General features: G+C 51.1%; 39 protein-coding genes, 1 rRNA gene, 1 other RNA gene and 1 other annotated feature. Of the genes, 16 read left to right on the forward strand and 25 right to left on the reverse strand.

The features are described 5' to 3' along the window. The 12 genes from OGX98_RS14065 to smpB all read right to left on the reverse strand — a co-directional run. Positions 1 to 821: DUF927 domain-containing protein (locus OGX98_RS14065; protein WP_286595430.1), on the reverse strand; the 821-nt coding region annotated here is incomplete at its 3' end. Between the two features lie 35 nt (positions 822 to 856). Further along, on the reverse strand, positions 857 to 1,072 hold the full coding sequence (locus OGX98_RS14070) for an AlpA family transcriptional regulator (RefSeq protein WP_047038894.1): 216 nt from the start codon (positions 1,070 to 1,072) through the stop codon (positions 857 to 859). A 546-nt stretch (positions 1,073 to 1,618) separates the two neighbouring features. Further along, the gene (locus OGX98_RS14075) at positions 1,619 to 3,091 is read right to left on the reverse strand and encodes a hypothetical protein (RefSeq protein ID WP_286595431.1); all 1,473 of its coding nucleotides are present in this window, start codon (positions 3,089 to 3,091) and stop codon (positions 1,619 to 1,621) included. Beyond that, positions 3,036 to 5,609, reverse strand: coding sequence for a hypothetical protein (locus tag OGX98_RS14080; RefSeq protein ID WP_286595432.1), 2,574 nt, complete (start codon positions 5,607 to 5,609; stop codon positions 3,036 to 3,038). Before OGX98_RS14080 ends, OGX98_RS14075 begins: the two co-directional genes overlap by 56 nt. 270 nt (positions 5,610 to 5,879) lie before the next feature. Beyond that, complete coding sequence (locus tag OGX98_RS14085) at positions 5,880 to 6,527, reverse strand: hypothetical protein (protein WP_286595433.1); 648 nt, start codon at positions 6,525 to 6,527, stop codon at positions 5,880 to 5,882. 1 nt (position 6,528) lies between these two features. After that, a complete protein-coding gene (locus OGX98_RS14090) occupies positions 6,529 to 7,776 on the reverse strand; it encodes an integrase domain-containing protein (protein ID WP_286595434.1) in 1,248 nt (415 codons plus the stop codon). Positions 7,777 to 7,942: 166 nt separating this feature from the next. After that, positions 7,943 to 8,305, reverse strand: a transfer-messenger RNA (tmRNA) gene (gene ssrA, locus OGX98_RS14095). A gap of 72 nt (positions 8,306 to 8,377) precedes the next feature. Continuing rightward, the gene (locus OGX98_RS14100) at positions 8,378 to 9,541 is read right to left on the reverse strand and encodes a beta-barrel domain-containing protein (protein WP_136345271.1); all 1,164 of its coding nucleotides are present in this window, start codon (positions 9,539 to 9,541) and stop codon (positions 8,378 to 8,380) included. A 7-nt stretch (positions 9,542 to 9,548) separates the two neighbouring features. After that, positions 9,549 to 11,735, reverse strand: coding sequence for a type I secretion system permease/ATPase (locus OGX98_RS14105; RefSeq protein ID WP_286595435.1), 2,187 nt, complete (start codon positions 11,733 to 11,735; stop codon positions 9,549 to 9,551). Then, positions 11,732 to 13,141, reverse strand: coding sequence for a TolC family outer membrane protein (locus OGX98_RS14110; RefSeq protein ID WP_200012284.1), 1,410 nt, complete (start codon positions 13,139 to 13,141; stop codon positions 11,732 to 11,734). The genes OGX98_RS14105 and OGX98_RS14110 overlap by 4 nt, the downstream gene beginning before the upstream one ends. Positions 13,142 to 13,234: 93 nt before the next feature. Continuing rightward, the gene (locus tag OGX98_RS14115; protein ID WP_286595436.1) at positions 13,235 to 24,463 is read right to left on the reverse strand and encodes a BapA/Bap/LapF family large adhesin; all 11,229 of its coding nucleotides are present in this window, start codon (positions 24,461 to 24,463) and stop codon (positions 13,235 to 13,237) included. Positions 24,464 to 25,046: 583 nt separating this feature from the next. Then, positions 25,047 to 25,529 carry an SsrA-binding protein SmpB gene (smpB, locus tag OGX98_RS14120; protein WP_045449753.1) on the reverse strand — a complete coding sequence of 161 codons (483 nt, stop codon included), beginning with the start codon at positions 25,527 to 25,529 and terminating at the stop codon, positions 25,047 to 25,049. 115 nt (positions 25,530 to 25,644) lie between these two features. Here smpB and OGX98_RS14125 point away from each other — a divergent pair, with 115 nt between their 5' ends. Next, complete coding sequence (locus OGX98_RS14125) at positions 25,645 to 26,127, forward strand: type II toxin-antitoxin system RatA family toxin (RefSeq protein ID WP_071829014.1); 483 nt, start codon at positions 25,645 to 25,647, stop codon at positions 26,125 to 26,127. Then, complete coding sequence (locus OGX98_RS14130) at positions 26,117 to 26,407, forward strand: RnfH family protein (protein WP_144243106.1); 291 nt, start codon at positions 26,117 to 26,119, stop codon at positions 26,405 to 26,407. The genes OGX98_RS14125 and OGX98_RS14130 overlap by 11 nt, the downstream gene beginning before the upstream one ends. Positions 26,408 to 26,469: 62 nt before the next feature. Here OGX98_RS14130 and bamE read toward each other — a convergent pair whose 3' ends face one another. The 3 genes from bamE to nadK form a co-directional block, all read right to left on the reverse strand. Then, a complete protein-coding gene (bamE, locus tag OGX98_RS14135; protein WP_045446389.1) occupies positions 26,470 to 26,814 on the reverse strand; it encodes an outer membrane protein assembly factor BamE in 345 nt (114 codons plus the stop codon). Between the two features lie 149 nt (positions 26,815 to 26,963). Then, a complete protein-coding gene (gene recN / locus OGX98_RS14140) occupies positions 26,964 to 28,625 on the reverse strand; it encodes a DNA repair protein RecN (protein WP_286595437.1) in 1,662 nt (553 codons plus the stop codon). An 85-nt stretch (positions 28,626 to 28,710) separates the two neighbouring features. Further along, positions 28,711 to 29,589 (reverse strand): NAD(+) kinase, encoded by an 879-nt coding sequence (gene nadK / locus OGX98_RS14145; protein WP_045446384.1) that lies wholly within the window; start codon positions 29,587 to 29,589, stop codon positions 28,711 to 28,713. Between the two features lie 122 nt (positions 29,590 to 29,711). On the opposite strand from nadK, the gene grpE reads away from it, so the two are divergent. Beyond that, complete coding sequence (gene grpE, locus OGX98_RS14150; protein WP_045446381.1) at positions 29,712 to 30,305, forward strand: nucleotide exchange factor GrpE; 594 nt, start codon at positions 29,712 to 29,714, stop codon at positions 30,303 to 30,305. Positions 30,306 to 30,359: 54 nt separating this feature from the next. Here the strand turns inward: grpE and OGX98_RS14155 are convergent, their stop codons facing one another. Further along, positions 30,360 to 31,646, reverse strand: coding sequence for an HlyC/CorC family transporter (locus OGX98_RS14155; RefSeq protein ID WP_045446378.1), 1,287 nt, complete (start codon positions 31,644 to 31,646; stop codon positions 30,360 to 30,362). Between the two features lie 18 nt (positions 31,647 to 31,664). Continuing rightward, the gene (locus OGX98_RS14160; protein WP_045449751.1) at positions 31,665 to 32,456 is read right to left on the reverse strand and encodes a cytochrome C assembly family protein; all 792 of its coding nucleotides are present in this window, start codon (positions 32,454 to 32,456) and stop codon (positions 31,665 to 31,667) included. A 166-nt stretch (positions 32,457 to 32,622) separates the two neighbouring features. On the opposite strand from OGX98_RS14160, the gene ffh reads away from it, so the two are divergent. The 7 genes from ffh (at position 32,623) to OGX98_RS14195 (ending at position 38,281) form a co-directional block, all read left to right on the forward strand. After that, positions 32,623 to 33,984 (forward strand): signal recognition particle protein, encoded by a 1,362-nt coding sequence (gene ffh / locus OGX98_RS14165; protein ID WP_045446375.1) that lies wholly within the window; start codon positions 32,623 to 32,625, stop codon positions 33,982 to 33,984. Between the two features lie 312 nt (positions 33,985 to 34,296). Beyond that, the gene (rpsP, locus tag OGX98_RS14170; protein ID WP_003031228.1) at positions 34,297 to 34,545 is read left to right on the forward strand and encodes a 30S ribosomal protein S16; all 249 of its coding nucleotides are present in this window, start codon (positions 34,297 to 34,299) and stop codon (positions 34,543 to 34,545) included. Positions 34,546 to 34,563: 18 nt separating this feature from the next. Next, positions 34,564 to 35,112, forward strand: coding sequence for a ribosome maturation factor RimM (rimM, locus tag OGX98_RS14175; RefSeq protein WP_003031230.1), 549 nt, complete (start codon positions 34,564 to 34,566; stop codon positions 35,110 to 35,112). Between the two features lie 44 nt (positions 35,113 to 35,156). Then, positions 35,157 to 35,924, forward strand: a complete 768-nt coding sequence (trmD, locus tag OGX98_RS14180) for a tRNA (guanosine(37)-N1)-methyltransferase TrmD (protein ID WP_003031232.1) — start codon at positions 35,157 to 35,159, stop codon at positions 35,922 to 35,924. Between the two features lie 39 nt (positions 35,925 to 35,963). Next, positions 35,964 to 36,311, forward strand: coding sequence for a 50S ribosomal protein L19 (rplS, locus tag OGX98_RS14185; RefSeq protein ID WP_004104634.1), 348 nt, complete (start codon positions 35,964 to 35,966; stop codon positions 36,309 to 36,311). 134 nt (positions 36,312 to 36,445) lie between these two features. After that, on the forward strand, positions 36,446 to 36,856 hold the full coding sequence (locus OGX98_RS14190) for a DUF2946 domain-containing protein (RefSeq protein ID WP_404842369.1): 411 nt from the start codon (positions 36,446 to 36,448) through the stop codon (positions 36,854 to 36,856). 63 nt (positions 36,857 to 36,919) lie between these two features. After that, complete coding sequence (locus OGX98_RS14195; protein ID WP_286595438.1) at positions 36,920 to 38,281, forward strand: PepSY-associated TM helix domain-containing protein; 1,362 nt, start codon at positions 36,920 to 36,922, stop codon at positions 38,279 to 38,281. A gap of 3 nt (positions 38,282 to 38,284) precedes the next feature. Here OGX98_RS14195 and OGX98_RS14200 read toward each other — a convergent pair whose 3' ends face one another. The 4 genes from OGX98_RS14200 to OGX98_RS14215 all read right to left on the reverse strand — a co-directional run bounded on the left by OGX98_RS14200 (position 38,285) and on the right by OGX98_RS14215 (position 41,049). After that, on the reverse strand, positions 38,285 to 38,767 hold the full coding sequence (locus OGX98_RS14200; protein WP_045446366.1) for an OmpA family protein: 483 nt from the start codon (positions 38,765 to 38,767) through the stop codon (positions 38,285 to 38,287). A 12-nt stretch (positions 38,768 to 38,779) separates the two neighbouring features. Further along, positions 38,780 to 40,006: a diguanylate cyclase DgcN/YfiN gene (gene dgcN / locus OGX98_RS14205; protein WP_045446363.1), complete on the reverse strand. Its 1,227-nt coding sequence runs from the start codon at positions 40,004 to 40,006 to the stop codon at positions 38,780 to 38,782. After that, positions 39,999 to 40,517 (reverse strand): regulatory sequestration protein YfiR, encoded by a 519-nt coding sequence (gene yfiR, locus OGX98_RS14210; protein ID WP_048220779.1) that lies wholly within the window; start codon positions 40,515 to 40,517, stop codon positions 39,999 to 40,001. The genes dgcN and yfiR overlap by 8 nt, the downstream gene beginning before the upstream one ends. Before the next feature lie 157 nt (positions 40,518 to 40,674). Then, positions 40,675 to 41,049 carry a DUF2799 domain-containing protein gene (locus OGX98_RS14215; protein ID WP_045446358.1) on the reverse strand — a complete coding sequence of 125 codons (375 nt, stop codon included), beginning with the start codon at positions 41,047 to 41,049 and terminating at the stop codon, positions 40,675 to 40,677. A 217-nt stretch (positions 41,050 to 41,266) separates the two neighbouring features. On the opposite strand from OGX98_RS14215, the gene aroF reads away from it, so the two are divergent. Next, the gene (gene aroF / locus OGX98_RS14220) at positions 41,267 to 42,337 is read left to right on the forward strand and encodes a 3-deoxy-7-phosphoheptulonate synthase AroF (protein WP_045446355.1); all 1,071 of its coding nucleotides are present in this window, start codon (positions 41,267 to 41,269) and stop codon (positions 42,335 to 42,337) included. Between the two features lie 10 nt (positions 42,338 to 42,347). Continuing rightward, positions 42,348 to 43,469: a bifunctional chorismate mutase/prephenate dehydrogenase gene (tyrA, locus tag OGX98_RS14225; protein ID WP_045446352.1), complete on the forward strand. Its 1,122-nt coding sequence runs from the start codon at positions 42,348 to 42,350 to the stop codon at positions 43,467 to 43,469. A gap of 100 nt (positions 43,470 to 43,569) precedes the next feature. Here the strand turns inward: tyrA and pheA are convergent, their stop codons facing one another. The 4 genes from pheA to bamD form a co-directional block, all read right to left on the reverse strand. After that, entirely contained in the window at positions 43,570 to 44,730 is a 1,161-nt protein-coding gene (gene pheA, locus OGX98_RS14230; RefSeq protein WP_286595439.1) for a bifunctional chorismate mutase/prephenate dehydratase, read from the reverse strand. Positions 44,731 to 44,752: 22 nt separating this feature from the next. Then, positions 44,753 to 44,878, reverse strand: a sequence feature (Phe leader region). Next, entirely contained in the window at positions 44,830 to 44,877 is a 48-nt protein-coding gene (pheL, locus tag OGX98_RS14235) for a pheA operon leader peptide PheL (RefSeq protein ID WP_100250063.1), read from the reverse strand. (Overlaps the previous feature by 48 nt.) Before the next feature lie 102 nt (positions 44,879 to 44,980). After that, a complete protein-coding gene (raiA, locus tag OGX98_RS14240; RefSeq protein WP_045446346.1) occupies positions 44,981 to 45,319 on the reverse strand; it encodes a ribosome-associated translation inhibitor RaiA in 339 nt (112 codons plus the stop codon). 269 nt (positions 45,320 to 45,588) lie between these two features. After that, on the reverse strand, positions 45,589 to 46,326 hold the full coding sequence (bamD, locus tag OGX98_RS14245) for an outer membrane protein assembly factor BamD (protein ID WP_136345265.1): 738 nt from the start codon (positions 46,324 to 46,326) through the stop codon (positions 45,589 to 45,591). A 131-nt stretch (positions 46,327 to 46,457) separates the two neighbouring features. On the opposite strand from bamD, the gene rluD reads away from it, so the two are divergent. From rluD to OGX98_RS14265, 4 genes are all read left to right on the forward strand, one after another. Continuing rightward, positions 46,458 to 47,438 carry a 23S rRNA pseudouridine(1911/1915/1917) synthase RluD gene (gene rluD / locus OGX98_RS14250; protein WP_045446340.1) on the forward strand — a complete coding sequence of 327 codons (981 nt, stop codon included), beginning with the start codon at positions 46,458 to 46,460 and terminating at the stop codon, positions 47,436 to 47,438. Beyond that, positions 47,435 to 48,166, forward strand: a complete 732-nt coding sequence (gene yfiH / locus OGX98_RS14255; protein WP_286595441.1) for a purine nucleoside phosphorylase YfiH — start codon at positions 47,435 to 47,437, stop codon at positions 48,164 to 48,166. The genes rluD and yfiH overlap by 4 nt, the downstream gene beginning before the upstream one ends. A 129-nt stretch (positions 48,167 to 48,295) precedes the next feature. Then, complete coding sequence (gene clpB, locus OGX98_RS14260) at positions 48,296 to 50,869, forward strand: ATP-dependent chaperone ClpB (RefSeq protein WP_045446336.1); 2,574 nt, start codon at positions 48,296 to 48,298, stop codon at positions 50,867 to 50,869. Positions 50,870 to 51,317: 448 nt separating this feature from the next. Further along, a 16S ribosomal RNA gene (locus tag OGX98_RS14265) occupies positions 51,318 to 52,859 on the forward strand. The last annotated feature ends 16 nt before the right edge of the window (positions 52,860 to 52,875 follow it).

Genomic DNA, 52,875 nt, shown 5'->3' on the forward strand with positions numbered 1-52,875 from the left:
TAGTGGCTGCCCTGAAGGATGACATTGTCGCCACCGGGACCGATAACCTCATCCGGGAGCACGTATACCCCGTTGTGCCAGCCGGTTTTCTCCACGCAGGTGACCCGGCGTCCGGGGAGTGACCGTGAGATGTACTCGCACAGCAGGCTGCGCAGGGCAGGGCGAGTGGCGATGTAGGTCAGGCCGTTCTCCAGCAGAATGCGCCGCAGCTCCTCGCCGTTGCCGCTGAGCATCGCCATCGGCATAGCCCAGCGCCGCAATTGTCCGGTGGTGGTGTGCCATTCCAGCAGGCGGCCATAACTGCCGTCATGAGTGTCGCAGGTGATGGCGGTGACCCGCAGAGGGGAACAGATGCGCTGGGGCTGGACGTCGCTTTCCCCGTCCCGGCGTTCGGTGAGCTTATCAAACCACAGCGCCTCTTCATCGAGGCGGAAGTGCTCCGGCAGGATGTCGGAGGGCCTTTCCTGTCGCAGGCGTTCAAGCTGTCCGGTCCAGTTCTCCAGCAACTCACCGTCAGGGGTCATCAGCCGGCCCATCTGCACATCCGCGTGTGCCAGTTTTACGGCGATTTTTAGCAGCTCCTCTTCGCAGATATCGCCAGTGCGGAGTACCCGGACGTAGAGCGTGTCGGGCCTGATTATGGTCAGGTTGTCCAGATCGGCCAGTTCATCCGGGCCGAGTACCACCGGGGGAACATCATCTTCCCGGTCGGGATCTTTTCGCCAGGCGCGTGAGGTCTCCCATGCCAGGCTTCCGGCCAGGATCACCACTTCGAGCGTGCGGTCGGGAGACTGCTTATTGAGGAAGGGGGCGCGTTTCATGATGGGGTATCAGTCGGCTCATCCCTGAGCGTGGATTAACGAATGGCGGCGCGGCGCTGTTGCCACTGACGGATTTCAGCGGCATCGAAAACCACCAGTCGGGAAGAGAGGTGGACGGGGCGGGGAAAGTCGGTGTCTTTAATCAGGCGGTAAACCGACGATTCGCTCATCGCCAGAAACTGGACTACCTGCCGCATACGCACATTGCCGCTTTCGGGAAAAGCATCGTTACTGTCAGCACGGGTTTTCATGATTGCACCTCACGGGAACAGAGTGTCGGAGCGGTTATAGCGCGGAACGGGGAAGGGAAGGTATAGGTCCGGGTGAAAAAGGTAAGTCCGGATAGAAAGTAATGAGTCCGGGAATGTTTTATTTGTTGCTACATTCTACAATGTCTAGTGTAATTAAATGAAAAAAAACATTTTTTATGATCTGAAATCAGATTGGCCGGATAGGATTAGGTTAACGGACGGCAAAATACGACTAGGAACATAGTACAATAGCTAGTGAAAACTCACAGCCAGTACTGGGCATCAGACGAACATTATACATAGAATAAAATGGTTGACTCTAGCTTCTAAAACTGAATTGCCTCAGACAAGCGAACTAGAATGATTAATGTACACTTTTGCTACAAAATCTCTATAAGGTCGGAATCAAAGTTTACCTTGAGTGACAATCTAGACAATATTCAGAACCAAAGAATCAAATTTTCCAGATGGTCGGTTTGTATGCTTCTAGTGATACAAGCATGTTCATTGTATTTTGTTGTACTTGACTGTGATTGATACTAGTCATTATCTAGAGTAGGAACTTGGTTTAGGAAAACCTCCTCGAATGATTACTACAACTATGGCGATTTGAGTTTGGCCTGTTGGGTGTATGAATACTTCAATGTCATCCTCTATCACTCCAACAGGTGCTAATTTTGAAGAGGACTCAAGTACAGATAAAATGCCGATGCGTTTTCCTAGCCCGATAGCATAGGCTGCTGTTTGATCGAAATATTTTTGAAAATCCTTTGGAAAAAGGACTCTGTTATTTTCAACTTTTAGCTCTACCGGAATGTCTTTGAATGTTAGATCTGTAATCCCGCCAGCAGCTTCTGGGTGGCCCTGTAAATATTCACCAATATCGCTTCTACTTCTGAGCATTTCAGCGATTTTACTCTGAAAATTTTGCTCTGATGTGCCAGCGGAGAATAAGCTAGCCTTAAGAGATTGTGCTGCGACATTTCCTAAGCCGCCAAGTATAACCATTGCATTGGCAATATCATCTGAATGTAATCCTGGAAAGGCTCTTAGCTTGTTGCGAATTTTTATAAGATGCCTGTCGACGTTTGAAAACCCCGTTAAGGGATGTTGAGCAGAATCACTTCCTTCAAGTAGTAAGCGCCTGTGCCCTATGATTGCAACATTTCGGCAATTACTTGAGTTATCAAACTCTGCAGCGTAAAGAAACTCATAGGGTCTGGAACCAAATGAATTTGCCACTTCTAGGACTATACGACCTATACCTGTCAATGTGAAAGGTCCATCCCCCTCTGGTTTTTCGAACCGAAAATCGGGTAACCAACCTCGCTCACGGACATCAATTGTTACTGGCTTCAGTAAGAGTATATTTGCACTTTTGGGCCAGTTTGATACTCTGACTTCTATGGTAAGATCGTATGCCGTTCCCGGTTTGAGATAGTTCCATTGTTTAGCTGGTTCACCATCAATATCAAATTTCAGGAATGCCACTGTTGATTCCCGTTTTTTATGTTGTTCGGATCCTTCATTGGATATCAGTTGCCGAATCTCCCTAGCATCTTTATCGCGAAGATTTGCAAATAAGAGAAGAGGCAAGGACCATCTTGTCAACTGGTTTTGTATCGAACTCAATGAATCTAATGTATTAATAAATTTAACTTGCTCAAGAAATTCATTAAATTGTTCATTGTTTGAGTAATTTGATGTCATATCGATCTCTGATACTTTTAATTTCGCTGAATTTAAATATCTTTGAGCATCAATCTCAGCATTACGTATAGCATGTTTCCACTCAGCTAAGGATACAAATATTGTCATTGCAGTATAATATGCACGATACTGATCTTCATTATAACCTTGACCGAGTTCCTCGACCGTTTCATTAAGCTTTTGACATGCTTCCTTAAGTTTTTCCAAGTCATGTGGAGTTGACTTGAGAGCTCCATCCAACGCTGCTGCGATCTCAATTCTCTGGGAAAAAACTTGGTGGAAAATCTCGATGTTTGGCTCGTTCTGCATTCTCTTTCTCCAAATCAGCCATAAGGCCATTCCATTTTTCAATTAATTTAATATAGGGCTCATAAACGCCTATAGCATGTTCGATGCAGGCAGCTTCTGTGACTAAAGCAGCCTCAAGTCTCCATTGTATATGCCTGTCATCTTTCGGAATTTCTTCTAGTAATTCCTTTAAACAAATAGCTGCGGTTGCATTATCACCAGATTTACTTAATGCAGCAACATACGCTAAAGCTTCAATGAATTGTTGCGGTTTGAATGGTTTCAAAGCGTTAAATGCGTTTTCAAGGTCTTCCTTGCTATTTCGAAGCTCATCATGTGTCGCTCTTAAAATCACTGAAATACAGTCATCAACAGAAATTCTTCGAGTATAGTCATCCTGGATTGCCTTTAGGGCTACTTTGACAAAACCGGGAACATTATTAAAATGATAACGTAATCGGTTGATAGCATGGTAAAGAGCACTTCCTTTCAGGCTTAATAAGATACTTGAAAGAAGTAGTCCAACGTTTCCTTTTCTTTCTTCCTCTGATAAGCAAAGCGATGAAAATACATCAATACATTCAACAACAAAATCGTCTTGTTTATCTGATTGTGCGTAATAACAAATTAGATTCCATAATTGAGATCTCACGAGAAGTCGTTTTTCATCAGGAAACGATCTACGTCTTAAAGAACGAACTGCATATTTATGGACTATCACATATTGATCTAATAGCAAAACTGAGTATGCTTCAAAGAACAAATCTGGGAAATTCTGCACTAAATCATAGGGAACGTTTTCCCACGCCTGTGCGGCATGGGCTCGAACTAATGTACTTTCATCCATAAGGGCACGGTACCAATCGGAAAGCACTAGCGTTAGGCTTTCGATACCAGTCAATAGTTTTGAAACATGAACAATCATGTTACTACGCATTTGCGTTTGTTCTTCTGGCAATCTTCTGTATAGATTAAGAAAATCTTCGATTCCTTCGCATCCTTTAGATTTTGCTCCAATTGCGGCCCATTCAATAAGTGCAACTTGTAAGCTATCAATAGCATTACGTTTGTTACTTTGTTCTAAATGATCAAGAAAATTTTCTTTTATTTCTACGGTTCTTACTTTATCTAATTGCTCATATTTCTCACTTAGCGTTGCAGCAGCTCCTATCAGATCGTCAAAGTTCTCGACAGCAAGCTCAGCAAAATCGTCCCAAGAGTGTCTAAAGAACTGCCCTGCATCGTCCATTCCTTCTTCAGGTTTTTCGACAGCGGCCCAAAGTAATCTTCGAAAGGCAATTTTTTGTGTTTTTCCTATTTCGGGTTTTTCTCTGTAGTTGTGTCTCAGTACAGAACTATAAACTCTGTTTGCCTCATTTCTTCCAATATCATCTTTGTCGGTGAGATAGGCTTGAATTACTTTATCTGTTTCTTCAGGAAATAGGTCTAAACATTTTGTAGCTGTTTCCCGAAGATAGTAAAGGACACTGCTATCACTCCGTTCCTTAGGAAGTAGAGTTCGTCTACGCATCAGTTTAGAAAAAATACTTCTGATATGTCTTAACAGTAGTTCATCACTATCCGTTGCAAGAATAATTTCAACTGCAGCTTGAATTTTTCCCGTATGAGCATCTTTTATATATTTGTCAACTATTTCGAAAATATCATCTTGTCTTTTTTTAAATAGTGACTGGATAGGTTTTTTATTAAGATTTCTTCGCTCAGATATCCCAAGCCTCATTCTTGGCGGTGATTCGACAGCCATTCTGACAAAATGTAGGAGGACCTTTATGAAATCATTTTGAGATAGCTTTTCTGCTTCTAAGAGGATCACTTCTATAGCAGATTGAGAATCTTGATAGTTGTTTACTAAATATACTGCAATTGAAAGTTTTTCCGTTGATGATAATGATGTTTTTATTAAGGCTTTTGCAGCGGGAGTTGAATATGGTAATTTCTCATGCAATACCGCAGGCAGCAGATGTTCAATAATTTTCCTTGTGAATGTTTCGGGAGCAAGATTGGCAAGTTGTTCCAAGCGAGGATCGTCTTTCTCTATATCTTCTTGATCGAGTTCGTCAAGCAAATCAAGTACAAACGTTTCTTCAAGGGTTAGTGTAAGCCGTAATGTTGCCCGTTCTTGTTGCCTGCTGAGTTGCTTCTGTTTTCTCAGCTTTTCTTCTTCTCTACGAGCCAAATTTCGCTCTTCGGCAGCTTTTTCTCTCGGACTAACAAACTCTATAATGTTGGGAAATCCAACCGGAACTCGTTGATTACAGCCCTTACAGTGCTCTTTATAAAAGCTGTAAATTGAGTCTTCCAGCAACCAACTAAGCATTGAACCTTGCTTAACAAATTTGCATTGGACTCCCATGTGACCAATGGGTAATCCTGTTTCTGCCTCAATCATCCCTCTTCCCCCTGAACGAATGAATTCAGAGTGAGAGCACCAGTTGCTGAGTAGCTTTACAGCTCGGAGATTTCGTTGACCAGCTTTGACGGCCTCTTCGAATCTTTTTTTATCTTCAAAATCATACATTTAGAATGCACCTATAAAAGGAGGTATTTACCCATCTAAAATGCTGTAAAGAGATATATTATACCCAGATTCGCTAGTGCTTAGTGCTAAAAATGTGATGTATAGCAACTGGTTACATATCAGAACCGCATTCAGTATCAAACGGAAGTTGTTCGAGGAAGTACACCAACGGAATATGAGTTATGTTCTCTTGTGGTTTAGTGTAGACAACAAGACCTCGATTTTCAGAGTCATGAGTCTTAATGACTTACTAAAAGCCAACATAGTCACTTAAGTTTCCTTCCCTCGCCCCATCCCCAATACCTCATAAAACGTCCCTCGCCCAAGCCCGTCTGACGGCAATTCCCGCTCCTGCGCTAGCGCTCTCAGCTTTCGAAGTATCCTATCCGAAGCCGGTTTATCAGACGTCCCATAACGCCCGTCAGTCTCCTCAACGAGAAGCTGAACCAGCAGCCAGCAGAGCCGGGCAGTATTTTCTCGAGCCTTATCGCGCTTATGTATTATTCCACGCAGGGAAGGTTGTGTTGAAGCTGCGAGATCCGGCAGCGCATCGTCGCCGAGCGTCTTCAGCCACTTGCGGCCACGGCTATTACGCGACAGTTTCATCACCGCCTTCAGGCTGCGGGCCTTAATTTCTGGCGGCGTGAGTTCATCATCAATAAGCCGCCAGGCCAGCGCGAACATCTCATCGGCATAGAACATGCGTTTATTAGCCGGGGCGCTGACCATGCCTGTGGCTTTGATGGTGCGGCTGATGGCGTCGTGCAGGATACGGTAATTTTCCTGATGTTCTTCCGGCAGGGCATTTGCTGGTTGGGATGCATCAAGGCCGAGAAGCAGAAGGGCGAGATGCCGCGCTTCCAGCAGCGGCATATCACATTCCCGTTCAAACAGATTCTGACGAATGGGACTGGTCACATTATTCTCCTTCCACGATCTGCAGCGGTTCTTCTTCACCGAGCAGCGCCTGCCGTCTGGCGGCATCAACGTAGTTTCCCCACCACTGCATCAGCGGTCGCCTTTGTTCCAGGTAGTCGCTGCGGTTGTAGGCCGCTTCGATCTCATCTTCTTTCTGGTGCGCCAATGCCGATTCCAGTACTTCACGGGGAAAATGGCCTGCTCCTGCCGTTCTGGCGATGCTGCGCATGCCGTGCGCGACCAGCTCGCCGCCGAACCCCATACGAATAAGCGCGGCGTTTGCGGTCTGCTGGTGCATATGCTCCAGTGGTTTGCGGATGCTGGGGAAAACCCATGGACGATGGCGGCTGACGGGCTCCATAACCTGAAGAACGCGCAGCGCCTGTTTGCTGAGCGGCACCGTGTGCGAACGGTTCATCTTCATAAAGGTGTCGGGGATGCGCCATTCCGCTTTTTTCATATCGATGTCGCACCAGCGGGCGCTAACGGCTTCGCCGGGGCGAACCCAGGTCAGTAGCTCCCATTCGATAAGGCAGCGGGTTTCTTTACGGATAGACGCGTTCTGTAGCGCCAGCATTAGCCTGCCCAGTTCGCTGGGGTGGAGGGCGGGCATGTTCTGCTTTTTCGGTTTCTTGAAGCGGGCGACCAGGTTGTCAGCCGGATTGAACTCGATGAGTTCTTCGGAGATGGCGAAGCGGAAGATTTCATTGAGCCGTGAGATGACTCGCCGCAGTGTTTCGAGGATACCCTGTTCTTCCATCGGTGTGAGGTGTTCCTTGAGCATCTTCGGGCGGATCTCAGTGACGGGCGTGTTACCCAGAGAAGGGAAGACGTGCATCTCCAGCGAACGCCAGACATCTTTGGCGTGATCTTCGCTAAGGTCGCTGGTCCGTTTCTTCTCTTTGAGCCACTGTTCCGCAACTTTTTCCAGCGAGCATTCATTCTGGATGCGTTTTTCTTCGGCTATTCCTGCTAAGTGTTGACGGGGATCGATGCCCTGCCAGAGCAGTCGTCTGTATTTCGTGCGAGTTTCGCGAGCCATCGCCAGTGTAACGACCGGGTAAGGGCCAAGGCTGGTTTTGGTGCGCTTTTTGGTGACGGGATGATAATACTCGAAATGCCAGGCCTTCCTCCCTGAAGTCTTAACCAGCAAGTACAGGCCTTCACCGTCCCGTAGCTCATAGTCCGTGCTACGGGGCTTCGCGCCAGCGATCTCCACATTTGTTAAGGGTTTCAGTTGCTTAGGCATGTTTTAGCACCACGCTTTTTTAGCCCCACGATACCGTGGTGCTAAACATGGTGCCAAAAGGTCAAGATTCATACAGAGATCATGACCACACATGCAACAAAAAAGCCTGCAACTCGTTGAAGTTACAGGCTTTTTTAAGGTTCATGATGCATCATGAATGAATGTTTGGTGGAGCTGGCGGGAGTTGAACCCGCGTCCGAAATTCCTACATCCTCGGTACTACATGCTTAGTCAGTCTTTACATTCGCACGCCAGCTGCGGACAGACACGCCACTAACGAACTAGCCTGATTAGTTTTAGCACTTCAGCCCCAGGCAGGACATCCATGCGATCTCTTTTGGGTTTGACCTCTCTTGATCCCCGTCTTAAGAGCGGAAGCTAGGGAGAGAGGGCTCTTAGCAGGTTATTAAGCTGCTAAAGCGTAGTTTTCGTCGTTTGCGACTATTTTTTTGCGGCTTTTTACGAGGCCAACCGCCCCTCGGCATGCACCTTGGGTTTCGCAAATCCCGTCGAATCCAGAATCAGCCCCAATGTGTTGCAGTAAGTATAACAGACTTGTGACATGCGTGACCAGCCCCTGCAACCCCTTATCCTCAACGATTTACCGCTCGCGCAGCGCTTCTTTTGCGCGGTTAAACGGTTTGATTAAATAGTCGACGATGGTTTTTTCACCTGTTTTTATATCCACTGTGGCAATCATACCCGGAACGATAGAGAAATGACGTCCCAGTTTGTTCTGCAAATAGTCCTGGTGGGTGCGGATAAAAACGCGGTAGTAGAAAATTTCCGGTTTTACTTTGTCCTGGATAGTATCCGGTGAGATGGTTTCAACCACACCTTCCAGTCCGCCATAAATGGCGTAGTCATAGGCAGTGATCTTCACCAACGCCCGCTGGCCGGGATGGATAAATGCGATGTCGCGCGGTGACAGGCGTGTTTCTATCAACAGGTGATCGTCCACTGGCACGATCTCCATCATTTCGCCGTTAGGCGGAATTACGCCGCCAATGGTGGTGACCTGGATGTTTTTCACGATGCCGCGCATGGGGGTACGCACCGTCAGGCGGGTAACAGAATCCTCGCGTCCTTTCAAAATAGATGCGAGCATATCCACTTCTGCGTTCGCTTTTGACAGTGCTTCACGCGCCTGCACGTAATATTGCGAGCGCAGGTCAGTGATTTTCAGCCCCAAATCGCTTTTTTGTCGCTGCAGGCGCAGCACTTCCACATGGCTGGCGGCTCCGCTTTTCTCCAGTCGTTGGGTGATCGCCAGCTCTTTATTCACTGATACCAGCGCATCCTGCAGTTCCACCATCGAGTCGGCAAGTTGTGCCCGACGGCTTTTATACAAGCGGGTTTCGGTGGCGATAAGCTCCGGCCAGGCTTTTAGCGAGTCGGGAAATGTCAGCGGTAGATCGTTGACTTCGGCATTGAGCCTTGCGCTGGAGGCCAGCGAGGCGCGGAATCGGGCTGCGCTTTCACCAACGTTTGATTCAGAACGGGTCGGGTCGAGACGAGCCACAATTTGATTGGCTTGCACTTTATCTCCTTCGCGCACTGTCAGTTCTGCGAGGATACCGCCGTCGAGCGACTGCAACACCTGCTCACGCGAGCTGGGGATCACTTTCCCGCTACCGGTGGAAACTTCATCCAGTTTGCCGAAATACGCCCATATCGCTAATACCGCAAACAGCAGTGTGCTGAGCAGAATAATACTGCTGGCACCGGAAAAACGGTGTTCGCGGCGGATATCGAGGTCGTCCATGGCGGCATCATGCGGATTGGTTTTCATTTTTCCACTCCCGACCGTGAGTCTGTGTGGAAGCCCGGCTTGCATTCAGCGCTTGTGCTTTCGGGGCATCCATTACCAGTTGACCTTCTTTTAACACCACCACGCGTTCGACAAGTTCGAGAACCGGAACGCGATGGGTGGCGACAACCAGCGTGCGGTTGCCCAGCCACAGGTTCAGTCGTTGAATAAACTCTCGCTCGGTGTGTTCATCCAGCGATGCGCTTGGCTCGTCGAGCAGTACGATATTGGGGGATCTCAGAAGCATTCTTGCCAGCAGAATTGACTGTCGTTGCCCGCCGGAGAGACCGTTGCCACCCTCCATAATAGGGTGAGCCAGCCCTTTGGCGAGCTGCTTCACAAATGCTGCTGCGCCGCTGACTTCCAGTGCGTCAAATATCTGCGCATCGCTGGCATGTGGTGCGCCGAGGGTCAGGTTCTCGCGCAGCGTCCCGAAAAACAGTCGCGCGTTTTGGCTGAGAAATCCGATGTTTCTGCGTAAATCAGCCATATCGATTTGCGCCAGGCTCAGGTTATCAAGCCGGACATCGCCCTGAATAATGTCTATGCCGCCTGCCATTGCCTGTAGCAGAGTGGATTTCCCTGCGCCGTTACGTCCGAGGATGGCGACCCGTTCTCCTGGCATGATTTCCAGGCGCGAGATGCGCAGCGGTACGCGCTGGTCCTCACTGTGGTAGCGAAAATGCGCATTTTCAAACAGATAGTGGCCATGAAAGATCTCCTGATGTACCCGGTTTTCATCGTGCTGGGTTTCAGTGGGCAACTGCATAATGCTGTCCAGACCCATCTTCGCCGCTTTGACCTGCTGCCAGCGTGCCAGCACGCCGCACAGGTTAGCCATTGGGGCGATCATCCGTGAGCCGAGCATGGAGGCCGCCACCACGGCCCCGGTGGTCATCGTACCTTCAATGACCATCGGTGCACCGAACATAATGATTGCCGCGTAGACCAGACTTTGTACCGACATTCCCCAGCCAATCAGTCCCTGTGTCAGCTTGCGGGTGCGCAGACCGGACTCTCCGGTAATGCGGATGTAGCTGTTCCACTGCTGCAAAAAGCGGTTCTCCGCCTGCATCAGTTTGATGTCTTCCAGCCCCTGTACGCTCTCGACCAGCACGGCGTTACGTAGAGTGGATTCGTGAGCAGCCTGGTTGGCGAGCACCGACAGTTTTTTCTGTAACAGCAATCCCGGCAGGATCATCAGAATGGCGGCGACAGGAGCTATCCACGCCAGCGGTGGGGCAATGCATGCCAGCACGACAATAAACAGAAAGAAAAAGGGCAGATCAACAATGGTCGACATGGTGGAGGAGGTGATCATCTCACGTACCTGCTCCAGCTCGCGTAGCTGGGAAATAAAGCTTCCCGTTGAGCGAGGCACTGCGCTGTTGCGCAGCCGCAAGGCATGGCTGAACACGCGATCGGAAATCCGCATGTCAGCGCGTTTACCGAGCAGATCCATAATATGGGTGCGCGCTTCGCGGAGTAAAAAGCCAAACAGTACCGCGACCAGTACGCCGGTTGAGAGAACATACAACGTAGGATATGACTGGGCAGGGATCACCCGGTCATAGACCTGCATGGAAAAGATAATCCCGGCGAGCGACAGGACGTTAATCAGAAATGCGGCGATCATTACCGGCAGGTAAGGACGGATGTCCTTTAACACCAGTTCACGCATCCAGTCAGGCTTAAAGCGCGAAATGTAGCGATCTACCCGACTGTCTTTCAGCGCTGATAATGGGCGCAATGCGGTGATGGTGTGGATTTCCGGCAGCAGTTCCGTAACAGTCAACCGATTGCGCTGTCCCTCTTCGGCAATGATAAACACATCCAGCGTATCTTCGCCGTTGAAATGTTCTATCACCATAATTTGGCCGTCGCGAAGTTCAGCCACCACTGGTAAACGCCACTGGCTGAATACCTGCTTTGTGGTATCCAGTGTATGAAATGACAACCCCGCCTGTCGGGCCAGTTGCGTCAGGGCGAGAGACCTGTTTTTACCAGCAAACCACGGGGCGTTGGCCTGAATTGCACCGGGTGAACAGGTCACGCGGTAGTGGCCGGCAATGTGGGTCATCGCCTGCGCCCATTGGCTGAGAGTCGGTTCTCCAATGACATCTTCGGTATGCGGGTCGACCTGGCTCATAGCTGTATCTCCACCGACTGGATGCTGCGGTTATTTAAGGCGAACGCCTGACGTAGCGATCCGGTGTTGTAGAGGCAGTTCAGTTGAAGCTGACGAAGCTGACTTTGGGTCTGTAGCTCGGCAAAACGGGCCTGATACACTTCCTGTTCTGCATTCAGTACGTCGAGCAGCGGACGTGAACCGAGGTCGAGATACTGCTGCTGATAAAGTTCGCGCGTACGTTCGCTCAGCTGATGCTGGCGGCGCAGAATTTGCAGGGCGCTGGCGAGACTCATCGCCTGGCTACGGGACTCCAGTAATTTCTGACGTACGTCGAGTCGGGTGCGCTGGATGGAATATTGTGCGGACTCGACCGCATGGCTGGCGGCGTTGCGCCGGGCTGTGAGGCCGCCGCCCTGATACAGCGGCATTTCAACTTTTACCCACGTTGAGTACTGTGTTTTGTCGAGTACTTCATGGCTGGGATACTTGTCATTAAGGTAATGCTGAACAGAGGGCTCCAGAGAGAAGGTCGGTGTCATTTGCGCATTGGCGTAGTCCAGGTTTGCCTGTGCGATGTTTGCCTGTGCCCATGCCGCGAGTACGGCTGGAACCAGCCGGTCATCCGGTTTTGCCACATCACAACTGCTGTCCAGTTTGACCGGGAACTCATTGCTGATGCCGTTGAGTGAGTTCCAGCCGAGAAAACTCATCAGCGTCGCCTTGCTGCTGTCTAGGTTAGCCTGATACTGCGCCAGCTGTGAGCGAGCAGACTCAATACGCGCGTCAGTTTGTACCACGTCTGACTGCGACGTCGCCCCTTCATTATTGCGTTCCCGGGTCAGCCTGCCAATGCCGTTCAGGGCAACGAGCTGCTCTTCGGCGGCATCGACCATTTGCTGCCACGCCTGAACCTGGACAATGGCGTTTGCGGTGGCGTGGGCGACGGTATCAATGCTGAGTAATACGTTTGCCTGTTGTTGAGCGGCCCCGGCGGTTTCAGCCCGGACCTGGCTTGCTACTTTGCCGAAGTCGTACAGCATTTGTGATACCGAGATCACCAGTGACGGGCTGAAACCGTGATCGTTATAGGTATTGCTGTATCCGTTGTTCATTCCGGCAGTGACCTGCGGATAATATTTCGATTTCGCCACGTCGATCTGCTCATTCTGTGAGAGCAGTTTACCGATGGATTCACGAATAGAGGGGTGCCAGCTTACAGCGCGGCTTACCGCATCGCTAAGCGTCAGATTGCCGGGCGCGGCGGCGCTAAGCGGTAGTTCGGCCATGGAACCATCGAGAGAGGGAAGCATCTGGCTGGTGGCCAGCCCTTCCGGCGTAATAACTTGAGGTTCATCTTCGGCATTAACCCATAAGGAACAGAGCGTTAATGCCAGCAGTAAAGCGACAGGGGCGACACGTCTCATAGTTTATCCCTTTCAAAATACGGCTGTGACGACTGTTATTGCCCCGGACGTCATGGCATCCGGGGCTGTAGTTATGGCGTTACGGTACTGATTTCAGGTCACAATGTGGTTTTGTTGGATCAGCTCGTCGAGCGTGGTGTGTACGTTCTCCAGAGTAATGAGATTAGTCGAGTGATACGTTGCGCCCGTACCGTCGCGGTCGATAGAAACCACCGTGTTGTTACCATTGGTGGAAACGGAGAGATAATTGCCGAGCGTGGCGTTTTGCCCGTTCCAGCCGACCAGCAGGTCGCCGATATCGATTTTGTCTCCCTGCGCCAGTGAGAAATTAGTCCATGTGTCCGTTGTTCCGTTGCCACCGGTCGCATCGTTGGCGCTGAGCAGGTGATAAATCAGCGTATCGCCATATGCGCTGCCGATAAGACGATCGGCATCGGCGGTGCTCACGACCTGCGGATTCATGTCGATGGTCAGCGTGGCAGTATCGGTATGGCCTTTCTGGTCGTTCAGGGTGTAGGTAAATGTCTCTTTGTTGGTGATCGTCGCAAGAGAGACATCATTGTTGAGGGTATAGGTGTAATGGCCGTCAATCCCGATGGTCAGTTTGCCGTACAATCCATTGATGGTAGCGCTGGCGGTACTGCTTCCCAGCGGATCCAGCGTAGCGGTGCTGCCGCCTGCGCCATTCACCGTCAGCAGGGTATGCACGCTGGCAATATGGTCCCCGTCATAGATATTGCCTGTGACGTTATTCACGCCGGAAGTTTCGAAGTTATCGAGGTCGACTACCGAGCCTTTGACACTTGGCGTGATGGTAATGGAACCCACACCCAGTGCACCGACGCTACCGGTATAGTCCAGACGATAGTTCCCTGCGTGCAGCACGAGTCCGTTCAGGGCGATATCAATGTTGCCGCCGAGCAACAACCCACCGTTGAATGAATCCCCGGCCACCTTAACGCCTTTGCTGTCGTACAACGCCCAGACGACATTCAGCCCGCCAAGCGTTAGCCCGGATGCCACGTTAAAGTGCAGCACGACGTTCTGCACCGCTGTACCCGCTGCCACCTCGATGGTGCCAGTGCCGCTTTTCGAGCTTGGCACCAGCAAAGTGTTCCAACTGGCATTCCCTACGCTGGTATCAGTAAACGGCTGAGAGGTGTCCTGCAGTGTGGTGACCGCCATCTGGCTGCTGATGTCATTTACGGCATCCAGCGCCTGTGGCGTCGCCTTGATGTTCAGCGACGCGCTGCCGGTATCGCCGTTTGGTGCTTTTACCGTATAGACAAAGCTATCCGGCGTATTGATGCTGTCTGCGCCCAATCCACTTTTCAGCGTGTAGGTGTAATTGCCTTTCGCATCGATTATCAGCGTACCGTACTGCCCGTCAATGCGCGTGGTGCCCGTGGCATTGACCGTGACGCCGTTCACTTCAGTGATGACCGTATTGGCCGGAGCCGAGTCATTAGCCAGAATGTTGCCGTTGGTTGAGGCGCTCAGACTGTCTACTGCGTAGGTGTGATCCGCCTGAATATTCAGGGTATAGCTTGTCAGCAGGGTCAGGCCGCCTGAGGCGTTAAGCAGGAACAAATAGTCGCCACCAGGCAGCGTGATGGTATATGCCGTAGAGCTGCCGCCTAACAGCGCGGTGACCCAGTTTGGTTGTACCCGATATTGCTCATACTGCTGGATTGTCTCATTGAAACGGTAGACGTAGAGATCAAAACCGCCAAGCGTAACGCCGAGAACATCAGCCTGAATCGTCAGCGTGCGGGTGGCGCCGTCATCAACGTTGAATTTGATCGGGTTGGTCAGGCCGTTTACCAGACTGACGTCCAGAACATTACCCAGGCCGATATTCGCGAGTGTGAAGCCGGTTTGTTTTGACGGTCCATGGTCGACTGCGCTGACTTCCGTTCCGTAGGTCAGTGAAGCTACATCATCCGCAGCCGTTACGGTGCTGGTTGCAGGGTTTTGACCTAGTGTGACCACTAATTTTGCCGAAGAGTGATCATTACCGTGAGTCAGCGTATAGGTGAAGCTTTCGGAACGCCCATAGACCGATGCCGAAGTGTTGGTGAGAGTGTAGGTATAGCTACCGTCCTGGTTAATATGCAGGATGCCGTATTTACCCTGAATATCAGCTCCACCCGCGGGGATGTTCACCAGATTCCCGTTGCCATCGGTAATCGAGGTCACCCGGGTACCGGAAGGGGCGTTATCCTGTCCGTTGGTGGGGTCGGTATCTGTGATGATGTTGCCGGATTCCGTCAAGCCACCGGTGATGTTTCCGGCGCTGGTTTTCACCACCGCAACATCCAGACTGGTATAGGCACCGGTAGCCAGCAGGCTGGTGTTGTAGCTGACTACGCGGTAATCCCCGCCTGTCAATCCATCATAGTTGAGCGTCACTCCTGAAGCACCGAGCGTTAGCAGATCGGCAAACTGGGGTTTTGAGGTATCGACTACCGTAACCCAGGCGTTGAGCGCGGTGTCAAAGCGCTGGATAACGATCTCCATGGTGCTCAGCAGTGACAGCACAATGCCGGTTGCGGCAGCGTTGATGGTGACGGAACCACTGCCACCAGACTGGATGCTGAAATTGACGGCGGCCGTGTTGTTCCCCAGCACGTTAGCCACTGTTCCCAGTGCATCCACCAACAGAAAACCATAATCGCTTTTGTGCTCATTGGTGATGGTGACATCGGTTTGTAATGCCAGCCGGGTGACGTTATCTTCGGCCAACAGCGGCAATACCGGGGCGATAACGCTTGTCGGTGATGAGGTGTTGCCAGCCGCATCGGTTGCGGTGGCGGACAACGACTGGCCCTCAATCTGGCGAACCGGCAGAGTTACGCTGTATACACCGCTGCTGTTGGCGATAGCCGTTACGCTGCCACCACCAGGCAGGGAGATGGTGACGGTGCTTCCCGCTTCGGCGATACCACTGATGGTTCCGCCATCGGCACTGATCAGGACCGTTGGTGCTGGCGGTGGCGTGGTATCCACGATGACGCTGAATGCGCCGGATAAACCGCCTGAACCGTTGGCATTTGCCGCACTGGCGGTAAATGCGTGGTTGCCTTCGCTGAGTGCACTGCCAGGGGTAAAGCTCCAGAGTCCGTTACCGTCAGCAGTCGTTGTGCCCATCAATACCCCATTATTGTAGAGGCTGACGACGGCGTTAGCCTGCGCCGTTCCGCTAAGCGTCGGGCGGGTATCATTGGTGGTTTTCCCGGCGGCGACTGCGCCAGTTATCGTACCTATATCATCAAATACGCTGGAAATAACAGGAGCAGGTGGCACGCCAGTAAACGGAGCCAGCGCGCTACCTGGCGAACCCATGTTGCCTGCCGCATCCTGTGCGCTAACCAGCAGCGTTTGCCCACTGATCTGCGGTGGGTTAAGGATGAAAGTAAAGTTGCCGGATGCATTGGTCGTTGCGGTGCCGAGTACGGTTCCGCTACTTGAGGTGATGATTACTGTACTATTTGCTTCAGCAACACCTGTTAACGTGGTGCCGTTGGCGTTAATCACCAGTCCGGTAGGAATGCCCGGAGCGAGGGTATCGACCACTATCGCGGCGGCAGACGATGTCCCGCTGGTATTTCCTGCGGTATCCGTTGCCGTGATAGTAAAGGCATGCGCACCCTGAGTCAGCGCTGTGGGTGGGGTGTAACTCCAGTTGCCGTTTCCGTCTGCCGTCACGCTGATGACAAAGTTGCCGTTGTCATAAATATCGACCCGGGCATTGGCTTCCGTGGTGCCGTTTAATGTCGGGCGCGCGTCATTGGTGACCTGGTTGTTGCCAATTACCCCTGTGTTTGGTCCCACATCATCAATAATGCTGCTAATTGATGGTTGCGCCGGAGCAGTAATGTCCACGATAACGGTAAACCCGGCTGTCGCGCCGCTGATATTTCCCGCGGCATCGGTGGCGGTCACAGTGAAGGTATGTGAACCGTTAGCAAGCGGTGTGCCTGGCGTAAACGACCAGCTGTTATTGCTTTGCACGAGCGCGGTGCCGAGCAGTGTACCACCGTCATAGATACTAACGGTGCTGCCCGCTTCGGCGGTGCCGTTTAGCGTTGGACGGGCATCATTAGTCAGTTGCCCGTTGCTCAGCGCCACATTAAACGCACCGCCTGCAACATCATCCACCACCGTGATTAGCTGTGGTATTGAAGGCGGGACCGTGTCGACATTGATAATAAACCCGGCGGAGGCAGAGCTGACGTTTCCGGCGGCGTCGGTGGCGATGGCGGTAAATACGTGCTGGCCATTACTCAGGGTAGCTGGCAGATATTCCCAGGTGCCATCTATTGCCGCTGTTACCGTAAACAGCAGTGTGCCATTGTCGTAAATGGCGACTCGCGCACTGGCCTCTGCTGAACCGCTCAGAACAGGACGAGTGTCATTAGTAAACGCACCGCTCGACAGCGTACCGGTTCCTGGCTGCACGTCATCGAAAGCTTCAATAATCGTGGGCGCAAGAGGGGGGACGGTATCAACGATGATACCAAACCCGGCCGACGAGGGGCTGACGTTTCCGGCGGCATCCGTTGACGTCACGGTCAGTGTGTGATTGCCGTTACCAAGTGCGGTCCCGGGGGTGAAATTCCAGACTCCATTCCCGTCTGCCGAAACCGTACCGATAAGCGATCCGTTATCGTAAATTTTGACCGTTGAATTGGCCTCGGCGGTGCCGCTAAGTGTGGGGAGTGCATCGTTTGTGGCCAGGCCGTTGCTCAGAATACCGGTTATCGGGCCGACGTCATCGACGACCTGAGTGATGGCGGGCGTGGTTGGCGATACGGTATCAACCGTGAGCACAAAACCGTTAGATGCAGGGCTGGTGTTGCCTGCGCTGTCGGTGGCGGTTACGGTCAGCGTATGCGTACCATTGCCCAGCGCTGTTGTGGGGGTAAAACTCCAGGTCCCACCAGCGCCTACGGTGGTGGTGCCGATTGGCTGACCGTCACTCAGGACAGTAATAGTTGCGCCAATTTCGCCAGTACCGCTCAATGCCGGGCGGGTTTCGTTCGTTGTCTGACCATTATTAATCGGGCCTGTTGTGGGAGCCGTATTATCCTGCACTGTACTGATGACCGGTGCCTGCGGGGCAAGGGAATCCAGTTCGAGGGTGAAGGACGAGGAGGAACCGCCTGTATTACCCGCCTTGTCAGTAGCAACGGTGGTAAATACATGCTGCCCCTGACTCAGCGCGTTATCCGGTGTGAAGCTCCAGTTACCTGACTCATCGACCAGGGCCGTGCCGATATCAACGCCTTTATCGCGGATCGTGATGGTGGAGCCAACTTCCCCTGTACCGTTCAGCGTAGGCTGCGCGTCATTGGTCAGTTGCCCGTTTGTCAGCGATGTGCTGCCGGGTTGATCGTCAATTACTGAGGTAATAAGCGGCGCGGCGGGTGGTAGTGTGTCGACAATCAGGACGAACGGTGGCGTCGCCGGGCTGATATTACCAGCACCATCCGTGACGGTTGCGGTCAACGAATGACTGCCTTCGCTGAGTGAAGATGGCGGCGTAAAGTTCCAGTTGCCGTTTTCGTCGCTGGTGGCAGTGCCAATTACCGCGCCATTATCGCGAATAGTGACAATGGAATAAGGCTCGGTAACGCCGTTGAGCGTTGGCGTACTATCGTTGGTTGACTGTCCTGATGTAAGCGTTTGGGGAGTGCCAACATCGTCCGTCACCGTCACAATGGATGGGGCGTCCGGGATCAAAGTATCAACAATAATCCGGAAGTCCGTAGACTCATCTCCCTCATTGCCTGCTACGTCAGTCGCGCGCACGGTAAAAATATGCTCGCCTTCTCCCAGCGCGTTTGTCGGGGTAAAGCTCCAGAATCCGCTGCTGTTTACCGTGGTTGTGGCAATCGCAACACCTTTATCATAGAGGGTGATAGTGGCGCCAGCTTCACCGGTTCCGTTTAAGGTTGGGCGCGAGTCGTTAGTCATTTGCCCCTTATCTAACGATCCTGCGCCCGGTGAGATGTCGTCTATGATGCTGGTGATGGTCGGCGCCAGCGGGGCGGTGCTGTCGATGGTGATGGCGTAGTTGGGTGACAGACCGCTGTCAGTACCGCCAACAGTTTGTGACACAGTAAAATTATAGGTTGTACCTTCCGCCAGGATTGTAGGCAGTTGATAACTCCATGCGCCAGAAATGGCATCGGCAGTCACTGTGGTCAGCAGGATCCCATTTTGAAATATATTGACCGTTGCGCCAGCAGTCGCGTTTCCTTGCAGTAGCGGTTGGGTATCGTTGGTGGTTTTACCGTTACCAATGACGCCAACGCCGGGAGCGATATCATCCACGATTTCAAGAGTTGGCGGGTGCGGTACACTGGAAGTGGCGGCTGCAAAAGAGGTTGGATCGCTCTGATTACCCGCGGGATCCTGGGCGATGACGTTCAATGCCTGACCTGTTGTTTGCGCCGGTGACAGGGTGACGGAATAATTTCCGGAACCGTCTGCGATCCCCTGGCCGAGAACCGTAGTACCGCTTCGAATGATAACGGTACTGCCCGCTTCGGCTTTACCGATAACCAGCGTACCGTTTGGATCTACGCTGGTGACTGTAGGTGCGTCGGGTGCCAGAGTGTCGACAGTTAAGGTGACAGCGTTCCCTGCTGGTAGCACGTTACCTGCGGCATCCTTTGCGCCGAAAGTCAGTGTGTGAGAGGCGTTAGCGGAGAGAGTAACTTCAACACTCCAGTTCCCATTCGCGCCAACAGTTGCCGTAGCAATAGCGACAGGATTACTGCCATCATAAATTAATACGGTGCTGCCGGGAGTGCCGGTTCCGCTAATGGTGGGGGTCGTATCATCCGTGACGCTTCCGTTACCAAGCGAACCCGTAATAAAGCCGGCGTTATCCTGAATATCTGTTACCAGTGGCGAGGTCAATGTTGTGTTGTTTACCGTAAACGAGATGCTGTTTGAGCTGCCGCTGGCGTTACCAGCCACATCGGTTGCGATGGCGTTCAGGGTATAGTTTCCGTTTGCCAGCGCCATTCCGGGAGTGATGCTCCATTCGCCGTTAACGACAGTAGTGGTGCCGATAACCGTGCTGCCGTTATACAGGGTGATGGTGTCTCCGGTAGTACCGGTTCCGCGAATGGTCGGTGTCGTGTCATCGGTCACGGCATTGGGGTCGATATCGCCTTTGACGTTACCGACGTCATCACTGGCGGCGATAATCACCGGAGGTGCAGGCGGTGTTGTATCGATGGTCAGTAGGACAGGATCCGATGGTAAGCTGACATTTCCTGCCGGATCGGTTGCCGTGATAGTCACCTGGTAATTACCCTGAGCGACTGGGGTGGTTGGCGTATAACTCCAGCTGCCATCTGCACCGACCGTCGCTTCACCCAGCGGTATAGTATTGCCATTAAGGAAAATGGAAATACGATCCCCGGCACTCCCCGTCCCGCTAAAGGTTGGCGTGGTATCGTTAGTGGTACCGTTGGTGATAATTCCGGTTATCGGGTTGGTATCATCAGTCATCGTCGGTGGAGCGGGCCTCACCGGCGGCTGATTATCCACCGTCAGAGTAAAGCCTGCTGACGGGATCCCCGTGTTGCCCGCAATGTCGGTAGCCGTTGCGGTGAATTTGTGTGGGCCATCCGACAGGGGAGTGGGAGGCGTAAATGTCCAGGTTCCATCGGGCTTCACGAGGGCGGTGCCAATGGGACCGCTATTATCAAAAATAGTAATTGTCGCACCAGCCTCACCGGTTCCAGACAGTTTTGGCTCGGTACTCTTCGTGCTGCCCCCGTTACTCAACGTTTTCGTATCACTGCCAATCAGGCCTTCCGCAGAAGTGATGACGGGTGCTGCGGGTGGTGTGGTATCAATAGTCAGCGTGAAATTTCCGGCGTTACTGGCATTGCCCGCTGTGTCTGTCGCGATAGCAGACAGATTGTGTGGGCCTTCACTGAGAGGCTGGCTAACCTGGAAACTCCAGCCCCCTCCCGTGATGACTGTCGCCGTTCCAATAGGGGTAGCACCATCGTAAATAGTGATGGTGGATCCAACTATTCCGGTGCCTTTCAGTAGCGGCAGGTTATCGTTTGAACGGCTACCGGAAGGCAGATCGACTGGCGCATTTCCGACGTCGTCTGTGGCGGTCGAAATAGTGGGGGCTCCAGGGGCCTGAGTATCAACGGTAACAGTGACGATGGTTTGTGAGGTGACGACGTTACCGGCTGCATCTGTGGCTGTCACCTTAAAATGGTGATCGCGGTCGCTGAGCGCTTTGTCCGCTGGTACGGTATAGCTCCAGGTACCTGATTTATCGATAAGTATCACTGTCATCAGCAGGCTGCCATCATACAGCGTCACCAGAGAGCCAGGCTCACCGGTCCCAGAGATGGTGGGTGTACTGTCATTGGTCACCCAGCCGTTATTCGCGATGTTACCGGTGATAGTGCCGACATCGTCGCTTATCAGGGTAATGACCGGTACGGTTGGAGCAACACTATCAACAATAATTTTCCAGCTTGCGGCGCTGCTGGTGTTGTTGGCTGCATCCGTCGCCGTCACTGTAAATACGTGCGCACCCTGACCCAGTGAGGTGGTTGGTGTGTAGTTCCAGTTACCGTTGATATCGGCGGTAACGGTCGTCAGCAGTACGCCATTATCATATATTTTGACCTGAGAACCGGCCTCGGCGGTGCCCTTGATTTCCGGTTTGTCGTCGTTAGTGAGCGTATTGTTATCGATGTTGCCGACGATCTCGGCAACATTGTCTATGACGGCAATGATAACGGGCTGGTCTGGCGCAGTGAGGTCCGGGGCAAGCGCAGTGGTCGGCTGGCTCTCGTTTCCTGTGTTGTCCGTTGCGGTGGCTTTTACCGTTTCACCGTTGATTTGTGACGGCGAGATCGGCACGGTGAAATTCCCCCCGCTGTCTGCCTGGCCAGTGCCAATAGCAATGCCATTGCTGTTTTTGATGGTGATGGTGCTACCCGCCTCAGCGTGACCACTCACCGAACCACCATCCCCGGCGACGGTTACGCCTGTTGGTGCATCAGGCGCCGTGGTGTCCGGCGCGGTGACATTAGCATTTTCACCTGTGTTGCCAGCCGCATCAGTGGCGTTAGCGGCAAGCTTCTCTCCGTTAATCTGTGGCGGAACCAGCGTAGCGGTAAACTCCCCGTTAACGCCGGCTGTTGCTGTACCAATGATGTCGCCGGCCGGATTCAGTATATGCACTGTACTGTTGGGCTCTGCCGTGCCGGAGACCTGGTCGCCAGTAGGAGTGATCAGCAAATTGCCAGGCGGCAGTGGGGCGGTAGTATCCGGTGCAAGCGCGGTTTCTGGCTGGCTCGGGTTTCCTGCCGGATCGGTTGCGATGGCCGTTAGCGTTTCGCCATTGGTCTGCGGCGGGGTAATCGTAATGGTAAAAGAACCATCCGGTCCGGCGACGCCACTACCTATCTGATTACTGTTGCCATCGGTAATAACCACAGTATTGCCTGGCTCGGCCGTTCCTGTGACGACGGATCCATCAGTTGATACGTTCAGATCATCCGGAGGTGATGGTGGCTGAGTGTCGATATTTATGTTGAATGCTGGCGACATTCCCCCTGTACCCGACTGGTTAGTCGCGGTGACAGTGAAAGCGTACGGACCATCTGGCAACTGCATGTCGGACGTCCAACTCCAGTTGCCGCTACCGTCTGCAAGCACATTGTCGATAAGCGTACCGTTGTTATAAATTTTAACTGTACTGTTGGCTTCTGCGGTTCCAGAAAGGGTAGGTGTAGCGTCGTTAGTAGCCTGATTGTTGCTCAAGGTTCCGGTAGACGGTGCGACGTCATCCATCACGCTGACGATAACCGGTACACCCGGATAGCCAGAGTTCTGAGCGTTGAATTGCGTCTCCGGACCAACGTTGCCCGCTTCGTCCTGAATCCTGACTGTAAGTGATTCGCCATGTGTCTGCGATGGTGAAATATTAATAGAGAAATTGCCGCCTGGCTCGACGATGGCTGAGCCGAGCAACTGGTTATTGCTGCCAATAATCATGACTTTGCTACCGGCTTCCGCGTTGCCGGTTACCGTTGTACCTTCAGGATTAATACCGGAAATTGTTGCGGCTAACGGTGGGGTGATATCGACGGTAAATGTTGGTACGGAGGTTTCTGTACTCACGTTACCTGCAGCGTCGGTTTGCGTGACCGTCAGATTGTGGATGCCCTCGCTCAGCGGTATATCCGGCGTAAAAGTCCAGTTGCCATTCTCATCAACCTGGGTCATGCCAATCAGGATGCCATTATCAGAAATGCTGATGAAGTTGCCGGCTTCACCGGTACCGGAGAGGGTTGGCGTGTCGTCGTTAGTCACGGCGTTATTGTTGACAGGTCCGGTAATGGAATCTGCATCGTCGGTTACCTGGCTGACTACTGGCGCATCAGGGGAGACGGTGTCGATGATAATCTCCCAGACTTCAGACATTTCACTGCTGCCCGCATTGTTCGATGCGCTGACCGTGAACTCGTGAGTACCATCCGCGAGAGGAGATGAAGGCGTAAATGTCCAGTTACCATTGGCATCAATAGTGACCTGGCCAATTTCAGTGCCGTTGTCGAAAATATGCAAAGTAGTGTTCGCGGGGCCGGTTCCCTGAAGAGTAGGGGTACTATCGTTGGTGGATTCCTGCTGATTTACGATGCCAGTAATAAGCTCCTGATCATCTGTTACGCTGGTAATAACGGGCACATCTGGTGTTGCTGGCGTCGTTGTCGGCGGCGCACCGCCATCACCATCGCTGTCACCATTACCGTTATTACTGTTTCCGCTACCATTACCGCCGTTGCCATTTCCGTTGCCAGCGTTATTCCCGCTATCACCGCCACCACCACCGCCACCACCACCTCCACCACCGCCTGCAGCGAGGGCGATGCCCCCCGCAACCGCGACGCCGCCGAGAACCCAGGGCCAGACAGCTCCGCCTTCATGACTGCCTTCCGCTGTCATCAGCGGTGTCAGGTCATCAATGTGCTGAAAGTGGAATGCGCCATCGGTATCCTGAACCCACCACAGTGCGCCGTTGTTATCTTCGAGAACGAGCTGGCTTTTGTCATTACCGTTTGCGACGTAAAAATTTCTAATCGTGATGGTTTCGCCTGAGCGGAGTGTGATAACCAGATCCTGATTAATACGAGTCAGTTGACTGATGTCCTCACGTTGAACGGACAGCTTCACGACAGACGGTGCACTGAGCGTAACTTCAGAGGCTTCAATATTTGTGGAGACACCAGTCAATTTTGATACAACGGCGAGTAGACGCATATGTTCACTCCTGATGGCTGGCCGGGAGTATTAATTCGCAACGGCGCGCTGGGAATAATGAGCAGACAGGTGCCCCGTTCATCATGAAGATGAATTTACACATGTAATTTCATTGGTTAGGTCGTAATGATGTCAGCTGCTTATATAAAATTAATCCAGGCCCTGTGGTCAGATAGTTCTTTCGTATTAGATGATATAGTCACAAAGAAAGTATTCTGCAACTTCTACATATTAAAAACATATGGTGATAATTCAGGTAGATACTAATTAAAGGTTGTTTGAGTACGGGTGTTTTTATATCGCATTGTATTTTAAGGTTTTTTGGTTTTATCTGCTGAGTCGGGAAGATATGTAATAAACACCAGTAATAATAATGTTATTCACCGGTGGAAATATGATGGCGGTGGCTTGATGTTTTATTTTATTAAGCTATGAGGGTCAATAAAAAGAGAACGGTGTATTTGGGATTTTAACGATTCAGCAAAAATAAACTATAAATACGGTGAATGTATTGGGGTGGTTTCAATAACTAAACAATAACGACCAGTCTCCGCGGGAGAGACTGATCACAAAGTATGGAGATTTATCGGCCTGCATTTTTCATAATACGAGCTTTATCCAACTGCCATTCACGCTCTTTCACATCGGAGCGTTTATCGTGCTGCTTCTTACCTTTGGCGACGCCAATTTTCACTTTGCACCAGGCATTCTTCCAGTACAGCGAAAGTGCAACCACGGTATAACCCTCACGGTTCATTCGACCATAAAGAGAGTCAAGTTCACGCTGGTTTAACAGCAGTTTCCGGGTACGGGTGGGGTCGCACACAACGTGTGTTGAGGCAACCGCCATCGGGGTGAAGTTTGCGCCAAACAGGAAAGCTTCACTGTCTTTGAGAATGACATAGCTATCGCTAATATTGGCTTTGCCTGCGCGCAGGGATTTAACTTCCCAGCCTTGCAGGGCGAGTCCGGCTTCGAACTCTTCTTCGATAAAGTATTCGTGTCGTGCGCGTTTGTTAAGCGCGATTGTGGCTGAGCCAGGTTTGTGTGCTTTTTTCTTCGTCATAATGCCGCTCAGTATAGGTAATCTGGAATCGAAAAACACCCCATTTCATCCAGCGGGGCGTAAGGCGCTATCTTAGCACGAGTTAGGCTATAGCGTTTTTTTTAGCGGATGATAAATGGTATTATTTGTACGATTGATATTGATGGAAATTGTTATGCCTCAGATTAGCCGGACCGCTTTAGTACCTTACAGTGCGGAACAGATGTATCAGTTAGTGAATGATGTTAAATCCTATCCCCAGTTTTTACCCGGTTGCACCGGAAGTCGTGTCCTGGAGTCAACACCAGGACAGATGACGGCGGCTGTGGATGTTTCTAAAGCAGGGATCAGCAAAACGTTCACCACGCGCAATCAACTGACCAATAACCAGAGCATCCTGATGCATCTGGTCGATGGCCCTTTCAAAAAACTGATCGGCGGATGGAAATTTACGCCGCTCAGCCAGGATGCGTGCCGCATTGAGTTTCAGCTTGATTTTGAGTTCACCAACAAGTTAATTGAACTGGCGTTTGGCCGGATCTTCAAAGAGCTGGCGTCTAACATGGTGCAGGCCTTCACCGTTCGTGCAAAAGAGGTTTACAGTGTCAGTGTCGGCTAAGATTGTCGTCGAAGTCGCGTATGCGCTGCCGGAAAAACAGTACCTGCAACGCGTAACGCTGCAAGAGGGGGCAACGGTTGAAGAGGCCATTCGCACCTCCGGGTTGCTGGAATTACGCACCGATATCGATCTCAGTAAAAATAAAGTAGGTATCTACAGTCGTCCGGTAAAACTTGCCGATATCGTGCATGATGGTGATCGGGTAGAAATATATCGACCATTGATTGCTGACCCGAAAGAGCTGCGCAGACAGCGGGCAGAGAAATCTGCTAAAAAGTAGCAGATATAAAAAAGGTGCTCACTGAGCACCTTTTTTGATCTCTGAAACCTGCGTTCTGAACCTTATTTATTGTCAGTCAGCGCTGGTTTGTTATCGATATTGGTCAATACACCACTGCTGTTAAAGGTCAGAGTCAGCGTTTGCTGCGTTACGCCTTCATGTCCTGGTTGCTGGCGGAACACATAGAACCAGGTGTTGGTGCCAAAAGGATCGGACATCATCGGCGTACCCAGAGCATAAGCAACCTGCTGTTGCGTCATACCCACACGAATTTTGGATACATCGTTAGCGGTCAGATAGTTTCCCTGGTTGATGTCAGGACGGTAAACCACTCGCTCCAGAGTGGAACAGCCTGCAGTCAACATCAGTAGTACTGCTGCAGCAGCAGTCAGCGTTTTACAGCGCATAGTGATTTGATTCCTTTTCGGGCCCGAGCAGTACGCGGCTCATATGTAATATGCCGATGATAATAGACCTTTCACCACTTTAAAACCTTTTGCTGTCGGGTCGGCTGGCGATTTTATGTTGAACTCAGACCGTTACAAGGGAAAAAAGTTTACGCTGCCAGCAGTTCTTTTGCATTTGCCAGGGTATTGCGCGTCACTTCGCTACCGCCAAGCAAGCGGGCTAGCTCTTGCAGGCGCGCGCGTTTGTCGAGCGGTTGCATATGCGTTTCAGTCATCGCGCCGTCAGTTTCTTTGCTGACAAAGAAGTGTTGGTGGCCACAACCAGCAACCTGTGGGAGGTGTGTGACACACATAACCTGTGTTGATTCACCCAACTGGCGTAACATTTTCCCCACGACGGCGGCTGTAGGGCCGCTAATACCGACGTCAACTTCATCGAAAATCAGTGCCGGGGTTTCCATTTTACGCGCAGTGATGACCTGAATAGCCAGTGCGATACGTGACAGTTCCCCACCAGAAGCAACTTTCGCAATGGCCTGCATCGGTTGACCAGGGTTCGTGGTGACTTTAAATTCAACGCGATCGGCACCGTCTGCGCTCAGATGATGTTCATCAAACTTTACATCAATACAAAAGAGGCCGTGCGGCATAGAGAGGGTATGCATACTTTCTGTAATCAGTTGCCCAAGCTCCTGAGCGTAATACAGCCGCTGCTGATGCAGTGCTTTAGCTGTTTCCAGCGCTTGCTGGTGGTGATTGTTCACGGCCAGCGTTAAGGTTTCCAGCGAGTCGGCCTGATCGTCAAGCTGCTGTTGTTCATCCAGCAGAGACTGGTAAAACTGAGGAAGCGCTTCCGGTGCGACATGATGTTTGCGCGCCAGAGAGATTTGCTTAGAAATCCGCTGCTCAAGTTCGAACAAACGGTTTGGGTCTAAATCCAGTCGGTCGCAGTAGTGGCGCAATTCGTCGCTGGCTTCGCTGAGCTGGATGGTGGCCTCTTCGAGCATGTCCAGAATACCGGAGAGCTTACTGTCCATTTCCGCCAGTTCGCCAACCAACTGCTTTGCTGTGTACAGTTGGCTTTGCAGGTTAATGTCTTCGCCATCTGCCATGATAGCCAGCGCCTGTTGGCTGGTGGTGAGTAATTGCCCGCTGTTAGCCAGACGCTTGTACTCTTCATCGATTTGTTCAAATTCACCCGCCTGAGGGTTAAATTCATTCAGCTCCTTTAACTGATACTGCAATAGCTCCGCACGGGCGGCGCGCTCCTGGCTTTGCTGCTGATGATGCGCCAGGTCACGGCAGCTCTGGTGCCACAGCTGGTAGCGTGCAGCCATTTCCTGAGTCAGTGAGGCTTCATTGGCGTAGCCATCGAGCAGGAATTTTTGCTGCTCAGGTTTAGTCAGGAGCTGGTGTGCGTGCTGGCCATGGATTTGAATAAGCAGTTGGCCCAGTTCGCGAAGCTGTGACAGTGGAACTGCGGTGCCGTTGATAAAGCCGCGGGAGCGTCCGTCGCAGCTGATCACGCGTCGGAGCAAACATTCACGACCTTCTTCAAGTTGGTTTTCCTCCAGCCAGCGCAGCGCCGCAGGTGTGTCTTTCAAAGAGAAGCGGGCACACAGGTCGGCACGTGTGGCACCAGTGCGCACCATGTCGGCATCTGCACGCCCACCCAGGCACAAACCGAGGGCATCAATGGCAATGGACTTACCCGCCCCGGTCTCACCGGTGATGACGGTCATTCCGCTCTGGAAATCGATCTCAAGTTCACGAACGATAGCAAAATTGCTGATGGTCAGTTGTGCCAACATAGCTGTTTTCCTGTATGAAAAACCATAACTGTAATTACATACAGTATAAACTGGTTTTTTATACAGTAAAGAGGCTGGTGTTAAATTAGAATAATTTTTTTGACCAACCCAGTTTCGTGCTTAATGTATTGAAATAGCTGTAATCTTTTGGGTGAATCAGGTTCAGGTGGTAATCACAACGACGAATCAATACGTCTTCACCTTCCTGTATAGGTAACGCAATCTGGCTGTCGCAGCTAATTTCCAGGTCATTCCGGCGATGGGAGAAGCGCAACCGAATTGTGCTGTTACTGTTAATCACCAGCGGGCGTGCCGACAATGTGTGCGGGAACATCGGTACCAGCGTAATGGCATCGAGCGATGGCGTCAGAATCGGACCGCCGGCGGAAAGCGAGTAGGCCGTTGAGCCGGTTGGCGTAGAAATAATGAGCCCGTCCGAGCGTTGGGAGAAGGCGAAGGTCTCATCGATATAGACCTCGAATTCGATCATGTGCGCGACTTTTCCAGGGTGCAGAACAACTTCGTTGATGGCGGTGCTGATGCGCTTCTGGCAATCCTGCTGGCAGACCTGGGCTTCAAGCAAAAAGCGCTTTTCACTGATGTAGTGGCCTTCCAGCACGTCGGCTAACTGTTGATGGGCGTTGTCCGGGTCAAGGTCTGTCAGAAAACCGAGGTTGCCACGGTTAATCCCGATAACCTTAATGTCATAGCGTGCCAGTGTGCGCGCTGCACCAAGCATATTGCCATCGCCACCAACAACCACAGCGAGGTCCGCCTGTTGGCCTATCTCCGCCAGAGTGCCGGTTTTCACATTTTTCAGTTGGAGTTCGTGGGCGATTTGTTGCTCCACGATAACCTCATAACCTTTCGTGCACAGCCAGCGGTAGAGCATTTCATGTGTCGTCAGTGCAGTGGGGTGACGTGGATGCCCCACAATGCCAATACACTTGAAATGTTTGTTCATTTTCTCGAGGTCCTTGTAGCGAAGATTAGTGACAATGTGAGTACTTCCCTTGAATCCCTGAATCTGATCCCCATAATAAGCCAAGTTAGCGAGATGAATGCGAAAAAAACGCGGAGAAATTCATGAGTAGTAAAGAACAGAAAACGCCTGAGGGGCAAGCCCCGGAAGAAATTATCATGGATCAGCACGAAGAAGTTGAGGCGGTTGAACCAGACGCTTCTGCTGAGCAGGTGGATCCGCGCGACGAAAAAATTGCGAATCTGGAAGCTCAGCTTGCCGAGGCCGAAACGCGTGAGCGTGACAGCGTGTTGCGTATCAAAGCTGAAATGGAAAACCTGCGTCGTCGTACCGAACTGGACGTAGAAAAGGCGCATAAGTTCGCGCTGGAAAAATTCGTCAACGAACTGCTGCCGGTGCTGGATAGCCTGGATCGTGCGCTGGAAGTGGCGAACAAAGACAGCGATTCCATGACGGCGATGGTTGAAGGTATTGAGCTGACCCGTAAGTCGATGCTGGATGTCGTAGCGAAGTTTGGTGTGCAGGTGGTTGCGGATATTGATGTGCCGATGGACCCGAACGTGCATCAGGCTATTGCAATGGTTGAGTCTGACGAAGTGGCTGCCGGTAATGTACTGATGGTGATGCAGAAGGGTTATACCCTGAACGGACGTACCATTCGTGCAGCGATGGTGTCTGTGGCAAAAGCCAAAGGCTAACCAGCCTGTAGTGCCGGGTAATGCAGATGTTTTACCCGGCCTACAATCATCTTCCTAGTCTCCCACGCTCTCGCGCAGCGGTTTTACCGGTAATACCTGTACCTGCTTAATCATATTGTCCTGCACGTCGAGAATATCGATATCGTACTGACCAATGCGCACTCGCGTACCGGCAATCGGGATCTCTTCCAGCGCTTCAAGAATAATGCCGTTCACCGTTCTCGCGTCATCTTCCGGTAAGTGCCAGTTAAAGGCTTTGTTGATTTCACGAACGTTGGCGCTGCCGTCAATAATCACTGAACCGTCATTCTGCGGCGTGACTTCCTCTGCAAGCGTTGGTGACATTGAGGTGGTGAAGTCGCCGACAATCTCTTCCAGAATATCTTCGACCGTGACCAGTCCCTGAATATCACCATATTCGTTGACCACCAGACCCACCTTCTTTTTATTACGCTGAAATTTAATCAACTGGGTGCTGAGCGGTGTGCCTTCCGGGACGAAATAGATTTCGTCGGCGGCGCGTAGCATAGTCTCTTTGGTAAACTCTTTTTTCTCGGCCATCAGGCGCCAGGCTTCACGTACGCGCAGCATGCTGATGGCGTCGTCCAGCGAGTCACGGTACAGCACAATGCGACCGTGCGGGGAGTGCGACAACTGGCGCACGATTGATTTCCAGTCATCGTTAATATCAATACCGATAATTTCGTTGCGCGGTACCATGATGTCGTCAACGCTGACTTTTTCCAGATCCAGCACTGACAGCAGCATATCCTGGTTACGGCGAGAGATTTGCGAGCGCGATTCATTCACCAGGGTACGAAGTTCATCTTTACTCAGCGAACCGCTCACCACGATATCCGTTTTAATGCCCATCAGGCGCATCAGCAGACGCGTGATGGTATTAAGCAACCAGACCAGTGGCATCATCAGTATTTGCAATGGGGCAAGCAATACGCTGCTGGGATAGGCGACCTTTTCCGGGTACAGCGCGGCAATAGTTTTCGGCAACACTTCGGCAAACACCAGCACGACGAAAGTCAGAACACCGGTGGCAATCGCCACACCCGCATCGCCATACAGGCGCATACCGACAATGGTACCGAGCGCCGAGGCCAGGATATTTACCAGGTTATTACCGATGAGCACCAGGCTTATCAGGCGGTCTGGCTTACGAAGTAATTTTTCAACGCGTTTTGCCTGACGGTTACCCTGTTTTGCCCGGTGACGTAGACGGTAGCGGTTCAGGGTCATCATTCCGGTTTCAGAGCCGGAAAAGTAGGCAGAAATAACCACCATGATGAGAAGAGTGACAATGAGCGTGGTGGTGGAGATATGTTCCACGTAGGGTTCCTTAAAGACTTAACTCACAAGCTGCTGCAGTATGCGGCTGCCGAAATAGGCCAGCGTCAGAATGCCTGCGCCCGCGACGTTAAACCACACGACACGACGTCCGCGCCAGCCCTCATGGTAATGCCCCCACAGCAGAACGATATAGACAAACCATGCCACGATAGAGAGAACGGCTTTATCTATATTTTCCGTACTGAACAGATTATGCATGTAAAACAGGCCAGTACACAGGGTCAGCGTCAACAGAACTACGCCTATCTGGGTGATATGAAACATTTTACGTTCAATGCTCATCAACGGCGGCATTTCGTTGTTGAAAGCCAGTTTTTTGTTTTTGAGCTGATAATCGATCCACGCCAACTGCAGTGCATACAGTGCGGCAATGATTAACGTTGCATAAGATAATAGCGACAGTCCGATATGGATCATCATACCCGGCGTGGCTTCGAGATGGGTGATGTACTCGTTGGGCATAAACGTGGCGCATGCCAGATTGATCAATGCGAAGGCATAAACAATCGGCAGCAATAGCCAACCACGATTGCGTGAGGCTACGATGGTCATTACGGTACAAATCATCAGGCTGACCAGTGAACCAACGTTCAGCAGGCTCAGGTTTTGTCCGCTTTCGCCTCCGGGCAGAATACGAGCTTCCAGGGCAAAAGCGTGGCATACCAGTGCGATAACCGCCGAAAGAATAGCCATGCGCCGCCAGCCGCTGTTTTTCTGCAGCAGGGCGGGAACGATCAGCGCGAGGCTGATGGAATAGGCGACAAGGGCGAACAGAGCAAAAACGGGCATATATGTGTCGACAGTTTGGCCAGTGATAAAGAAAAGCAGTATAGCGTTACGTGACCGCTGCTCCAACCGTTGCATAACAACAAAGGCGGCTTCATGTTATACTGCGACAAATTTCTGTTGATGTGTCGCTGTCGCGACCGACCGTTTCCACCCCAGGCGAGAGACAATGTTTGATAATTTAACCGATCGTTTGTCGCGCACGCTGCGCAATATCAGTGGCCGTGGACGCCTTACTGAAGACAACGTTAAAGAAACGCTGCGCGAAGTGCGCATGGCGCTGCTGGAGGCTGACGTTGCGCTGCCGGTAGTGCGTGAGTTTATCAATCGCGTAAAAGAGAAAGCGGTTGGTCATGAAGTTAACAAAAGCCTGACGCCAGGGCAGGAGTTCGTCAAGATTGTCCGTAACGAACTGGTTGCGGCAATGGGCGAAGAAAACCAGACGTTGAATCTGGCTGCGCAACCTCCGGCCGTCGTTCTGATGGCGGGTTTGCAAGGTGCGGGTAAAACAACCAGCGTCGGTAAACTGGGTAAATTCCTGCGCGAGAAGCACAAGAAGAAAGTGCTGGTCGTATCCGCTGACGTATATCGCCCGGCGGCGATCAAGCAGCTGGAAACGCTGGCCGAGCAGGTCGGTGTGGACTTCTTCCCGTCTGATGTTGGTCAGAAGCCGGTTGATATCGTTAACGCCGCGCTGAAAGAAGCCAAACTCAAGTTCTACGACGTGTTGCTGGTGGATACCGCTGGTCGTTTACACGTTGACGAAGCCATGATGGACGAAATCAAACAGGTCCACGCGTCTATCAATCCGGTAGAAACGCTGTTTGTTGTCGATGCCATGACTGGTCAGGACGCCGCGAATACCGCAAAAGCTTTTAACGAAGCACTGCCGTTAACCGGTGTGGTTCTGACTAAAGTCGATGGTGATGCCCGTGGCGGTGCTGCGCTTTCTATTCGTCATATCACCGGTAAGCCGATTAAATTCCTCGGTGTGGGTGAAAAAACAGAAGCGCTGGAGCCGTTCCATCCGGATCGTATTGCTTCGCGTATTCTCGGTATGGGCGATGTGTTGTCGCTTATTGAAGATATTGAGAGCAAGGTTGACCGCGCGCAGGCTGAAAAGCTGGCGACCAAGCTGAAGAAGGGCGACGGTTTCGACCTGAACGACTTCTTAGAGCAGCTTAAACAGATGAAAAACATGGGCGGTATGGCAAGCCTGATGGGCAAGCTGCCGGGTATGGGTCAGATTCCTGACAACGTGAAATCGCAGATGGACGATAAAGTGCTGGTGCGTATGGAAGCCATCATCAACTCAATGACGATGAAAGAACGCGCCAAGCCGGAAATTATCAAAGGTTCTCGCAAACGCCGTATCGCACTGGGCTGTGGTATGCAGGTACAGGATGTTAACCGTCTTCTGAAACAGTTCGACGACATGCAGCGCATGATGAAGAAAATGAAGAAGGGCGGAATGGCGAAGATGATGCGGAATATGAAGGGCATGATGCCGCCAGGCTTCCCTGGTAGATAAATATATCGGGCTACCTTATTTGCCATTTTGACGCCGGAGTGTGCTCAACAAAACACTATAGTGTTTTGAACGCACTTCAGGGCGGCCCGCAGGGCGAGCGGAGCGAGTAAATGCTCACGAACTGCGTGTACGCTCCGCTTTCTGCGCGCACGCCGACGTCAAACTGGCTGCAACGGTAACGCCCTGGCATAAAGCTTCATCACATGCTGATTGCTTTTTTCCCAGAAATCAGTAAAATTTTCGGGCTTTTAATATGACACCGGGTCCCTTCCCTCGATGGGGCCCGGTGTTTTATTCACACAAGAGGATGTTATGGTAACTATTCGTTTAGCTCGTCACGGCGCTAAAAAGCGTCCGTTCTACCAGGTTGTTGTCACCGACAGCCGTAATGCACGCAACGGTCGCTTCATTGAGCGCGTTGGCTTCTTTAACCCAATCGCTAGCGAAAAAGAAGAAGGCACTCGCCTGGATCTGGATCGCATCGCTCACTGGGTTGGCCAGGGCGCGACTATTTCTGATCGCGTAGCTACGCTGATCAAAGCAGCAAACAAAGCAGCTTAATCTGTCACGGTGGTCATGATGAGCAAGCAACTCGCCGCACAGGCACCCGTGGAACCCATCGTTTTGGGTAAAATGGGGTCTTCTTACGGTATCCGTGGTTGGCTCAGAGTGTTTTCTTCCACTGAAGACGCCGAAAGCATTTTTGACTATCAGCCCTGGTTTATCCAGAAGGCGGGTCAGTGGCAGCAAGTACAGCTGGAAAGCTGGAAGCACCACAATCAGGATCTGATCATCAAGCTGAAAGGCGTTGACGATCGTGATTCGGCGAATCTACTGACGAATTGCGAAATTGTCGTAGATTCCTCGCAGTTGCCAGCGCTGGAAGATGGTTCTTACTACTGGAAAGACCTTATGGGCTGTCAGGTAGTGACCACTGAAGGCTACGATCTCGGTAAAGTCGTCGATATGATGGAAACCGGATCGAATGACGTAATCGTCATTAAGGCAAACCTGAAAGATGCGTTTGGTATCAAGGAACGTTTAGTACCGTTCCTCGATGGGCAGGTTATCAAGAAAGTCGATCTCGCTACTCGTACTATCGAAGTAGATTGGGATCCTGGTTTTTAAACCACCGGATAAACGGTAAAAGTCGGCGTTATGGGGATTGGCTTGTGTTTATAGGTATCGTTAGCCTGTTTCCAGAAATGTTCCGCGCAATTACCGATTACGGGGTAACTGGCCGGGCAGTAAAAAATGGTCTGCTGAACATCCAGAGCTGGAGTCCTCGTGACTTTACTCATGACCGACACCGTACCGTGGACGATCGTCCTTACGGCGGCGGACCGGGGATGTTAATGATGGTGCAACCTTTACGGGACGCCATTCATGCAGCAAAAGCTGCGGCTGGTGAAGGCGCAAAGGTGATTTATCTGTCACCTCAGGGACGCAAGCTTGATCAAGCGGGCGTTAGCGAACTGGCCACGAATCAGAAGCTGATTCTGGTGTGTGGTCGCTATGAAGGAATAGATGAGCGCGTGATTCAAACCGAAATTGATGAAGAATGGTCAATCGGCGATTACGTTCTCAGCGGTGGTGAGTTACCAGCAATGACGCTGATCGACTCCGTTTCCCGGTTTATTCCGGGAGTTCTGGGTCATGAAGCATCAGCAATCGAAGATTCGTTTGCTGACGGGTTGCTGGACTGCCCACACTATACCCGACCTGAAGTGTTAGAACAGATGGAAGTACCGGCAGTGTTACTGTCGGGGAACCACGCTGAGATACGTCGCTGGCGTTTGAAACAGTCGCTGGGCCGGACCTGGCTTAGAAGACCTGAACTTCTGGAAAACCTGGCTCTGACTGAAGAGCAAGCAAGGTTGCTGGCGGAGTTCAAAAAGGAACACGCACAACAGCAACATAAACATGATGGGCAGGCGTAAGCCCCCAATATCAGTTTACCCAGGATAAGAGATTAAATTATGAGCAACATTATTAAGCAACTTGAACAAGAACAGATGAAGCAGGACGTACCTTCCTTCCGTCCGGGTGATACCGTGGAAGTGAAAGTATGGGTTGTTGAAGGTTCCAAAAAACGTCTGCAGGCATTCGAGGGCGTGGTTATCGCTATTCGTAACCGCGGTCTGCACTCTGCATTCACTGTTCGTAAAATCTCCAACGGCGAAGGCGTTGAGCGTGTCTTCCAGACTCACTCTCCGGTAGTTGACAGCATTTCTGTCAAACGTCGTGGTGCTGTTCGTAAAGCTAAACTGTACTACCTGCGTGAGCGTACTGGTAAGTCTGCTCGTATCAAAGAGCGTCTTAACTAAGATATCGCTCAGGCGACATCCTGACAGAAGGGGCTGGCCAATTGGCTGGCCCCTTTTTTTATATCGTTGAAACTCACATTGTTAACCATTAGTTCATAAATCATTTACAATGACTCTTCGTTGCCGGAGGAACAGTGGCTATTGGTGTAACTTCTCAGTCAATTAATCAACGATACGCGGCATGGTTTGCGTTGTTTGCGATCCTGTTGATCGTCGTTGCGCCGCTGATTTCTGTCTCTTTGCAACAAGATCCCATGAGCACTATGCCGGGTATGCACCATGACATGAGCATGATGGCGGAGCACGCTGAAACTCATTCGAGTGCAGCACCGATGACGATGCCTGTCGATCACGGAGAAGCGTGCGGCTATTGTGTCCTGTTGGCTCATGTCCCCGGGCTGATACTGGCGCTGGTGATCCTGCTGTGTGGTGTGTTACTTATTCAGAAAAAAATGCCGTTGCATCCTACAGCGACATTCTGGCACTTTTTCCCCTGGCTTTATCCCGATACCCGTGCGCCGCCGCGCAGGCCTGCTTTTTCCTGATTCTAACAATACGTTTGTACGCATAAGCGCTACGACACTCTTTTGCTTTTTCTAAGGAAAAGTATGACAACCTGCACCCCGCGTGCGGCATGGGTAGCCCTGCTGCGACGCCTTCATTTCTATATCGGTCTGTTCGTCGGACCATTTATCTTTGTAGCGGCGCTTACCGGTACACTCTATGTCGCCACGCCTCAGCTGGAAGAGGCGATTTACTCACGAGCGCTTCAGGGAACAGGACCAGGGGAGCTGCAATCGCTGGCGGCTCAAGTTGCAAAAGCGCAGCAGATAACCGGCAATCAGTTGCGTGTGCATGCGGTACGGCCTGCTCTGGAGTCAGGGACAACAACCCAGGTCATGTTTGCTGATCCGACACTGGCTCCCTCAGAAAACCGGGCGATTTTTATCGACCCGGTTACGCTGTCGGTAAATGGGGATATGACCGTATATGGCACCAGTGGGATCTTACCTCTGCGACAATGGATCGACTATGCTCACCGTTCTTTGCTGCTGGGCGATACAGGGCGTCTGTATAGTGAACTGGCGGCATCCTGGATGTGGATAGCGGCCCTGGGCGGCATCGCGCTTTGGTTTTTTACGCGACCAAAACGCAGGCTGAATAATCGTGTGCAAAACAGCCGTCGCTTACACGTAGTGCTGGGGTGGTTTCTGTTGGGGGGAATGTTGTTGTTCTCCGCTACAGGGTTGACCTGGTCACAATGGGCTGGGGGGAATGTGGATAAAATGCGCGCGGCTTTTGGCTGGCTGACGCCGCAGGTCAATACTCAACTCCATGGTGCCATAGAATCTCACCATGACCATGCCGGGCATCACGCTGAAATGGTGATGCCCGCAATGAGTGTCATTGACGGTAACCAGTTTGATGTCGTTTTACGTGTGGCGCAGGCGGCGGGGATAAAGGCTAAAAAGCTGGAGATCCGCCCGGCAAAAGATACACAGCATGGTTGGACCGTCACTGAGATTGACCGCCGTTGGCCTACTCAGGTCGATGCGGTTTCTATTGATGCGACAACGATGCAGGTAATCGACCGGACGCGATTTGCTGATTTCCCGTTAATCGCGAAACTGACGCGTTGGGGCGTTGATTTCCATATGGGGATCCTGTTTGGTCAATTGAATCAATGGCTGTTGATTATCTTTGGTGCAGGGCTTTGCCTGATGATTGTGATTGGCTATCGACTGTGGTGGATTCGTCGACCCGCTCGTTCAGCGGTTAACCCGGCACAGACGCTGGTTCAGTGCTGGCTGATGCTCAATGGGAAAGGGCGATTTGCTGTGCTGGCGGTGGCGATTGTTCTGGGGGCCTTGATGCCAGTTGCAGGTATTAGTCTTTTGTTTTTTATAGCAATTGACTGGCTGCGCTGGTTCAGTGCTTCGCATACTGTTCTGGCGCAGTCAGCCGAGTGATGATTAAGGCGTGCTGATAACCACCGCAACACGGCGGTTTTCGGCACGACCTTTTGACGTCTGGTTACTGGCGATCGGGTATTTTTTACCCAGTCCCTGCGTCGTCAGATTAGTTCTGGGGATGTTAGCACCCTGAGCCCAGGCATCTGCAACTACGTTAGCACGCTTGAGTGACAGAGCCTCATTGTAGCTGTCTTCACCATAGTTGTCGGTATGACCATCCAGACGAGCGTGGTTCAAGCCGGTAGCAGCCAGTTTGGATGCCATTTCCTGGATCTGTTTTTCACTTTCAGGGCGGAGTTTATAGTCGTTTTTATCAAACAGGATGGTATCGGACAGACCCAGAGACCAGTCTCCCGAAGCTTCAGTAAACCCGTATGATTTCATGGCTGCAATTTGTTCAGGTGTAAATTTACCCTGAGGAGCCTGACAGCCTGCCAGAATCAGCATTATCAAAATAAACGGGGATAATAGACGTTTCAGCATGTGTGTAATTCCTTATTTTTTAATTATGCGTTGAGAACGCAAATGTTTCGCCTGATACATATTGTGATCGGCCAGTTCTTGTAATTTTTCAGCAGAGGCATGTTCCCACGTCAGCGCAAAACCGATGCTTAGCGTCATGCTTGCCAGATGACCATTATCAAGGTCAAAAGGTCGGTTAAACTCTTGCGACAGTGCGGTACAAATGTGCTCAACTTCGTGTTCTGAATGAACGCTGTACAACACCATGGCAAATTCATCCCCTCCCAGACGGTACGGTTGATGGCGATTGCCACCAAATTCGGCCAGTCTTTTGGCGACTTCAATCAGAACCCGATCGCCTGCAGCATGCCCCCAGGTGTCATTAATAAATTTAAAGTTATCACCATCGAGGAATAACAACGCCGAACTACCGTGAGCGTCTTTGTCGTTCATCAGGGCGTTAATGCTGTTACGAAATGCGGCCCGATTAGCAAGACCGGTAAGAGGGTCATGCAGTGCGGTACGCAATAGTTGTGCATTCTTGGCCTGGAGCCGTAGCTGCCATTCTTCCATCTCATCCAGCAGACTATTAAAGTCTTGAGCAAAAAGATGAAACTCTTCAATACGTTCTTCTGAAACTCGTCGCGAGAAGTTACGGTTAGTACGAACATCATGCACCACTTCAGTAATATTCTGCAGAGCCTCCACAACACCGTTGTGTAAATAGCGAGTGAGCATTAATGCAATACCCGATGCCAATAAAATGCATCCGGTAAGAACGGCTAATGACAAATAAATAAAATGGCTGATCACGCTATCGCGCGCAACCACGCATACTTCACCGATAACGTTGCCATTGTGCATAATGGGCTGAGTAACCGGTTGTGGGAAAAGCCAGTGGCTTATCAGTCCGCTGATTTTGTCTGTTGTATCCTGTGCATCATAGCGCCAGGTGGCGATCACTTTTTGATCCTGGTTGCGTACTTCGGCAACAGAAAATTGCCCTTGTTTCCCCAGTGCAGCCAGTGTTTCTGTTGCGGCAAAGCCATCAGAAAAGACTAACGCGGCTTCAAGCGAGTGAGTCATAGTCGCGGCGGTCAAATCCAGATTTTTTTGCGCATATTGCTTTAAAGCTAACACGGAAGAAATGCTAAGCAGCAGCCAGATCAGCGTCATTGTTACCAGAACGCTGATTATGCTGATACGCCGTAATGTCCGTTTAAACGTCGGGCGTTTTATGGGAGAAATACCCTTATCCATGCTTATTATTCCGTGCCAGCATCAATACGTCTGGACTAACCCTTACACCGCTGCGCGACAGGGCATCCATATTTACGGAAAATCTTACGTCTTTATCATTAATTATGAGGCAGAAGGCGCTACCAATAACGCATTCAGTATTCTCTTCAGCAATTAATAACAATGCCTTAGATGGATATTTATTCTTTAATTCCACCTGGTATGTAGGCGATTCTTTACCAAAATAAAAACCATCACACTGTGCAACTAAAACTTCCTGGTCCGTATGAACAATGACGGGAAGATAAGGCAACGCCGCAGAACTGGTATCTTGCAATACGCTGGAAAAACGTGATGAAGAGAAAATACACAGTTTTGGTGGACCTGAAAGTGCTGGCCAGCGAGTGTAACTGACGATGCCGGCAACCATTGAACGTACAGATTTTGCTTCTTCAGTCATGCTTTGGGCAAACAGCGGTAACCCGGTCATGAGCAGTGCCAGTAGAAGTATGAGTCGATAAGAAAAGCTCATGAGATGTTACCTACTAGCGTCAGCTGTATACGTCGAAATAAATTGGCGATTGTTTGTAGCAAAATAACATTATTTTTTCAGGGCGTCATTATATCTGGAGGGCTAATATTGACGACCTAAGCTAAACCTCAGTGATTAGTGAATTGTAAGTCTTTGTTTAATTTAATCTTGTTGAGGCAGCTCCCTCGTTTGCTCCTTTTTGCCAGGCACTGTGTAATTGGCTGACATTCTCGACAGTATCGCAAGCTGGGGGGAAGGTTTTTCCGCTCAATCCTCGTGCATAGACAAAGTCTGGCTGACAGATTTTTCTTTGTCCCTCGGCATAACCCTTAAGATATTGTGGACGATCGACCTCTGGATCATTGTAGTTGTCGGCAAGTATTTCATTATCTTTAATGACATTACCCGAAATAGAGTCTTGTATCCCCGCATCGTACCAGTCGGTACTGGTCCATGTGGGGGCGTGGGTATAAGGATCTATCTGGCAGCCGCTAAGAAATAATACAAATAGGGTGCTGATGAGTTGCTTCATTGCCTGTACTCCCTGGGTTTATTAAAAAAGCATAGTGGATCTGAAATATGAAGGATGTAAATTTAAATGTACATCTATAGGCCAGTTTTTTGCGTTAAAATGTAGTGGTGTAAATTAAAATTTACGGATTGTGGATTGAAATCTTTACCTGTTATGTTATCGTTATCTCCTCCTCGCAGAGGACACTATCGCAAACGAGCTAAACAGGATCACCACCATGCAAAAAGACGCGCTGAACAACGTACATATCACCGACGAACAGGTTCTGATGACCCCGGAACAACTCAAAACGGAATTCCCGTTGAGCCTGGCGCAAGAGGAGCAAATTGCTCAATCGCGCAAAACCATTTCTGACATTATAGCGGGTCGCGATCCGCGTCTGTTGGTGGTATGTGGTCCTTGCTCAATTCACGACCCTGAAACTGCTCTTGAATATGCTCGTCGATTTAAGACCCTTGCCGCAGAGGTCAGCGATAGCCTCTATTTGGTGATGCGCGTTTATTTTGAAAAACCCCGTACCACCGTCGGCTGGAAAGGGTTGATTAATGATCCTCATATGGATGGCTCTTTTGATGTAGAAGCAGGCCTGAAGATTGCGCGTCAACTGCTGCTTGAGCTGGTTAATATGGGGCTGCCGCTGGCAACGGAAGCATTAGATCCAAACAGTCCGCAATACCTGGGCGATCTGTTTAGCTGGTCAGCTATTGGTGCGCGTACGACTGAATCGCAGACTCACCGTGAAATGGCTTCGGGTTTGTCCATGCCGGTAGGCTTTAAAAACGGAACTGACGGCAGCCTGGCGACAGCAATCAATGCCATGCGCGCAGCTGCGCAGTCGCACCGCTTTGTTGGCATTAACCAGGCAGGGCAGGTTGCATTGCTGCAAACCCAGGGTAACCCGGATGGCCATGTGATCCTGCGTGGCGGTAAAGCGCCGAATTACAGTCCGGCAGACGTAGCACAGTGCGAAAAAGAGATGGAGCAGGCGGGACTGCGGCCTTCACTGATGGTAGATTGCAGTCATGGTAACTCCAATAAAGATTACCGTCGTCAGCCAGCCGTGGCTGAGTCTGTGGTTGCTCAAATTAAAGATGGCAACCGTTCAATCATCGGCCTGATGATTGAAAGTAATATTCACGAAGGCAACCAGTCCTCCGAGCAACCGCGCAGTGAAATGAAATACGGCGTCTCTGTAACTGACGCCTGCATTAGCTGGGAAATGACGGACGCGTTGTTGCGTGAAATTAGCAAAGACTTGAACGGCCATCTGGCGACGCGCCTGGTTTAAGAGGTTAGTTATGGTTGCTGAATTGACCGCGTTGCGCGATCAAATTGATGAAGTGGATAAGGCGCTGCTGGATTTACTTGCGCGCCGTCTGGAACTGGTTGCTGAAGTCGGCGAAGTTAAAAGCCGCTTTGGGCTACCGATCTACGTACCTGAGCGCGAGGCATCTATGCTGGCTTCGCGCCGTGCGGAGGCAGAAGCGCTCGGAGTCCCTCCAGATCTTATTGAAGATGTTTTACGTCGGGTAATGCGCGAGTCTTACTCCAGCGAGAATGACAAAGGCTTTAAAACGCTTTGTCCTTCTCTGCGTCCGGTGGTGATCGTCGGTGGCGGCGGTCAGATGGGGCGGCTGTTTGAAAAAATGCTCACCCTGTCGGGTTATCAGGTGCGTATTCTCGAACAGCAGGACTGGGATCGTGCGCAGGAAATTGTGGCTGACGCCGGAATGGTGATTGTCAGTGTGCCAATTCACGTCACGGAGCAGGTTATTGCGAAATTACCGCGCTTGCCTGCTGATTGTATCCTGGTCGATCTGGCCTCGGTGAAAAATGGCCCGCTGCAGGCGATGCTGGCGGCGCACGATGGTCCCGTAGTGGGTTTACATCCGATGTTTGGCCCGGACAGCGGCAGCCTGGCAAAGCAGGTGGTTGTGTGGTGTGACGGACGTCAGCCGGAAGCTTATCAGTGGTTCCTGGAACAGATTCAGGTCTGGGGCGCGCGGCTACATCGGATTAGCGCCGTTGAGCATGACCAGAATATGGCCTTTATCCAGGCGTTGCGTCATTTTGCGACGTTTGCTTACGGCTTGCATTTAGCAGAGGAGAATGTGCAACTGGAGCAGTTGCTGGCGCTCTCTTCACCGATCTACCGCCTTGAACTGGCGATGGTAGGACGGCTGTTTGCCCAGGATCCGCAGTTGTATGCCGATATTATTATGTCTTCAGAGAGTAACCTCGCGCTGATCAAACGTTATTACAAACGTTTTGGCGAAGCGATTGGTTTACTGGAACAGGGGGACAAGCAGGCCTTTATCGACAGCTTCCGTAAGGTTGAACACTGGTTTGGTGATTATGCTAAACGTTTTCAGAGTGAAAGCCGTACTCTGTTGCGCCAGGCTAACGACAGTCGCCAGTAAGTAAAATGCCGGATGGCAACGCTTACGCGTCTTATCCGGCCTACAAAATCGTATGAATCGTAGGCCGGATTAGCGTAGCGCTATCCGGCATTGTCACACTTTAGCTCGGATTGACTGGCACTACATTCTCACTTGGATAACAGCCAAGTACTTTCATCGAACGGGTAATTTCCCCCAGCTCCTTCAATGCTTTTTGCATCTCTGGTGATTCCAGATTGGCCTGTATATCGAGATAAAACATCTCTTCCCACGGATTGCCGTGAATCGGGCGTGATTCCAGTTTAGTCATTATCAGATTATGGTTACGCAGCACCAGGAGCGCTTCAACCAGCGCACCAGCCTGCTGACCCGTCGCCATTAGCAGCGTGGTTTTCGCCGGAACCTGGTCGGAAACATTTATTGCCTTGCGTGCCAGCACGACAAAACGGGTAATATTTTGCGACTGATTGGCTTCAATATGTGCGAGGACCTGCAGACCATGCAGTACGCCACCGGCCTCGCTTCCAAGAGCCGCTACGTGTGGTGAGTTGGCCTGCGCGACCTTTTCCATTGCTGCAGAGGTGCTTTCTGTATACTCGATCTTCCAGTGTGGATATCGGTTGAGAAACTTGCTGCACTGCTGGAACGGTTGCGGGTGGCTGTACACGGTTTCAATGCTATTTAGATCCGCAGTACCGGAAACCAGCACACAGTGGTCGATAGTTATCGTCATCTCCCCCACGATAGAAAGGCTGGTATGTTGCAGGAGGTCGTAGACATCGTTGATCGCACCGGAACTGGTGTTTTCAATCGGTACCACAGCGTAGTCGGCTTGCCCGGTTTCTACCTGGTTGAAAATATCGGAAAATTTTGCGCAGCCGCTCTCAATAAACTGCTCAAAGTGGCGTGCAGCATACTGACGTGCTGCAAGGTGAGAATAAGAGCCTTTTGGCCCCAGAAAAGCGACCCGTGCTGAGTGTGGGTTGATCTTGTTCAGATGCTGCTGAAGGAGCGCCTGTTGGGTGAGTACGGAGTCTTCGATGATGAGCTGGAATAGTCGGGTGATGTAGTGTGCGTCGAGGTGATGTGTTTTACCAAGCTGAATCAACCGGTCTAACAGATCACGTTCGCGGTCAATATCGCGTACCGGACGATGAGAAAGCAGCTTAGCTTTGCCGACTTCTACGGCCAGTCCACGTCGCTCAGCCAGCAAAGCCAGTAATTTTTCATCCAGCGTGCTTATCTTCTCTCGCAGCGCCAGTAACGGGTTTTCCGATGTCATAGTGTTGCCTTTCTTGTTATCAATAAAAAAGGCCCCCCGTTGTGGGAGGCCTTATTGTTCGTCTTCGCATTCTTTATCACACGACGAAACGCCTCCCATTCAGGGGAAGGTAAAAAAGAATGCGAAGAAGAACGGGACAAGTTTCATGTAATTTTCCTTTGGCTACGACAGTAAAGTACCTGTACTGTTTTCACCCTGTCAACAAAAAACGCGCCCGAAGGCGCGTTGGCGATACACTCAATGTAAGGGACTACTCTTCTTCTGCTTCGACGAAGTTGGCGTCTTTTACTGAAGTTGTTGCACGACGGGCTTCGCCTTTGTGCTGCACTTTATTGAGCTGCCGTTCCAGCTTGTTGATCAAATCGTTAATTGCGGTGTACATATCTTCGTGTTTTGCGCTGGCGACCAGATGTCCGTTCGGTGTATTGATGGTGGCATCAGCAATGAAACCCTGTGGCTCCTTGGACAGGACGATATGTGGATTAATCAGATGAGTTTGCCATTTATCTAATTTGGCGAGACGGTCTGCGACATGCTGGCGAATTGCCGGAGTAATTTCCATTTGTTTACTGGTAATGTTCATTGTCATAAATTTTACCTCTTGTCTTTCCCGTCTTGGTGATTCCAGCATACCGTTCCTAATGTCAAAATGTGTGATTTAAATCACATTTTTTTGTCGCTTTTTGTCAAGAAAACCTTTTTGTGAGGCACCGCAGGAACAGGTGATTTATTACTTGAGGAATACCTGAAAGCAGGCCATATTTGACTGGATGCGTTGCAGCTAAACCGCTTCAGTTACAGCGTCAACGGATAAAAAAACGGCAGCCCAAAGGCTGCCGTTTTGCATTTACAGATAAATCAGGTGTTGCTGCTGTTGGCGGCAATAATTTTCGCCACTTTTTCGGCCTGTGCATTCATCTGCATCTGGCGATAGGCGTTTTCCATCAACGGTAGAGCATCACGTGTTGCCTGTGTATCCGGGAAATCGCGCAGCATTCCTTCCACTCGGTTCACAACTGCAACCCATGCGCCACGTGCAGTGTAGTATTCAGCAACGGAGTACTCATACTTCGCCAGGCGATCTTTCAGGAAGACCAGTCGTTTGGTGGCATCCGTCGTGTACTGGCTATTCGGATAACCGCGTACCAGTTTGGAAAAGTCATTAAACGCAGCTCGGGCATGCTGAGGATCGCGATCGCTGCGATCGACACCAAAGAATCCTTGCAGTGCGCTATCATCCAACGCCATATTGGTCAGGCCACGCATGTACATGACGTAATCAATGTTAGGATGTGTCGGGTTCAGGCGGATAAAACGATCGATAGCAGCCTGAGCAAGTGGCAGATCGGCGTTTTTGTAGTAGGCGTAGATGAGATCTAATTGCACCTGCTGAGAATACGGTCCAAATGGATAACGGTTATCCAACGCTTCCAATTGCGTTATTGCCTGTTTCCAGTTACCGTCCTGCAGCTTTTGCTGAGCAGTCGCGTAGATTTCATTTGGCGGATTATCGGGCACCTCTTCCTTTGAACCAGAGCAACCCGCCAAAAACAGGCTCAACGTGGCTGCTGCCACCAGATATTTCATGCGCGTCATGACGTTTTGACTTTCCTCAAAATGTTTTACGGGAGATTCTCTGTTCCTGCTCCCGGTTAAGACCAGCTACAATAGCACACTATATTAAACGGCAAAGCCGTAAAACCCAACGTTAAACGAAGAAGCAGTTTATGGCACAACGAGTAGAACTCACCGCAACAGTCTCCGAAAATCAGCTCGGTCAACGCTTAGATCAGGCTTTGGCCGAATTGTTCCCTGATTATTCGCGTTCACGCATAAAAGAATGGATCCTCGATCAGCGCGTGCTGGTAAATGGTCATCTTTGCGATAAACCGAAAGAAAAAGTGTTAGGTGGAGAACGAGTCTCCATCAATGCTGAAATTGATGAAGAAGTCCGTTTTGAAGCTCAGGATATCCCGTTGGATATCGTTTATGAAGATGATGACATTCTTGTCATCAACAAACCACGTGACCTCGTGGTACATCCGGGCGCCGGTAATCCGGATGGTACGGTACTGAATGCGTTACTGCATTACTACCCGCCAATCGCGGATGTTCCGCGGGCCGGTATTGTGCACCGCCTGGATAAAGACACGACCGGATTAATGGTGGTGGCAAAAACCGTTCCGGCACAAACGCGTCTGGTAGAGTCGTTGCAGCTGCGTGAAATCACGCGTGAATATGAGGCTGTGGCAATCGGTCATATGACTGCGGGTGGTACGGTTGAAGAACCGATCAGTCGTCATCCAACCAAACGTACGCATATGTCAGTCCATCCAATGGGTAAACCGGCGGTGACTCACTATCGTATTATGGAGCACTTCCGTGTGCACACGCGTCTGCGGCTGCGTCTGGAAACCGGACGTACGCACCAGATCCGCGTGCACATGGCGCATATCACCCATCCGTTGGTGGGCGATCAGGTTTACGGTGGTCGTCCGCGCCCACCGAAAGGTGCATCGGACGAATTCATTTCTACGCTGCGTAAATTTGATCGTCAGGCACTGCATGCCACCATGCTGCGCCTGTATCACCCGATCTCTGGTATCGAAATGGAATGGCACGCGCCGATTCCACAAGATATGGTTGATCTGATCGCGGTAATGCGTGCCGATTTCGAAGAACATAAGGATGATGTTGCCTGGTTATGAGTAAGCTAATTGTCCCGCAGTGGCCGCTGCCGCAAGGCGTCGCAGCCTGTAGTTCTACACGTATTGGCGGTGTCAGTATGCCGCCTTATGATTCGCTGAATCTGGGGGCCCATTGCGGCGATAACCCGGAGCATGTTGAAGAGAACCGCAATCGGCTGTTTGCTGCGGGCAATCTGCCTTCGAAACCCGTCTGGCTAGAACAGGTTCATGGTAAAGATGTCCTCAAGCTTAGCGGCGGGCCTTACTCTTCAAAGCGTGCAGATGCCTCCTGGAGCAATACGCCAGGCACCGTATGTGCGGTGGTGACGGCGGACTGTTTGCCAGTGCTGTTCTGTAACCGAGCAGGAACGGAAGTCGCGGCGGCCCATGCGGGCTGGCGCGGGCTATGTGCGGGTGTCCTGGAAGAGACGGTGTCGTGTTTTACTGATAAACCTGAAAACATTATTGCCTGGTTAGGGCCGGCGATTGGCCCGAACGCTTTTGAGGTGGGACCAGAAGTCCGCGAAGCGTTTATGGCAATAGATCCGCAAGCGGAAAGCGCATTTCAGGCTCGCGGTGAAAAGTATTTGGCAGATATCTATCAACTAGCGCGCCAGCGTCTGGCAAATGTCGGGGTTGAGAACCTCTACGGAGGCGACCATTGCACCTTCAGCGAAAGTGAGACTTTCTTCTCTTATCGTCGCGACAATACCACGGGTCGTATGGCAAGTTTTATTTGGCTGATATAACCTAAAGAATCAAGACGATCCGGTACGCGTAATTTTCTTTTCACATAATTCAGGTCATTCACCTTGAATAATTGAGGGATGACCTCATTTAATCTCCAGTAGCAATTTTGACCTGTTATGGGAGGAGTTATGCGTCTGGATCGTCTTACTAATAAATTCCAGCTTGCTCTTGCCGATGCCCAGTCACTCGCATTGGGGCACGACAACCAATTCATCGAACCACTTCATCTAATGAGCGCCTTGCTGAATCAGGAAGGGGGATCGGTACGTCCTTTATTAACGTCTGCTGGCATTAATGCCGGCCAGTTACGTACAGCTATTGATCAGGCGTTGAGCCGTTTACCGCAGGTAGAAGGTACCGGCGGTGATGTGCAGCCTTCTCAAGAACTGGTGCGTGTACTGAATCTTTGCGACAAGCTGGCGCAAAAGCGTGGGGACAACTTTATTTCGTCAGAACTGTTCGTTCTGGCGGCGCTTGAGTCGCGCGGTACGCTGACAGATTTATTAAAATCAGCGGGGGCGACGACCGCCAATATCACTCAGGCAATTGAACAGATGCGTGGAGGTGAAAGCGTGAACGACCAGGGGGCTGAAGACCAGCGTCAAGCCTTGAAAAAATATACTGTTGATCTGACCGAACGTGCCGAACAGGGCAAGCTCGATCCGGTTATTGGGCGTGATGAAGAAATTCGTCGTACCATTCAGGTACTGCAACGTCGTACTAAAAACAACCCGGTATTAATTGGTGAGCCTGGTGTCGGTAAGACGGCAATCGTTGAAGGCCTTGCTCAGCGAATCATTAATGGTGAGGTGCCAGAAGGTTTAAAAGGCCGTCGCGTACTGGCGCTGGATATGGGCGCGCTGGTGGCTGGGGCGAAATATCGTGGTGAGTTTGAAGAACGTCTGAAAGGTGTTCTGAACGATCTTTCGAAACAGGAAGGCAACGTCATTCTGTTTATCGATGAATTGCATACTATGGTAGGTGCAGGTAAAGCGGATGGCGCAATGGATGCCGGGAACATGCTGAAACCAGCGCTGGCGCGTGGGGAACTTCACTGCGTGGGTGCCACGACGCTCGATGAATATCGTCAGTATATCGAAAAAGATGCTGCGCTGGAGCGTCGTTTCCAGAAAGTGTTTGTCGCTGAGCCTTCAGTAGAAGACACCATTGCCATTCTGCGTGGTTTGAAAGAACGTTATGAACTGCACCACCACGTGCAGATAACTGACCCGGCAATTGTTGCTGCAGCGACGCTGTCCCATCGCTATATCGCTGACCGTCAGTTACCGGATAAAGCCATCGATCTGATCGATGAAGCCGCGTCCAGCATTCGTATGCAGATTGACTCCAAGCCGGAAGAACTGGACCGACTCGACCGCCGAATTATCCAGTTGAAACTGGAGCAGCAGGCGTTGATGAAAGAGTCTGATGAGGCGAGCAAGAAACGCCTTGATATGCTCAACGAAGAGCTGGACGAGAAAGAACGTCAGTATTCTGAGTTAGAGGAAGAATGGAAAGCGGAAAAAGCGTCACTCTCCGGAACGCAAACCATCAAGGCTGAACTGGAGCAGGCGAAAATCGCGATTGAACAGGCTCGTCGTGTTGGCGACCTGGCGCGGATGTCCGAATTACAATACGGTAAAATTCCTGAGCTGGAAAAACAGCTGGAAGCAGCCACCCAGTCCGAAGGCAAAACGATGCGTCTGTTGCGTAATAAAGTGACTGATGCGGAAATTGCTGAAGTGCTGGCGCGCTGGACGGGGATCCCGGTCGCCAGAATGCTGGAAGGTGAACGTGAAAAACTGCTGCGGATGGAGCAGGAACTGCATAGTCGCGTCATTGGGCAGAATGAGGCGGTCGAAGCTGTTTCTAACGCTATTCGCCGTAGCCGTGCTGGGCTGTCCGATCCTAATCGCCCGATTGGTTCGTTCCTGTTCCTTGGACCAACCGGTGTGGGTAAAACTGAACTGTGCAAAGCGCTGGCCAACTTTATGTTCGACAGCGATGACGCAATGGTACGTATCGATATGTCCGAGTTTATGGAGAAACACTCCGTGTCTCGTCTGGTAGGGGCGCCTCCGGGATATGTCGGTTATGAAGAAGGTGGATACCTGACGGAAGCAGTGCGTCGTCGTCCTTATTCGGTCATTTTGCTGGATGAAGTTGAAAAAGCGCATCCGGATGTGTTCAATATTCTGCTGCAGGTACTTGATGACGGCCGCCTGACTGACGGGCAGGGGAGAACGGTTGACTTCCGTAATACGGTAGTGATTATGACCTCTAACCTCGGTTCAGACTTGATTCAGGAACGTTTCGGTGAACTCGATTACGGCCATATGAAAGATCTGGTGCTGGGAGTTGTGAGCCAAAACTTCCGTCCGGAATTCATCAACCGTATAGATGAAGTTGTTGTATTCCATCCTCTTGGGGAACAACACATTGCATCTATTGCCCAGATTCAGTTGCAGCGTCTGTACAAACGTCTGGAAGAACGTGGCTATGAAATCCACATTTCTGATGAGGCGCTTAAACTGCTGAGTGCGAATGGCTACGATCCTGTTTACGGGGCGCGTCCATTGAAACGTGCTATTCAGCAGCAGATCGAAAACCCGCTGGCACAGCAAATCCTGTCTGGTGAGCTGATGCCGGGCAAAACGATTCGCCTGGAAGTGAATGACGATCGTATTGTGGCAGTGCAGTAAGCCGCAAAACATCAAAAACGGGTCCGTCAGGACCCGTTTTTGTTTAAAAAGAAGGCTCTAATGGGTTTGTATCACATGTATTGATTGAAAAGTAATCGATTGATAGGTTTTTTATATTTTTAACTTGTCAGCCTGAAATAACTCCCTATAATGCGCCTCCACTGACACGGAACAACGGGCTACAGGCCGCCGGGTCAGCGGGGTTCCACTGAGAACTTCGCGGAGAAAAGCAAAAATAAATGCTTGACTCTGAAGCGGGATGGCGTAATATGCACACCCCGCGCCGCTGAGAAAAAGCGAAGCGGCACTGCTCTTTAACAATTTATCAGACAATCTGTGTGGGCACTCAATGATACGGATTCTTAACGTCGCAAGACGAAAAATGAATACCAAGTCTCTGAGTGAACACGTAATTCATTACGAAGTTTAATTCACGAGCATCAAACTTAAATTGAAGAGTTTGATCATGGCTCAGATTGAACGCTGGCGGCAGGCCTAACACATGCAAGTCGAACGGTAGCACAGAGGAGCTTGCTCCTTGGGTGACGAGTGGCGGACGGGTGAGTAATGTCTGGGAAACTGCCCGATGGAGGGGGATAACTACTGGAAACGGTAGCTAATACCGCATAACGTCGCAAGACCAAAGAGGGGGACCTTCGGGCCTCTTGCCATCGGATGTGCCCAGATGGGATTAGCTAGTAGGTGGGGTAACGGCTCACCTAGGCGACGATCCCTAGCTGGTCTGAGAGGATGACCAGCCACACTGGAACTGAGACACGGTCCAGACTCCTACGGGAGGCAGCAGTGGGGAATATTGCACAATGGGCGCAAGCCTGATGCAGCCATGCCGCGTGTATGAAGAAGGCCTTCGGGTTGTAAAGTACTTTCAGCGAGGAGGAAGGTGTTGAGGTTAATAACCTCAGCAATTGACGTTACTCGCAGAAGAAGCACCGGCTAACTCCGTGCCAGCAGCCGCGGTAATACGGAGGGTGCAAGCGTTAATCGGAATTACTGGGCGTAAAGCGCACGCAGGCGGTCTGTCAAGTCGGATGTGAAATCCCCGGGCTCAACCTGGGAACTGCATCCGAAACTGGCAGGCTAGAGTCTTGTAGAGGGGGGTAGAATTCCAGGTGTAGCGGTGAAATGCGTAGAGATCTGGAGGAATACCGGTGGCGAAGGCGGCCCCCTGGACAAAGACTGACGCTCAGGTGCGAAAGCGTGGGGAGCAAACAGGATTAGATACCCTGGTAGTCCACGCCGTAAACGATGTCGACTTGGAGGTTGTGCCCTTGAGGCGTGGCTTCCGGAGCTAACGCGTTAAGTCGACCGCCTGGGGAGTACGGCCGCAAGGTTAAAACTCAAATGAATTGACGGGGGCCCGCACAAGCGGTGGAGCATGTGGTTTAATTCGATGCAACGCGAAGAACCTTACCTACTCTTGACATCCAGAGAACTTAGCAGAGATGCTTTGGTGCCTTCGGGAACTCTGAGACAGGTGCTGCATGGCTGTCGTCAGCTCGTGTTGTGAAATGTTGGGTTAAGTCCCGCAACGAGCGCAACCCTTATCCTTTGTTGCCAGCGGTTCGGCCGGGAACTCAAAGGAGACTGCCAGTGATAAACTGGAGGAAGGTGGGGATGACGTCAAGTCATCATGGCCCTTACGAGTAGGGCTACACACGTGCTACAATGGCATATACAAAGAGAAGCGACCTCGCGAGAGCAAGCGGACCTCATAAAGTATGTCGTAGTCCGGATTGGAGTCTGCAACTCGACTCCATGAAGTCGGAATCGCTAGTAATCGTGGATCAGAATGCCACGGTGAATACGTTCCCGGGCCTTGTACACACCGCCCGTCACACCATGGGAGTGGGTTGCAAAAGAAGTAGGTAGCTTAACCTTCGGGAGGGCGCTTACCACTTTGTGATTCATGACTGGGGTGAAGTCGTAACAAGGTAACCGTAGGGGAACCTGCGGTTGGATCACCTCCTTACCTTAAAGAACCGTTC

Origin of the sequence: Citrobacter sp. Cm046 (assembly GCF_030333065.1) — a bacterium.
Classification (GTDB): domain Bacteria; phylum Pseudomonadota; class Gammaproteobacteria; order Enterobacterales; family Enterobacteriaceae; genus Citrobacter; species Citrobacter murliniae.

What these genes read in the sequence shown, in the direction of transcription:
- yfiR (WP_048220779.1), bottom strand. Translation starts at nt 40,517, where the DNA reads ATGAGCTTTTCTTATCGACTCATACTTCTACTGGCACTGCTCATGACC.
- OGX98_RS14080 (WP_286595432.1), bottom strand. Translation starts at nt 5,609, where the DNA reads ATGTATGATTTTGAAGATAAAAAAAGATTCGAAGAGGCCGTCAAAGCT.
- OGX98_RS14200 (WP_045446366.1), bottom strand. Translation starts at nt 38,767, where the DNA reads ATGCTGAAACGTCTATTATCCCCGTTTATTTTGATAATGCTGATTCTG.
- OGX98_RS14100 (WP_136345271.1), bottom strand. Translation starts at nt 9,541, where the DNA reads ATGGACGACCTCGATATCCGCCGCGAACACCGTTTTTCCGGTGCCAGC.
- recN (WP_286595437.1), bottom strand. Translation starts at nt 28,625, where the DNA reads ATGTTGGCACAACTGACCATCAGCAATTTTGCTATCGTTCGTGAACTT.
- OGX98_RS14110 (WP_200012284.1), bottom strand. Translation starts at nt 13,141, where the DNA reads ATGAGACGTGTCGCCCCTGTCGCTTTACTGCTGGCATTAACGCTCTGT.
- rplS (WP_004104634.1), top strand. Translation starts at nt 35,964, where the DNA reads ATGAGCAACATTATTAAGCAACTTGAACAAGAACAGATGAAGCAGGAC.
- raiA (WP_045446346.1), bottom strand. Translation starts at nt 45,319, where the DNA reads ATGACAATGAACATTACCAGTAAACAAATGGAAATTACTCCGGCAATT.
- aroF (WP_045446355.1), top strand. Translation starts at nt 41,267, where the DNA reads ATGCAAAAAGACGCGCTGAACAACGTACATATCACCGACGAACAGGTT.
- ffh (WP_045446375.1), top strand. Translation starts at nt 32,623, where the DNA reads ATGTTTGATAATTTAACCGATCGTTTGTCGCGCACGCTGCGCAATATC.
- pheA (WP_286595439.1), bottom strand. Translation starts at nt 44,730, where the DNA reads ATGACATCGGAAAACCCGTTACTGGCGCTGCGAGAGAAGATAAGCACG.
- OGX98_RS14070 (WP_047038894.1), bottom strand. Translation starts at nt 1,072, where the DNA reads ATGAAAACCCGTGCTGACAGTAACGATGCTTTTCCCGAAAGCGGCAAT.
- OGX98_RS14195 (WP_286595438.1), top strand. Translation starts at nt 36,920, where the DNA reads ATGACAACCTGCACCCCGCGTGCGGCATGGGTAGCCCTGCTGCGACGC.
- OGX98_RS14090 (WP_286595434.1), bottom strand. Translation starts at nt 7,776, where the DNA reads ATGCCTAAGCAACTGAAACCCTTAACAAATGTGGAGATCGCTGGCGCG.
- rluD (WP_045446340.1), top strand. Translation starts at nt 46,458, where the DNA reads ATGGCACAACGAGTAGAACTCACCGCAACAGTCTCCGAAAATCAGCTC.
- OGX98_RS14075 (WP_286595431.1), bottom strand. Translation starts at nt 3,091, where the DNA reads ATGCAGAACGAGCCAAACATCGAGATTTTCCACCAAGTTTTTTCCCAG.
- smpB (WP_045449753.1), bottom strand. Translation starts at nt 25,529, where the DNA reads ATGACGAAGAAAAAAGCACACAAACCTGGCTCAGCCACAATCGCGCTT.
- OGX98_RS14215 (WP_045446358.1), bottom strand. Translation starts at nt 41,049, where the DNA reads ATGAAGCAACTCATCAGCACCCTATTTGTATTATTTCTTAGCGGCTGC.
- nadK (WP_045446384.1), bottom strand. Translation starts at nt 29,589, where the DNA reads ATGAACAAACATTTCAAGTGTATTGGCATTGTGGGGCATCCACGTCAC.
- rimM (WP_003031230.1), top strand. Translation starts at nt 34,564, where the DNA reads ATGAGCAAGCAACTCGCCGCACAGGCACCCGTGGAACCCATCGTTTTG.
- bamD (WP_136345265.1), bottom strand. Translation starts at nt 46,326, where the DNA reads ATGACGCGCATGAAATATCTGGTGGCAGCAGCCACGTTGAGCCTGTTT.
- OGX98_RS14105 (WP_286595435.1), bottom strand. Translation starts at nt 11,735, where the DNA reads ATGAGCCAGGTCGACCCGCATACCGAAGATGTCATTGGAGAACCGACT.
- grpE (WP_045446381.1), top strand. Translation starts at nt 29,712, where the DNA reads ATGAGTAGTAAAGAACAGAAAACGCCTGAGGGGCAAGCCCCGGAAGAA.
- rpsP (WP_003031228.1), top strand. Translation starts at nt 34,297, where the DNA reads ATGGTAACTATTCGTTTAGCTCGTCACGGCGCTAAAAAGCGTCCGTTC.
- clpB (WP_045446336.1), top strand. Translation starts at nt 48,296, where the DNA reads ATGCGTCTGGATCGTCTTACTAATAAATTCCAGCTTGCTCTTGCCGAT.
- OGX98_RS14125 (WP_071829014.1), top strand. Translation starts at nt 25,645, where the DNA reads ATGGTATTATTTGTACGATTGATATTGATGGAAATTGTTATGCCTCAG.
- OGX98_RS14115 (WP_286595436.1), bottom strand. Translation starts at nt 24,463, where the DNA reads ATGCGTCTACTCGCCGTTGTATCAAAATTGACTGGTGTCTCCACAAAT.
- dgcN (WP_045446363.1), bottom strand. Translation starts at nt 40,006, where the DNA reads ATGGATAAGGGTATTTCTCCCATAAAACGCCCGACGTTTAAACGGACA.
- yfiH (WP_286595441.1), top strand. Translation starts at nt 47,435, where the DNA reads ATGAGTAAGCTAATTGTCCCGCAGTGGCCGCTGCCGCAAGGCGTCGCA.
- bamE (WP_045446389.1), bottom strand. Translation starts at nt 26,814, where the DNA reads ATGCGCTGTAAAACGCTGACTGCTGCTGCAGCAGTACTACTGATGTTG.
- OGX98_RS14160 (WP_045449751.1), bottom strand. Translation starts at nt 32,456, where the DNA reads ATGCCCGTTTTTGCTCTGTTCGCCCTTGTCGCCTATTCCATCAGCCTC.
- tyrA (WP_045446352.1), top strand. Translation starts at nt 42,348, where the DNA reads ATGGTTGCTGAATTGACCGCGTTGCGCGATCAAATTGATGAAGTGGAT.